Origin of the sequence: Lentzea alba, assembly GCF_047445655.1 — a bacterium.
GTDB classification, from domain to species: Bacteria; Actinomycetota; Actinomycetes; order Mycobacteriales; family Pseudonocardiaceae; genus Lentzea; species Lentzea alba_A.
This window is the reverse complement of the sequence record NZ_JAJAEG010000051.1, coordinates 1-57671: the sequence shown is the minus strand read 5'-3', so window position 1 is coordinate 57671 and position 57671 is coordinate 1. Positions and strand designations below refer to the sequence as shown.

The 57671-nt window shown below is 68.3% G+C and carries 38 protein-coding genes (1 of these 38 running past the window's edge); 27 read left to right on the top strand and 11 right to left on the bottom strand.

Features of this window, described 5'->3' with window-relative positions; genetic code table 11:
* On the top strand, positions 1–152 hold the end of the coding sequence (zapE, locus tag LFM09_RS46650; protein ID WP_414103094.1) for a cell division protein ZapE. Its footprint begins 730 nt before the window's first position; 152 of the gene's 882 nt are visible here — the last part of the coding sequence; its start codon lies off the left edge, out of view; the stop codon is at positions 150–152.
* A gap of 3 nt (positions 153–155) precedes the next feature.
* Here the strand turns inward: zapE and LFM09_RS46645 are convergent, their stop codons facing one another.
* Positions 156–494 (bottom strand): hypothetical protein, encoded by a 339-nt coding sequence (locus LFM09_RS46645; RefSeq protein ID WP_414103093.1) that lies wholly within the window; start codon positions 492–494, stop codon positions 156–158.
* A 188-nt stretch (positions 495–682) separates the two neighbouring features.
* Between LFM09_RS46645 and LFM09_RS46640 the strand changes: the two genes are divergently transcribed.
* Positions 683–1456, top strand: coding sequence for an ion transporter (locus LFM09_RS46640; RefSeq protein ID WP_414103100.1), 774 nt, complete (start codon positions 683–685; stop codon positions 1454–1456).
* 59 nt (positions 1457–1515) lie between these two features.
* Here the strand turns inward: LFM09_RS46640 and LFM09_RS46635 are convergent, their stop codons facing one another.
* Positions 1516–2811 (bottom strand): right-handed parallel beta-helix repeat-containing protein, encoded by a 1296-nt coding sequence (locus LFM09_RS46635; protein WP_414103092.1) that lies wholly within the window; start codon positions 2809–2811, stop codon positions 1516–1518.
* Between the two features lie 2213 nt (positions 2812–5024).
* On the opposite strand from LFM09_RS46635, the gene LFM09_RS46630 reads away from it, so the two are divergent.
* From LFM09_RS46630 to LFM09_RS46610, 5 genes are all read left to right on the top strand, one after another.
* A complete protein-coding gene (locus LFM09_RS46630; protein ID WP_414103091.1) occupies positions 5025–5867 on the top strand; it encodes a geranyl diphosphate 2-C-methyltransferase in 843 nt (280 codons plus the stop codon).
* A complete protein-coding gene (locus LFM09_RS46625; RefSeq protein ID WP_414103090.1) occupies positions 5867–6931 on the top strand; it encodes a family 2 encapsulin nanocompartment cargo protein terpene cyclase in 1065 nt (354 codons plus the stop codon). Before LFM09_RS46630 ends, LFM09_RS46625 begins: the two co-directional genes overlap by 1 nt.
* A 53-nt stretch (positions 6932–6984) precedes the next feature.
* A complete protein-coding gene (locus LFM09_RS46620) occupies positions 6985–7779 on the top strand; it encodes an aminoglycoside adenylyltransferase domain-containing protein (protein WP_414103089.1) in 795 nt (264 codons plus the stop codon).
* A 140-nt stretch (positions 7780–7919) separates the two neighbouring features.
* The gene (locus tag LFM09_RS46615) at positions 7920–8096 is read left to right on the top strand and encodes a hypothetical protein (protein WP_414103088.1); all 177 of its coding nucleotides are present in this window, start codon (positions 7920–7922) and stop codon (positions 8094–8096) included.
* Positions 8097–8165: 69 nt separating this feature from the next.
* Positions 8166–8957, top strand: a complete 792-nt coding sequence (locus tag LFM09_RS46610) for a mechanosensitive ion channel family protein (RefSeq protein WP_414103087.1) — start codon at positions 8166–8168, stop codon at positions 8955–8957.
* Positions 8958–9000: 43 nt separating this feature from the next.
* Here the strand turns inward: LFM09_RS46610 and LFM09_RS46605 are convergent, their stop codons facing one another.
* On the bottom strand, positions 9001–9324 hold the full coding sequence (locus LFM09_RS46605) for a DUF6401 family natural product biosynthesis protein (protein ID WP_414103086.1): 324 nt from the start codon (positions 9322–9324) through the stop codon (positions 9001–9003).
* A 113-nt stretch (positions 9325–9437) separates the two neighbouring features.
* On the opposite strand from LFM09_RS46605, the gene LFM09_RS46600 reads away from it, so the two are divergent.
* From LFM09_RS46600 to LFM09_RS46585, 4 genes are read left to right on the top strand one after another with little or no spacing between them, the layout of a single operon-like run.
* Complete coding sequence (locus LFM09_RS46600) at positions 9438–9764, top strand: hypothetical protein (protein ID WP_414103085.1); 327 nt, start codon at positions 9438–9440, stop codon at positions 9762–9764.
* Between the two features lie 56 nt (positions 9765–9820).
* Entirely contained in the window at positions 9821–10009 is a 189-nt protein-coding gene (locus tag LFM09_RS46595) for a DUF3072 domain-containing protein (protein WP_414103084.1), read from the top strand.
* A 55-nt stretch (positions 10010–10064) separates the two neighbouring features.
* On the top strand, positions 10065–10496 hold the full coding sequence (locus LFM09_RS46590; RefSeq protein ID WP_414103083.1) for a general stress protein: 432 nt from the start codon (positions 10065–10067) through the stop codon (positions 10494–10496).
* Positions 10497–11009, top strand: coding sequence for an MSMEG_6728 family protein (locus LFM09_RS46585; protein ID WP_414103082.1), 513 nt, complete (start codon positions 10497–10499; stop codon positions 11007–11009).
* Here the strand turns inward: LFM09_RS46585 and LFM09_RS46580 are convergent.
* Entirely contained in the window at positions 10901–11863 is a 963-nt protein-coding gene (locus LFM09_RS46580; protein ID WP_414103081.1) for an anti-sigma factor RsbA family regulatory protein, read from the bottom strand. The genes LFM09_RS46585 and LFM09_RS46580 overlap by 109 nt on opposite strands.
* Before the next feature lie 230 nt (positions 11864–12093).
* Here LFM09_RS46580 and LFM09_RS46575 point away from each other — a divergent pair, with 230 nt between their 5' ends.
* Both LFM09_RS46575 and LFM09_RS46570 read left to right on the top strand, forming a co-directional pair.
* Positions 12094–12468, top strand: coding sequence for an anti-sigma factor antagonist (locus LFM09_RS46575; protein WP_414103080.1), 375 nt, complete (start codon positions 12094–12096; stop codon positions 12466–12468).
* A gap of 76 nt (positions 12469–12544) precedes the next feature.
* Entirely contained in the window at positions 12545–13726 is a 1182-nt protein-coding gene (locus LFM09_RS46570; RefSeq protein ID WP_414103079.1) for a PP2C family protein-serine/threonine phosphatase, read from the top strand.
* 102 nt (positions 13727–13828) lie between these two features.
* Here the strand turns inward: LFM09_RS46570 and LFM09_RS46565 are convergent, their stop codons facing one another.
* Genes LFM09_RS46565 through LFM09_RS46555 form a run of 3 tightly spaced genes read right to left on the bottom strand, consistent with a single transcriptional unit; the run spans position 13829 to position 15648 of the window.
* Complete coding sequence (locus LFM09_RS46565) at positions 13829–14233, bottom strand: PRC-barrel domain containing protein (RefSeq protein WP_414103078.1); 405 nt, start codon at positions 14231–14233, stop codon at positions 13829–13831.
* A gap of 36 nt (positions 14234–14269) precedes the next feature.
* Positions 14270–14800, bottom strand: coding sequence for a DUF305 domain-containing protein (locus tag LFM09_RS46560; protein WP_414103077.1), 531 nt, complete (start codon positions 14798–14800; stop codon positions 14270–14272).
* Positions 14800–15648 (bottom strand): lytic polysaccharide monooxygenase, encoded by an 849-nt coding sequence (locus tag LFM09_RS46555; protein WP_414103076.1) that lies wholly within the window; start codon positions 15646–15648, stop codon positions 14800–14802. Before LFM09_RS46555 ends, LFM09_RS46560 begins: the two co-directional genes overlap by 1 nt.
* 162 nt (positions 15649–15810) lie before the next feature.
* Between LFM09_RS46555 and LFM09_RS46550 the strand changes: the two genes are divergently transcribed.
* The 5 genes from LFM09_RS46550 to LFM09_RS46530 all read left to right on the top strand — a co-directional run bounded on the left by LFM09_RS46550 (position 15811) and on the right by LFM09_RS46530 (position 20017).
* Positions 15811–18387, top strand: a complete 2577-nt coding sequence (locus LFM09_RS46550) for an ATP-binding protein (RefSeq protein ID WP_414103075.1) — start codon at positions 15811–15813, stop codon at positions 18385–18387.
* Between the two features lie 44 nt (positions 18388–18431).
* Positions 18432–18875 carry a hypothetical protein gene (locus LFM09_RS46545; RefSeq protein ID WP_414103074.1) on the top strand — a complete coding sequence of 148 codons (444 nt, stop codon included), beginning with the start codon at positions 18432–18434 and terminating at the stop codon, positions 18873–18875.
* Positions 18876–19100: 225 nt separating this feature from the next.
* Entirely contained in the window at positions 19101–19448 is a 348-nt protein-coding gene (locus LFM09_RS46540; protein WP_414103073.1) for a VOC family protein, read from the top strand.
* A 24-nt stretch (positions 19449–19472) separates the two neighbouring features.
* Positions 19473–19775 (top strand): nuclear transport factor 2 family protein, encoded by a 303-nt coding sequence (locus LFM09_RS46535; protein WP_414103072.1) that lies wholly within the window; start codon positions 19473–19475, stop codon positions 19773–19775.
* Positions 19772–20017: a DUF2630 family protein gene (locus LFM09_RS46530; RefSeq protein WP_414103071.1), complete on the top strand. Its 246-nt coding sequence runs from the start codon at positions 19772–19774 to the stop codon at positions 20015–20017. The genes LFM09_RS46535 and LFM09_RS46530 overlap by 4 nt, the downstream gene beginning before the upstream one ends.
* A gap of 1 nt (position 20018) precedes the next feature.
* On the opposite strand, the gene LFM09_RS46525 is transcribed toward LFM09_RS46530, so the two are convergent.
* Positions 20019–23702 carry a patatin-like protein gene (locus LFM09_RS46525; RefSeq protein ID WP_414103070.1) on the bottom strand — a complete coding sequence of 1228 codons (3684 nt, stop codon included), beginning with the start codon at positions 23700–23702 and terminating at the stop codon, positions 20019–20021.
* A 123-nt stretch (positions 23703–23825) separates the two neighbouring features.
* Here LFM09_RS46525 and LFM09_RS46520 point away from each other — a divergent pair, with 123 nt between their 5' ends.
* The 7 genes from LFM09_RS46520 (at position 23826) to LFM09_RS46490 (ending at position 50797) form a co-directional block, all read left to right on the top strand.
* Positions 23826–28193: a hypothetical protein gene (locus LFM09_RS46520; RefSeq protein WP_414103069.1), complete on the top strand. Its 4368-nt coding sequence runs from the start codon at positions 23826–23828 to the stop codon at positions 28191–28193.
* A gap of 174 nt (positions 28194–28367) precedes the next feature.
* Positions 28368–43598, top strand: coding sequence for an SDR family NAD(P)-dependent oxidoreductase (locus LFM09_RS46515; RefSeq protein ID WP_414103068.1), 15231 nt, complete (start codon positions 28368–28370; stop codon positions 43596–43598).
* Positions 43599–43611: 13 nt separating this feature from the next.
* Entirely contained in the window at positions 43612–47727 is a 4116-nt protein-coding gene (locus LFM09_RS46510) for a type I polyketide synthase (RefSeq protein ID WP_414103067.1), read from the top strand.
* The gene (locus LFM09_RS46505; RefSeq protein WP_414103066.1) at positions 47724–48164 is read left to right on the top strand and encodes a flavin reductase family protein; all 441 of its coding nucleotides are present in this window, start codon (positions 47724–47726) and stop codon (positions 48162–48164) included. Before LFM09_RS46510 ends, LFM09_RS46505 begins: the two co-directional genes overlap by 4 nt.
* A gap of 2 nt (positions 48165–48166) precedes the next feature.
* Complete coding sequence (locus tag LFM09_RS46500; protein WP_414103065.1) at positions 48167–49660, top strand: 4-hydroxyphenylacetate 3-hydroxylase family protein; 1494 nt, start codon at positions 48167–48169, stop codon at positions 49658–49660.
* Between the two features lie 10 nt (positions 49661–49670).
* A complete protein-coding gene (gene ubiG / locus LFM09_RS46495; RefSeq protein ID WP_414103064.1) occupies positions 49671–50444 on the top strand; it encodes a bifunctional 2-polyprenyl-6-hydroxyphenol methylase/3-demethylubiquinol 3-O-methyltransferase UbiG in 774 nt (257 codons plus the stop codon).
* 11 nt (positions 50445–50455) lie between these two features.
* Complete coding sequence (locus LFM09_RS46490; RefSeq protein ID WP_414103063.1) at positions 50456–50797, top strand: EthD family reductase; 342 nt, start codon at positions 50456–50458, stop codon at positions 50795–50797.
* Here LFM09_RS46490 and LFM09_RS46485 read toward each other — a convergent pair.
* The 3 genes from LFM09_RS46485 to LFM09_RS46475 all read right to left on the bottom strand — a co-directional run bounded on the left by LFM09_RS46485 (position 50745) and on the right by LFM09_RS46475 (position 54809).
* The gene (locus LFM09_RS46485) at positions 50745–53186 is read right to left on the bottom strand and encodes an AAA family ATPase (RefSeq protein WP_414103062.1); all 2442 of its coding nucleotides are present in this window, start codon (positions 53184–53186) and stop codon (positions 50745–50747) included. The two genes, LFM09_RS46490 and LFM09_RS46485, sit on opposite strands and share 53 nt — an antisense overlap.
* Before the next feature lie 136 nt (positions 53187–53322).
* Positions 53323–53754 carry a GtrA family protein gene (locus LFM09_RS46480; protein ID WP_414103061.1) on the bottom strand — a complete coding sequence of 144 codons (432 nt, stop codon included), beginning with the start codon at positions 53752–53754 and terminating at the stop codon, positions 53323–53325.
* Positions 53755–53897: 143 nt separating this feature from the next.
* Positions 53898–54809 (bottom strand): helix-turn-helix domain-containing protein, encoded by a 912-nt coding sequence (locus LFM09_RS46475; RefSeq protein ID WP_414103060.1) that lies wholly within the window; start codon positions 54807–54809, stop codon positions 53898–53900.
* Positions 54810–54879: 70 nt separating this feature from the next.
* On the opposite strand from LFM09_RS46475, the gene LFM09_RS46470 reads away from it, so the two are divergent.
* Together LFM09_RS46470 and LFM09_RS46465 are read left to right on the top strand one after the other, a co-directional pair.
* Complete coding sequence (locus LFM09_RS46470) at positions 54880–55539, top strand: class I SAM-dependent methyltransferase (protein WP_414103059.1); 660 nt, start codon at positions 54880–54882, stop codon at positions 55537–55539.
* A 120-nt stretch (positions 55540–55659) separates the two neighbouring features.
* Entirely contained in the window at positions 55660–57630 is a 1971-nt protein-coding gene (locus LFM09_RS46465) for a WD40 repeat domain-containing serine/threonine protein kinase (protein WP_414103058.1), read from the top strand.
* Positions 57631–57671: the final 41 nt, after the last annotated feature.

The window sequence follows — 57671 nt, the reverse complement described above, 5'->3', positions numbered from 1 at the left end:
CGCAGCAACGGTTCGCGAACGTCGTGGACGTGCTGGTCGACAAGGACGTCCGGCTGACCCTGGTGAGTGATCACCCGCTGAGCGAGATCGTCGGCGGGCGGGCGCTGGACCTGGCGCGCACCGCCAGCCGACTGGAACTGATCAACCGCTGAGTCCTACCGCCACCAGTCAGGCCTGCCTGAGTGCAGTCGATCCAAGGTCTGGATCTTCCCCCAGGAGAAGCCGTACTTGTTGAACACCTCGCCGCTGACGATCCACCGGTAGACCTGGTGATCGACGTCGTAGATGTAGACCCTGTCGCTGGTGGGTGTCTTCGCCAGGCCGCCGATCATGATCGAGTGGTAGCCGGGTTCGCAGCAGCCCCAGAGGCCGGGCCACGTGCGGATCCCGTCCCAGCTGTCGTACAGCTTGAAGTAGTCCTGCTCGGTCTGATGCTGGCACGAGGCCTGTCCCGTTTCGTCCCGTTGAGAGCACGGACGCGATGCCGCTGGCACGATGTGTTCGTGGGGGAGGACGGTGCCGGGACGTCCGCACCACCCGCTGGCGGACCTGCCGCACGAGCGGGTGTGGACCGTGTTCACCGGCGACTTCCGCTCCACCTCGAACACGACCGGGTGATCAGTTCTGCCACTTCCGCCGCCGATAGCAAGTGAAACCCCTGTGCTAGGAGCGGTGAGTGAAGATGCTGCGCGCCCGCGTCGGCGAGCTTGTGGAGAGCAACCGGTTCCAGATGTTCATCATCGGCGTCATCGTGGTCAACGCGATCACGCTCGGCGCCGAGACGTCGACGGTCCTGCACGCGAACTTCGGTCCGGCGCTGACCACGATCGACCACCTCGCGCTCGTGATCTTCACGGTGGAGCTCGCGGCCCGGCTGTACGCGTTCGGCTGGAAGTTCTTCAAAGACCCGTGGAACGTCTTCGACTTCGTGATCGTGGCCATCGCGCTGATCCCGACCGCGGGCCCGTTGTCCGTGCTGCGAAGCCTGAGGATCTTGCGTGCGCTGCGGCTCGTCGCGATGGTGCCGAGCATGCGACGGGTCGTCACCGCGCTGGTGAAGTCGATCCCCGGCCTGGTGTCGTTGTCCGGCCTGCTGATCCTGCACGTCTACGTCGGCGGCGTGATCGCGAGCAACCTGTTCGGCGACACCGGCGACCCGCGGTTCTCCGGCCTGGGCCCGACGTTGCTGACCCTGTTCCAGATCACCACCGGCGACGGCTGGTCGGACGTGATGCGCGACCTGATGGAGCAGAAGCCGCTCGCCTGGATCTTCTTCCTGATCTACCTGCTGGTCGGGTCGTTCACGATGCTCAACCTGTTCATCGCGGTGGTGTGCAGCGCGATGCAGGAGGAGATCACGGTGCCCGCACAGCGTTCCGGCGCGCACGACGACCTGCTGCTGCAGGAAGTCCGGGCGCTGCGGGACGAAGTGCGGGCACTGAGGTCATCGGTGTAGCCAGGGACCCGATCGGCGACGCCGCCGTACACCGATCGGGCCCCTGCAACCCCCGTTCGTCACGGGGTGACCGGGACGTTCGTCAGACCCTTCTTGGCCTTGGAGACCGTGTTCGAGGAGTGGACGACGTTCGGGTTGGCCTTGCACTTGGAGGTCGACGTGACGTAGACGCCGTACTCGCCCACGTTGCCGAGGTCGGACTTGTTGTTGCGCCAGGTGTTCCCGCAGCCGTTCGGGAACGACGGCGTGGTGCTCGGGTTGTGCGTCTCGTAGCCGTTCTTGAACGTGCCGGGCGAGGAGAAGGTGCCGGTGTTGCCCTCGATGAGGTAGCCGGTGCCCTTCACGTCGACCCACGAGTCGGCGGAGTTCGCGCCGCTGATCCCGGTGCCGTTGAACGTGTTGCCGCGGATGACGCCGCCCTGCGTGCCTTCCTTGACGTCGATGTGCTCGGCGGAGACGTTCGGGCCGATCTTGTTGTTGAGCACCTGCACGCGGTCGGACTTGTCGACGCCGCCGGAGTTGCCGTGGCACTTCCAGTTGGAGTTCGCGGAGCCGATGTAGACGCCCTCGCCGTAGTCCTTCGTCACGACGCCGGCGTCGGTGATCGTCGAGTTCTTGATCACGCCGTCCGCGGAGGAGCGCCGGAAGTGCACGCCTTCCTCGTCGGTCTTGCGCACGGTCACGCCGTCGACCGTCACGTGGTGGGAGTTGTCGAGGATGATGCCCTTCTTGGACTCCGCGACGGTGATTCCCTTGATGTTCCAGTACGGCGCGTTGTAGAGCCACAGGCCGTAGCCCGAGTCCCAGCCCGCGGTCGGCACCGGGCAGGGGGTCGGGGCCGTGCCGGAGGGGCCGTCGTTGATCAGCACCGCGGAGGACGGGCCGGTCAGCGTGATGGGGTTGCTCGACGTGCCGGCCTTCTGCGTCACGAACGAGCCGCGGTAGGTGCCGGACGCCAACGAGATGGTGTCACCCGGCTTGGCGTTGGCCAGAGCGGTCTTGAGCTGGTCCGCGGTGGACACCGGGATGGTGGCCTGCGCGCCGGAGTTGTCCTCGGACGATCCCGTGGCGAAGTTGGACGGGACGGTCTTGAGGAAGAGCGATCGGGCCGAGTCGGTTTTGGACACGTCCACACCGTGGCCGCCGGTGTAGTCGCGCTGCTCGTTCTTGGCCCAGTCCGTGATCGCCGTGCCGTTCACGTCCAGGTGCTTGTACGCGGTGCCGTTCCAGCCGAACTGGTAGATGCGCTGCCGGTCGTTGTAGTACGGCTCGTGAGCGCCACCGGTCGACAGCTGCTTGGTCATCTCGTTGTTGAAGAAGACGTTGCGCGGCCCGGACGCACCCGACCACTTCACAGCCTTCTTGCCGGCGCCCCACCAGATCGGGAACCAGTTCGAGTCGTCGNGCGCTGCCGGTCGTTGTAGTACGGCTCGTGAGCGCCACCGGTCGACAGCTGCTTGGTCATCTCGTTGTTGAAGAAGACGTTGCGCGGCCCGGACGCACCCGACCACTTCACAGCCTTCTTGCCGGCGCCCCACCAGATCGGGAACCAGTTCGAGTCGTCGGGCCCGCCGCCGCCTTCCTCACCGCAGTTCGCGCGGCAGTTGCCGGAGCGGTGTGCGTAAGACACCTTCACGGTGTTGAGCTCGAACAGGTTGTTGCGTTCCCAGCCGCCGTGCAGGTTCAGGTCGGAGTCGAAGTCGTTGCCCACCACCACGTTGCCGGAGGACGACCATTGGAACGTGAAGTGGCGCAGGTTGCGCGAGGTGTTGCCGGCGTAGAGCGAGTCCCACACCCGCGAACCGCGGAAGTAACCGTTGCCGCCCTTGCCCTTGTTCCAGCTGCCGTCCAGGTAGTTGTCGACGATCTGCAGGTTCTTGGCTTCCTCGGTGACGATCGGGTGCGACCCGGTCATCTCTGCGCGGATGCCCTTGACCCACGAGTTCGCGGCCCACTTGAACACGATGCCGTGCATCTCGTCCGCGGGAGACATGTTGCCGTAGTTGTTGACGGCCTCGGCGGGGTTGAGGTTCGGCATCGACTGCGTGAAGCCGAAGTTCTCGAACCCGACGCCGAGGACCGGGTCCACCAGCGGCGACACCTTGGAGTCGTATGTCGCCCCGTCAATCGCCGGTGAACCGTCCGAGGTGGAGTTGACCGGGACGTCGAACTCCAGCGGTTTGTCGAGCGTCACCGTCGTGCCGGACACCGAGGCCACGGTGAAGATCTGCTGGCGCATGTGCATGTTCAGGTACGGGAACTGGGTGCCGTTCGCGAACTGCTGCTCGTAGAACTTGACCGAGTTGGCCGCACGGACGTTGACCAGCATGCCCGCCTTGATGTTCGTGGCGGACTGGACCTGGACGGTCCTGTCACCGGCCTTCGCGGCGGCGCGCACCTTCGCGCCGGCTTTCCAGTGCACGTTGATCGTGCCCTCGAAGATGTCCTTGCGGTTCTCGGGAGCCGAGGCGAAGTCGCCGGCGTAGCTCGTGTGCACGCCCCGCGACTGGACCCGGAAGAGGCCGCGGCCAGGCCACAGCCAGCCGCCCTTACCGGCCCCGTGGGTCATGCCGTCCTCGTCCCAGTCGGAGCCGTCCGGGGTGAGGGCGTCGTACCTGGTGTTCGCGTCGGGCGTGTAGACGATCTTCGTCGCGGTCGCGCCGGCACCCCTGATGATCAGGTAGTCCGCGTCGACGTGCAGCTCCTTCGACACCTTCAGCTCACCGGCAGGGAGGGTGATGAGGCTGAGTTTCGAATAGCCGGCGCTGGGCGAGCACTGCGTCCGGATCGAGTCGATCGCTGCCTGCAGTCCGGCGGTGTCGTCGGCCGAGTCGTTGGGGCGGACGTTGTGCTGAGAGGCGAGTTCTGCCGCGGTTGTCTGACAGCTCGCGCTCGGGTTCACATCATTGTTTCCCGGCAGCACCCCATTGCCTCGATACCCCGCTTTCGACCAGTCGTAGAGGCCGGAAACAGGGGAACGGCGGTTCGCTGACGAGACATTTAGCCCTGTCAAGGCGGGTGCAGCGGTCGCCGTCGTGACAGGAATGGCGAGTGAACCGATTAAGGCCACGGTTAGCAGGGGTATAGAGGTTCGCTTCATCGATAACCCTCTTCAGCAGGGTGGGGGCTATTTCTTTGTAGTCGATAGTTGCATATGTGTCAAACGTTCATGTTCTTGAATAGAGTAATCCTGAAACTGTTTTCACTGACGATTTGTTGCCTCTTCGGGCAGTTCCCCGTGCAGCTCACGCCTCTGAATCGTGTGAGCCGATTGGGCCGATTGCGACCCGAGTGGGAGCGCGGCCACCCGCTGGGCTCGTACCGGGATTTTTTCCCGTACGACGTGGAATCCCGGCCGTTCCGTCATCCGGACGGACGCAGGGAACCCCCAAAAGTGGAGGTACCGGCGGGGTTGCGCGGGTTAAGGCGCCTACCGCGGCGCACTTTCGCCCACACCCGTTCGTGTCCGAACCAACCCTGATCGGCGGATCGCCGAGTGCGCCATCAGCTGCAAAGGTCGAGTGCTGTTCGGCAGCGAGCGTTCCAACGAACAGGAGCACCACAGGTCATGGCGAGCCCCACTGTGAAGCCGGTTCTGCGCACCGACTACCAGCGTTCCGTCGCGGACTACTGGAACAAGGAGAAGGACCCGGTCAACATCAAGCTCGGTGAGGTCGACGGCCTCTACCACCACCACTACGGGCTCGGCGCGTACGACCCGGCGGTGCTGGGAATGGGCGACGAGGCGATCATCGCCGAGATGCACCGGCTGGAGACCGCGCAGGCCGAGGTGCTGCTCGACGCGTTCGACGACGTTCCGCTGGGCGGCCACCTGATGGACGGCGGCTCCGGTCGCGGTGGCACGAGCTTCATGGCCAACGCGCGGTTCGGTGCCCAGGTCGACGGTGTCAGCATCTCCGAGCAGCAGGTGGCGTTCGCCAACAACCAGGCTCGGGAACGCGGTGTCGCGGACCAGGTCCGGTTCCACTTCAAGAACATGCTCGACACCGGCTTCGAGACCGGCTCGTTCAACGGGATCTGGACCAACGAGACCACGATGTACGTGGACCTCCAGCAGCTGTACGGGGAGTTCGCGCGGCTCATCGCGCCCGGCGGCCGGTACGTCTGCATCACCGGCTGCTACAACGACCTGACGGGTGGCCGTTCGCGCGCGGTCAGCCAGATCGACCAGCACTACATCTGCAACATCCACCCGCGCAGCGAGTACTTCAAGGCGTTGGCGGACAACGGTTTCGTGCCGATCAGCGTGATCGACCTGACGCCGGAGACCATCCCGTACTGGGAGCTGCGCGCGAAGTCGTCGGTCGCGACCGGCATCGAGGACCCGTTCCTGACCGCCTACAAGGAAGGCAGCTTCCACTACCTGCTGATCGCCGCGGACCGCGTCTGATGCGGGACCTCTTGAACGGGCCGTCCGGGCTGGGCACATCCGCTGCCCGGCTCGGGCGGCCCGAGGCCGTTGAGCTGCCGCCCGAACCCGGTTACGCGGAACGGCCGTGGGGTGACGGCACGGCGCCTGCTCTCTACGTGCCGGTGCTCGAACGCGAGGACGACCTGCTCGCCGCCGCCGTCGACGAGCGGCTCGTCGCGTGGGCGGGGGACTGCGGTTTCGAGGAGCCGGAACGGTTCCTGGGCGGCAAGTTCGGACGCCTTGCGGTGCTCACCCACGTCGACACGGACGACGTCGAGCAGCTGCTGATCGCCGCGAAGCTGAACGCGGCGTGGTGGGCGGCCGACGACCTGTACGCCGACAGCACCGAGATGGGCGCGGTTCCGGCCGAGCTGCCGCCGCGCCTCGCGCTGGCGATGGCCGCGATGGACCCGGTGGCGCCGGCCGCCGAGTTCACTGCCGAGCTGGAGGAGACGCTCGCCGCGGACCCCGTGCTCGTCGGTCTGCGCTCGGGCATCGCTCATCTCTCCTCGCGTTCCACAGCCACTGTGGTGCAACGGGTCTGCTACTCGACGTTCGCGATGTTCGTGTCGTGGGGTGCCTATGCGGCCTGGCGGCACACCGGGAACTACCCGCCGGCGTGGCAGTACCTGGCGACGCGGCAGCACGACACGTTCTACACGTCGATGACGTTGATCGACGCTGTTGGCGGCTACGAGCTGCCGGCGCCGCTGTACTACGACCCGCGCGTGCGGCAGCTGCTGACCGCGGCGGGCACGGCGTCGGTGATGGTGAACGACCTGGTGTCGGTGGAGAAGGACGCCGCCGACGAGCAGCCGGTCTGCAACATGGTGCTGCAGATCGCGGCCGACCGGGAGTGCTCGATCGCCGAGGCCGTGGAGCGCACCGTCGAGCTGCACAACCAGCTGGTGCGCGACTTCGAGGCCGGGCACAAGGCGCTGCTGGCGGTGCCGTCGCTGGAGCTGCACCGGTTCCTGAAGGGCACCAAGGCCTGGATGGGTGGCGGCTTCGAGTGGCACACCACGCATCCGAGGTACAAGTGAGGAACTGACACGACTTGACGAGACTGTCACCACGGCGATGTGAGACTGCGTGGATGCTTCCCGCCGATGTGGAACGCGCCACCGGTCGCTACCTCGCCGTGGCCGACAGGCTGCTGCCCGGCCGGATCGCCGGGTTCTACGTCGTGGGCTCGGTGGCCCTCGGCGCGTGGCGTGCGGATCGCAGCGACATCGACTTCATCGCTGTGGTGGAAGGAGATCTGCCCCCTCGCAGGCTGCGGGCGTTGCACGCGCTGGGCAACCTGACGGCTGCCGGGCGTGCGGTGCGCCGGGTCGATCCGGCGATCCCGGGGACGGTGAACGGTGCTTTCATCGCGGTCGATGATCTGGGCCTGCCGGTGACGACGATCCGGCCGTTGGGGTCGCACAGCGGGTGGACGGTCAAGCTCGGCCGCGGGTTCGAGGTCAACCCGGTGGTGTGGAAGGTGTTGCGGGACAGCGGAGTGGCGGTGCGCGGACCCGAGCCTGCGTTGCTCGGACTCGACCCGGAACCCGGCCGGCTCCGCGAGTGGAACCTCGGCCAGCTGCGCGGTCACTGGCGCGGCTGGGGAGAGGGGCTGGCGAGCGGATCGGTGCGCCGCGCGAACCCCGGGCGGGTGCTCGGACCGCCGCGGCTGCACCACACGGTCGTCACCGGCGAGGTGATCTCGAAGGAAGCCGCCGCCGAGTACGCGCTCGACACGTTCGGAAGCCGGTGGGAGCCCCTGATGCGGGCGGCGCTCGCGCACCGCGACGGGATGCCCGTGGCGTTCGCGGGACTGCTCCGCGCGGCTGGTGAGTTCACGCTGGAAGTGCTCGCCGAGGCGGAGTCACGGTCCACTGTGGACTGATGGTTCACTCTTTTGTCGCAACGGTCCTGCGCATGTCCGCGCTGCTCACGGGGTATTCGGTGATCCCAAACCCAAGGTCCCCCGTCCGGGTGGTTGCCCGGATGCGTGTGGTCCCCGCGCGGTCGTGAGGAGTGGTTGTGATGGCACACCTGCGTCGCCTCGTCGACGTTCGCACCGGTGACGAGTTCGATCAGCCGGTTCCCTTCGGCCTGGTGTACCCGGTGTGCACAGCGGACGGTTCGGCACCTCCCAGTCAGCGCGGGCGGACCTGGGAGCACCTCGTGGCGAGTGACCGGGAGTTGCGGCCGGTCGTGTGAAGGGTGCTCGCACCGGGTATTGCCAGGTGAGGGTGCCCGCCTGGGCACGTCCGGTGAAGGGAGTTCGACATGGACTTCGGACAAGGGCTGACGGACGCCTGGCGGGCGGTGGCGACGTTCGTGCCCAAACTGGCGGCCTTCCTGCTGATCCTCGTGATCGGCTGGCTCGTCGCCAAGGCCGTGGCAAAGCTGGTCGACAAGGTGCTCGAGCGGGTCGGCTTCGACCGGCTCGTGGAGCGCGGCGGGATGAAGCAGATGCTCGCGCGCAGCAAGTACGACGCGTCTGATCTTCTCTCGAAGCTGGTCTTCTACGCGCTAGTGCTGATCACGCTGCAGATCGCCTTCGGAGTGTGGGGCCCGAACCCCGTTTCGGAGCTCCTGACCGGCATCGTGGCGTGGCTGCCCAAGGCCGCGGTCGCGATCATCATCGTCGTCGTGGCGGGCGCGATCGCCAGTGCTGTCAAGGACTTCATCGCCAGCGCGCTCGGCGGTCTGTCCTACGGGCGGACGCTCGCGACCATCGCGTCGGTGTTCATCTGGGCGCTGGGCATCATCGCCGCGCTGAACCAGATCGGTGTCGCGACCACGGTGACCACGCCGGTGCTGATCGCGGTGCTCGCCACCGTCGGCGGCATCCTCGTCGTCGGCATGGGCGGTGGCCTGATCCGGCCGATGCAGGACCGGTGGGAGGGCTGGCTCGGCCGCGCGGAGCAGGAGCTGCCGCAGGCGCAGGCCCAGGCGGAGGCCTACCAGCGCGGCCGTGAGGACGCGGTGCGGGCTCGCACCGAACCCGAGCCGGTCACGCAGGAGGTTCCGGTGGCGGATCCGGTTCTCGGCGCGCGGAGGCCTGAGGACCGTTGAGCTGTTCGAGACGAGGCGCGCCCACCGCGGTGCGCCTCGTTCTTCATGCGAGCTCGTTCGACAGCGGCTTCGTGTCGTGTGCGTGGGCGAGCTGGCAGACCGCCATCAGCCGGACGCCGAGCCACGACGTGGGCGTCCAGTGCGGTTCGCTTTCCAGGAGCCCGCGCGCGTACGAGGCCAGCAGCACGACGGCGGCCACGGTCCCCGCACCCTCGACGCCGAACAGCAGGATGTCGCGCACCGCGGCAGCGTGCTGGTCGACCTCGGCCAGGAGCGCGGGGGTGATGGCGAGCGTCGTCCAGCCGGCGATGCCGATCCGGTCGGACAGCTCGGAGATCCACCTCCGCGCGTTGTTCACACCACGCATCCCGCCACGGTAGCGAAGCACGGTGAAGCCCCGGTTTGAGGGCGCTCGAACCGGGTACTCCCGCGCGGGGCGTCAAGCAGTCGGCGCAAGAGACTCGGCTGTGGAGGCGAGCGATGACCCTCGACGACATTTCAGTGCAACAACTGCGCGTGAACGCGTTGGAGAAGCTGGACAACGCGGTGTGCACGGCGCTCACCAACATCGAGGCGGACGAGGCCCGCAAGTGCCTGCACGAGGCACTGGCCGACTGCGCCGCCACCGACACCACCGTGCCGCCGCAGGTCCTGGCCTGCGTGGAGGCCGCCGACGAGCACCTCGGCTTCGGCGAGCGGATGGAGTCGCGGACCCTGCTGACGGCCGCCCACCGCATGCTGGCCAAGCTGCCGCGGCTGGGCGTGCCGCGTCCCTCCGTTCCCGGTGACGTGATGCTGAGCAGGTGATTGATCCACGGCCCTCCTGGGTATTCGAACGCGTGTTCGGATGAAAGGGGATGGTCGTGAACCGCACACCCGAGAAGGACCCTGAGGACTGGACGACCGGCGACGAGCCGATGACCGGTCCGCAGGAGTCCTACCTGCACACACTCGCCCAGGAAGCGGGCGAGGAGGTGCCGGGCGAGCTCACCAAGGTCGAGGCCTCGCAGCTCATAGACCGGTTGCAGCAGAAGACCGGTCGCGGAAGTTGATCGTGTCAGGCGCCCTGTTCCCGGGTAACCGTCGCCTGTGGAAATCGAACAGAGGGTGACCGAGTCGAACCTGCTGGCGAGCTTCTCCGACTACGCGGAGGCCCAGCGGCTCGTGGACAGGATGTCGGACGACGGCTTCCCGGTGGAGAGCGTGCGGATCGTCGGCGAGGGCGTCCGGACCGTGGAGCAGGTGACCGGGCGCATGACGCGTGGCCGGGCGGCGGCAGCGGGTGCCGCGAGCGGTGCCTGGTTCGGTGTGCTGATCGGGCTGCTGTTCGGCCTGTTCACCGCCGGTGCCGCGTGGGTGTGGATGTTGCTGATCAGCCTGCTGATCGGTGCGTTCTGGGGAGGCGTGTTCGGGTTCGTGGCGCACTGGTCCACGCGCGGCCGGCGCGACTTCTCCAGCGTCATGACGTTGCAGGCGCAGCGGTACGAGGTCCACGTCGACAGAGCGCAGGCGGCCCAGGCTGCGCGGTACGTGCTCTGAATGCAGACCTTCCTGCCGTATTCGGACTTCGCCGCCACGGCCCGTGTGCTGGACCGGCGGCGGCTCGGCAAGCAACGCGTCGAGACGTTGCAGGTGCACCGCGCGCTCGTGGTGCCGGGGCACGGCTGGCGGCACCACCCGGCGGTGCGGATGTGGGCCGGGTACGAGGAGGCGCTCGTGCGGTACGGCCTGGAGGTCTGCGCGGTGTGGCGCGCCTCGGGCTTTCCCGACACGTGTGAGGCGACGCTGCGGTCGGATCTGGCGCGGGCCAAGGACATCACGGTGGTGCGCACGCAGGACGAGCTCGCGGCGGCGGGCGCGTTGCCCGGTTGGCTGGGGGACGAGGCGGTGCACCGCAGTCACCGGTCGGCGTTGGTGCGCAAGGATCCTGAGCACTACCGGAGTTACTTCCCCGATGTGCCGGACGATCTGCCCTGTGTGTGGCCGGTGTCGGATCCGCCGACGCTGGCCCGCACGGTGAACCCGTCCTCGTCGCGTCCCATCGACACGTAGTCGCAGGTGCGGTGCAGGACCCACAGCCCCAGCCCGGCCGACCGGGTCGCCGTCGTCGGCACCAGCCCCGCCAGTGGATCCGCCGGGCCGGCCCCCTGGTCGTGCACCGCCACCACCACGCGTGAGGCGTCCGCCCACAACCGGAACCGCACCGGCGCGACGCCGTGGGTCAGGCCGTTGGTGACGATCTCGCTGGCCGCGTACACGATGTCGTGCGCGTTGTCCTCGGTGAGCTCGGTGCCCTTGATCGCCTTGTTGACCGCCTCCCGCGCGGCCGCGGGTGTCGGGTCGACCAGCGAGACCTGTGGCGCGCCCTGTTCCAGCACGTCGGGGACGGGTCTGCTGAGCGGCCGCCCGTTGCCGAAGTCGGGGCTCGGCAGGTGCTCTCCCGACGCCGTGGCGATGTACTCGTGGGTGCGGGTGACGTCGGCGAGCACCTCGGGCGGGGTGATCCTGGTGTCGTACGGGCACAGGCCCCACAGCGGGAACTCGGCGAAGAGCTGGTTGACGGCGTTCTCGTAGCGGCCCCACCAGTCCCACGGCACGCCGAAACCGGGGTGCGGGACGTCGCCGATCGCGCGGATCTGGGTCGCGCCGGCGCGTGCGTGCCCGCCGTAGATCTCGCGGTAGCTCGCGATCGCGTCGGCCGGCCTGGCGTACTGGTCGGCGCCCGGCAGGTGGGTGACCGCGTTCTCGTGGCCGAGCGCGCCGCGCAGCAGAGCTGTGTTCTTCTCGGCGCACGCGATCAACGTCGGCTGGCCGTCCCGCAGGCCGCCCTCGACGAACGGCACCGCGATGGCCAGGAAGTCGTCGTCGGAGCCGTAGAACGCGGTCTCGTGGTAGAAGCCCGTCATCGGCGGCGCTCCACGCCGGGCAGCCCGGAAATCGCCGTACCGGGCAGCGGGTGCGGCCGGGCGGCGACGTCGGTGACACCGGACGTGCGCATGGCGTCCGATCCTACGCCTGATCCATCCGGGCGAACCTGGTCGCCGATCCGCACACTCACCGGGACTGCGCTACCGTCTTCCGGGGGTTGAGCAGGCAGCCCGTGTGACGGTTGTCCGCCTCAGTGAGAGGTTGCCGCATGCGCACCGACGATGCTCCCTTCCGCACCACGAGCGAGACCGTGGGCCCGGCCGTCGTCGTGCACGTCGCCGGTGAGCTGGACGACGTGACCGCGGAGGAGCTGTCCGGCCGCCTGGACGACGCACTGCGCTCGGTCGCACCGCCCGCACCCGTGGTGGTGGACCTGACCGATCTGGACTTCTTGGGCGCGTGCGGGATCGGACTGCTGCTGGACTGCCAGGACAGGTGCCTGCGCCGGGGCAGCGCGCTCGTGGTCGTCGCGAACGCCGCCACCGTGCTGAGACCGTTGCAGGTGCTGGAGCTGACGGACGTGCTGGGCGTGCGTTCGAGCCTGCCGGAGCTCACGCCGCCGGAGGTGTCCGGCCGGGCGTGATCGGTCCACAAAGGACCTGGGGATCTTCTGAGGAGGAACGCCGACGGACGACGCCACGGACGGTTCCGCGTACGCGATGCTCGCGACCCTGCTGGAGGACAGCCACCTCGCCACCCTGGAGCGGTTGCCGGAGCTGGCCGAGCAGCGGGCTGCCGCCGCCGGGCTGTCGGAGGTCCTGATCCTGCTCGCGGACCTGCGCGAGGAGTCGCTGGTCGCGCTGCACCCCGAGGAGAAGCGCTCGTTCCCGGTCGACGCGAGCCTCGCGGGCAGGGCGTTCCGCGACCTCACGCCGATGGTGACCGCACGGGACGGTGCGCAGCACTTCTGGATGCCGTTGCTGGACGGTACCGAACGCATCGGCGTCCTGGGAGTCACCGCACCTGATCGCTCGAAGACCACTGTGGACCACGTGCGGTCGCTGGCTTCGCTGGTCGCGTTGATGTTGGTGAGCAAACGCCCGCACAGCGACACCTACCAACAGCTCGTGCGCGCGCGGCCGATGGCAGTGGCCGCGGAGGTGGTGTGGCCGTTGATGCCGCCACTGACCTTCGCCACGGACAACCTGGTGCTCACGGCGGTGCTGGAGCCCGCCTACGAGATCGGCGGCGACGCGATCGACTACGCGATCGAGGGCGACGTCGTGCACCTGTCGATCTTCGACGCGATGGGGCACGACCAGTCAGCGGGCCTGACGGTCGCGCTGGCGACGGGGACGTCCCGCAGCTTCCGGCGCCGCGGTGCGAACCTCGTCGACACCAGCGTCGCCGTGGACGAGGTGATCGGCGAGCAGTTCGGCGGGCGGCGGTTCGCCACCGGCGTGCTCGCCGAGCTCGACTTCCGCACCGGTGTGCTGAGCTGGGTGAACCGCGGTCACCCGCCACCGTTGCTGATCCGCCAGGGCCGCTGGGTGCGCCAGCTCCGCTGCCGTCCGGCGCCACCGATGGGCTTCCAGCTGCCCTCGGCTCCGACGCTGTGCCGTGAACACCTCGAACCCGGCGACCGGCTGCTCTTCTACACCGACGGCATCGTCGAGGCCCGCGACGCGCACGGTCGCCAGTTCGGCCTGCGGCGGTTCGCGGACTTCGTGATCCGCCGCGAGGCCGACGGCTGCCCGGCGCCCGAGACGTTGCGACGTCTCATGCGGACGGTGCTGGGCCATCAGAACGGCAAGCTGCAGGACGACGCGAGCGCGCTTCTCGTGGAGTGGCAGCACGATCGCGAGAAGTCGGTGCTCGTGCGGCCTCCCAGCCGTGCCTGAATCGGCTAGTGGCGTGGCTCAGAACGTTGCCGGTGAATTCGCGGTCAGCCGCGATGCACCCTGCTGAGCGTGCATTACCCACCAACGTTCTGGGTCGCGCCACTAGAGCATCGGTGGCAGCGCCCGGTAGCTCTCGGTGTAGTAGTCGCCCGTGCGCTGCCGGTAGTCCTCGTGGTTGTCCGGGTCGTACTCGGGCGCGTTCTTGATCTGTTCCTTGGTGCGGTCGACGTAGACCTTGCGCTCGTCGTGGTCGATCCGCTGGACCGTGCCGACGGGCAGCACGACCTTGTGCCCGAAGATCCACGGTCCGGTGTCGACCATGAGGCAGTCGTTCGGCACCTTCGCGTTGTCCTCGTCGATCTTGCCGATGCCGCCGTCGGTGGCCTCGACGTGGTAGCCGATCAGGCCGGTGTCGGGGCGCCGCGCGAGCTCGGCCTCGTCGTGTTCGGGCTCGTTGGCCCAGGACGGGTCACGCCACGCCCACGGGACGAACGGGACTGGTTGCATCTCGACCTCCCTGTGTCTTGCCGCCGGGGTACCCGGCTAGACCCGGTCGAGGAACCTCTTCATCATGTCGATCTGCGCGGCGCGGGACTTCTCGATCCTGCCCGCGAGGCCTTTCACCTCCTCGTGCGCGCCGCTGCCCGCCTCCCACCGCGCCATCTGCACGGCGTCGTCCTGGTGTGCGATCAGGACGTTGAGCAGCCGTTGATCGAACTCCTTGCCGTGCAACGCGGTCAGCCTGCCGATCTCCTCGGGGTCGCTGCGGCGCATGCCACCGTGGCCGGCGTGCGAGTCGGGCGGCGCGGTGAGAGGTTCGCCCCACGCGGTGAGCCAGTCCTTCATCGTGCCGAGCTCGGTCGCCTGCGTGGACTCGATCGCGGCGGCGAGCATCCTGACGTCGTCGTCCTGGGCGCGTTGTGCGGCCAGCGCGACCATCGAGACGCCCTGCTCGTGGTGCGGGATCATCATCTGCAGGAACATCACGTCCAACGGGTCACCGCGCAACGTGGTGTCCGGCTGCGGGGCGCAACCGGACACCACGAAGGCGAGCAGCAGCAACAAGATCCGCATCAGACGCGTTTCCAGAGGGCCGGCGTGTTCGGCGGTTCCCACCCGGCGATCGCGGTGTGCGCGAGGGTGCACTCGTAGTTGTTGCCGTTGTAGCTGACCCGGTTGCCGATCTGGTACGTCGTGCCCGCGGCCCAGGTTCCGCTCGGAGGCGGCGCGGTGGTGGTGGTCGTGGGCGGTGGCGTCGGGTTGCTGGTCGTCGGCGGCGGGTTGGTGCCGCCACCGAAGTCGACGTCCGAGCAGGTGTAGAACGCTTCCGCGCTGCCGACCACGCGCTGCCAGATCGAGTAGATGATGTGGCGACCGGTGCGTTGCGGGATGTTCAGCGTCCAGTTGGTGAACGTCGACGGGTTCTGGTTGTTGAACGTCTGCAGGTGCACGAGGTCCGACCAGCGCAACGGCTGCGTGGGACTCCAGCCCTGCCTGGTGATGTAGAACTCGAAGTTGCTGTTCGAGTGCGGCGCGGACGCGTGGTAGGTCACCGTCAGCGACCCGGCCGAGATGCGCTTGGCAGGCCAGTCGGCGCGTTGCAGGTCGAGGCCGCGGTACTTGTCGCGGCCCGCGCTGCACAGCTTGCCGTCCGGGATCTTCGTGCGGTGCTGGCCGCCCGCGTCGAGCAGCGACACCTCGTTCCAGTCGTAGAACGCCTGCGTGCCGCCGGCCGCCACGGCCGCCTTGCACGCGTCGGACTTCGGGTTCTCCGGGTTCTCCTGCTTGCACGTGTAGACCCGGCTGGCCGGATCGGACATCGTGCCGTGGGCGCTGGCGGTCGTCATGGGGACGATGAACGCGACGGCCAGAGCGGCGGATGCGGTGAGGCTCGCTAGGGCGAGCCGATTCCGTGCCTTCATTGCTCCTCCTGGCAGGCGGAGGCGGCGAACACGTCCTCGGGGGACAGGTGCTCGCTGGCGGGATCGGCGGCCCGGTTCACGAGTGTAAACAATTGGTTGGACCATTACGACGGCCAACCGAAGGAATTCGAACGCCCGCCGCGCGATCATTAGGCTTCAGTCATGTCCGCCCCGAGACCTGACGACGTGCACGCGCTCGACGAGCTCATCGCTCGCCTGCGTGCGCTGAAGGTGTGGGCGGGCAACCCGTCGTTGCGGCAGATGGAGAAGCTGTCCGGGCTCGCGCGCAGCACGCTCGCGGACGCGCTCAGTCCACGTAGGAAGACCGCGCCGGCCGTGGAGGTGCTTCGCGGGCTGCTCAAGGCGTTCGGTGTGCCCGACGGCGAGGTAGAACCGTGGCTCGCCGCGTGGCGCCGGGTGCAGGCCGAACCGGCTCGTGTCCCGGTTGCCTCTGTTCATGTGCCGCGCCAGCTGCCCGCGGTCGTGCCGGGCTTCACCGGGCGCGCCAAGGCGTTCAAGGAGCTGACCGTGCTGCTGGAGGGTGGCAGCAGGCTCGCGGTCGTGTGCGGGATCCCCGGTGTGGGCAAGACGGCGCTGGCCGTGCAGTGGGCGCACCAGGTGGCGGGCCGGTTCCCGGACGGACAGGTGTACGTGGACCTGCGCGGGTACTCGGCGGGGCCGCCGGTGACGCCGGACCAGGCGCTGGCGCTGGCGATCCGGGCGTTCGGCGTACCCGGTGAGGACATCCCGCTGCAGCAGGACGCGATGGTCGGGATGTACCGGTCGATCACGTCCGACAAGCAGGTGCTGGTGGTGGTGGACAACGCTCCGAGCGCGGCGCACGTGCGGCCGCTGGTGCCGGGCGGGCCGGGGTGCATGACCGTCGTGACGAGCCGCGATCGCCTGGCTGGCCTCGTTGCCCGCGATGGCGCGCATCGTTTGGAGCTCGGCGTGCTGTCGCCGGAGGAGGCGCCGGCGGTGGTGATCAGCGTGCTGGGCCCGGAACGGGTGCTGCGCGAGTTGGACGCCGTCGACGAACTGGTCCGGTTGTGCGGCTATCTGCCGCTGGCGTTGCGGATCACCGCGGCGAACCTGGCTGACCGTCCACATCAGACGATCGCGGAGCTGATGGCCGAGCTGACGGCCGGTGACCGGCTCGCCGCGCTGGAGGTGGAGGGCGACGACGACGCGGCGGTGCGGACGACGTTCGGGCACTCCTACGCGGCGCTCGATCCGTTGGCACAGACGCTGTTCCGCCGCATGGGTGTCGCTTTCGGGCCCTCGCTGCCCGCCCGTGCCGCGGCGGTGTTGCTCGACCGCCCGGAGGCCGAAGCGGCGTTGCGGACTCTGGTGGCGGCGCACCTGGTCGAGGTCAAGTCGGCCGGTCGGTACGGACTGCACGATCTGTTGCGCCTCTACGCGCGGGAACGGCATGCGGCCGAGGAGAGCTCCGACGGTTCGATCGGCCGGCTCTACGCGCAGTACTTGGACGCGGCGGTGGCTGCTGCGCGGGCGGTGCGGCCGGACTTCTCGGTGCTCGCTTCATTGACTCCGGCGCACGCTTTCGCTGGTGCCACCGAGGCGTTGCAGTGGTTCGACGCGGAACGGTCCACGTTGGTCACGGCGATCGAGCAGGCCGAGTCGCTCGGGCAGGCGCCGATGGCGTGGCTGCTGACCGACGCGCTGCGCGGCTGCTACTGGCTGCGCCGCTACACCGTGGAGTGGCTGGCCGTCGCGCGCGTGGGTCTGGCCGCTGCGTCGCGGCACTCCGATGCCGGCGCTTGTGCGGCGATGCACCTGTCGCTGGGCACGGCGCAGTGGGGCGCGGGTGATCATCGCGCAGCGGCCGGGCACTTCGAGCACGCCGTGGAGTTCAGCCGGGCGGCGGGGGACAGGTTCCGGGAGTTCACCACGCTGGGCAACCTGGGCGGCGTCTACGCGGAGCTGGGGTCGTTGGAGGAGTCGGCGGACTGCTTCCGGCGCGAGCTCGCCTTCCACACCGAGATCGGCGACGTGGCACGGCAGGCGCGCTCGCTCGGCAACCTGGGCCAGGCGGAGATGCGGCGTGGCCGGCTGGTCGAGGCCGCCGCGCACCTGCGCGCCGCCGTCGAGCTGCGGGAGTCGATCGGCGAGTCCCGGTCGGCGGCGAACACCCTGGGCGCGCTCGGCGTCGTGCACCGCTACCTCGGCGACCTCGACCAGGCGGCGCACTTCCTGGCCAGGGCCCGGCAGCTCAACCACGACCACGAGGACCGGGTCAGTGAAGCGGCCGCGCTCGACGACCTCGCCCGCGTGCACCGCGACGCGGGCCGGCTGGACGAGGCGTTGCGGTGCGCGGAGCAGGCGTTGTCGCTCGCGAAGGGCTCCGGCCGGGTCGAGATCGACGCGCTGATCACCGTCGCGGCGGTCTGCGGCAGGCGCGACGACCTGCGCAGGGCGTGGAGGATGGCGGTCGCGATCGGGTACGGGCACGGCGTGGCGGACGCGTTGGTGGAGCTGGCCTGGCTGAATCTCGCCGCCGGCGACTTCGCCGCGGCCCTGCGGGACGCGTCCGAGGCACGGGAACGGGCGGCGGCGACCGGTCAGCGCGTTCTGGAGGGCTTGGCGCTCACAGCCCTGAGCAGCGCGTACTCGGCAGCTGGTGACCCAGGGCCAGCCTCCGACGCCGGTGCGCAGGCGCTGGAGGTCCTGCAGAGCGCCGGGTACCGGGGTGTCCGGGATCGTCCGAACAGCTTGTGAGCTGTTCCCGGCCTTGATACATCGATGGGTCGAAGGGGGATCTCATGAAGAAGCTGTCTGTCGTCCTGTCCGCCGCACTGGTTCTCGGGCTGTGCGGCGCGACGTCCGCCCAAGCAGGCGGATGCATCACCCTGCCGCCCGGCGATCCCGTGTTCGACCCCGGCTCCAGCTGCAAGGTCGAGTTCTCGATGAACCCGGCGGTGGCGGGCGCGAGCGCGCTGGTGAAGGGCTACACCCAGTACGCGGAGGTCACCATCGCGGCACCGTCGTTCCTCAAGGACACCGCTGACGACGGCCTGGCGGCCCACCTGTGGGTGCGCGCCCAGTACCAGGAACCCATGCCGCCTGGTTGGTACGAGAGCCGGATCGCCAGCGTGTCCGGAAGCGGTTCGACGAAGGACATCGAGTGGTCGGCCGCGTACGTCGAAGCGTTCGACGTGCGGGTGTGCGTAGGGGAGGGCACCGCGAACTGCACGGAGTGGCGCTGACCGCGGGTGTCCGGATCTGTCCGGGGCTGTCCGAACGTCTTCCCAGGTGAGAGGGCTGCGAGCGACGCTTTTTGAGTGCTGAACTCGCTGAACTCGCAGACGCGCTGCCGGCCGCTCCAGGGGGTCTGGACCGGCAGCGCCTCCCACCACGTGCCCCTGGCGAACGTGATCCTGCCCAGGAGCAGCGGCTGATGAGTTTCGGTCCTGGGAGGAGTCTCTACTTCCATGGACATGCACAGCGTGATGTGTGTGAGTGACCTCGCGAGGTCGTTGGAGTGGTACACGGTGTTCTTCGGCCGTGCCGCCGACGAGGCAATCGGCGAGGAACACCTCTGGCAGACCGGCTCGAACGCCTACCTCGTCCTCGACGCCCGCTCGGTGCGGGCCGCGCGGGTGGGTGGCTCGATGATCACGTTCGGGGTGACCGCGGCCGAGTTCTCCGGGACCCTGGCCCGGTTGGCCGCGGCCGGTGTCGCGTGTGGACCCGTCGAGACCTACTCGAACGGCGTCCAGCACGTCGAGGTGCTGGATCCGGACGGCAACAGCCTGTCGCTCGCGTCCCTGCCGGCCTGAGTTCGGTGCGGCAAACTCGTCGTCATGACCGATCCCGTGGTGCAGGCCTTCATCGCCGCCGTGAACGACGGCGACGAGAAGGCCTTCTTCGACCTGCTGAGCCCGGACGCGACCATGTCCGACGACGGCACGGACCGCGACCTCCGCGCGTGGACTGCCCGCGAGATCTTCGACGACAACGGCCACATGGAGGTCGAATCGTCCTCCGACGCCGGAAAGTCCCTGATCATCCGCTACCGCAACGACACCTGGGGCGAGATGCGCACGTACTGGCGTTTCGTCGTAGAGTCCGGAAAGGTGAGCCGCTTCGAGACGGGACAGGCATGACCGACGAATCCGTGCTGGGCCGCATCAACGAGCTCGTCGCCGAGGAGCACGAGCTCCGCGAACGCCTCAGGGCCGGCGATATCTCCACCACCGAGGAACACTCCCGCCTGCGCGCCGTCGAAGAGGCCCTGGACCAGTGCTGGGACCTCCTGCGCCGCCGCCGAGCCGCCCGTGCCCAGGGCGAGTCGGCCGACGACGTGCCCGCGCGCTCCGTCGGCGAGGTCGAGGGCTACCTCCAGTAGCTCAACGCTTCCACTTCTTCTGCACGGCGGCGCCGAGCTTGCCGAGGGCGTTGCGCACCCGGCCTTGCGGGCTCGGACGCGGCACCAGTTCGTTCGTCTCGCTGTTCAAGTCGAGCAGGTACAGGTAGGTAATCCCTTTCGCCTCGAGTCTGGCCGGTGCCGACTCGCCCGCCAGCGTCCGCTGGATCGCCCGGCGGGCCCGCATCGGGACGTACCAGGGGGTGATCAGCAGGAGAACACCCGCGAACACCCAGGCGGTGATCAGTGCGGAGAGGAGAACCGGGTGCCTGTTCTCCCCTGACGCCAGCCACATCACCGTCGCGGTGGCGAGGAAGACCACGCCGTAGACCACGGCCCAGCCCGCGGTGGCGGCGGCAGGGTGGTCCGCACGCAGGGGTTTCCACTTCTGGTCCGGGTCCCGTTGCCACCGCTTGAGCGACTTGCCCTGCCGGAACGCGATGACCGCCGCGGCCACCACCGCGACGGCTCCGAGCACGGTCGCGATGACCGGCAGGAGTGGCCGCACCAGGTGCACCACCAGGACGGCCAGCAGGAAACCGTTCCAGAGAAGGCACAGGCCGGCCACCACGAGTACGAGCCTGTTCAACACCACGCGCCAGCCGTCCACGATCAGTGCGAACGGGGTGCGAGGCATCGCCGGAATGCTGCCCAGGATCATCAGCGCGATGACGACTGCGGCGACACCTCCGAGTGAAATGGCACCGACCTCCGACTTCGTGTCGTCGGGGGCAGTGATCGCGTGAGTCACGAGCGGTACGACCGGGGACAGCAGCACCAGGCCGTGCAACATCGTTCGGGAACGCAGTGCCGCATAACCGAACACCGCGAGCAACGTGCCGGCGCCCAGCGCCGCGGCAGGGGCGATGAGCCCCTTCGGCAGCAGGTTGAACATCGCGAGCATCAGCATCACGGCACCGATCGCGATCGCCAGCAGGCCTCCTGCCTGAGCGATGCGGTTGCCGCGGGTGAGGCCGTGGACCATCCAGTACGGCAGCAGCGTGGCTCCCCGAATGAGGCGGGTCACCGGTTTGACCGCCCCGAGTCCTGAGCGGTCGCTGTCCAGCACGCTCGCGGTGACGGCGGCCGCGGTTGCCGCGGTGCGGATCATCTGGTCGCCGGTCAGCTCCTCGGCCAGCGGCTCGCGGCCGATCCTCGCCTGGTCGAACGCAGCGAGGGCCGCCAGTGCGCGCTCCACGGCCGCAGGCTCGGGTGCGAAAGAGGCGCGCTGGCCGAGTTCGTTCAGCAACGTCTCCCGCTGGACGATGAACAACGCTCCTGCGGACCTCTCGTTCGCGCCGTCGTTGAGGTCGGCCTGGACAGCGTCTTTGAGCGCGCTGAGTTCCTCGGTGATGATCCGCATGTGCAGGCCCCACGTGACCAATTTGGCCAGTGCCTCGGCCGTTGGCTCCAGCCGATCGGCTGAGTCGGCGCCGTAGATGGTCTTGAGCTCGTTGATGGCCGTTCTGATCTCGCTGCCCAGCTCGGGCGGCGCCGTCTCGCCGAACAACGTCTTCACGAGGCCGTTGACCTTGTCCTCGGCAGCCTTGGCCGGGTCGGTGCCTTCGGGCATCTCGATGTTGTACTGGCGGTGCAGCCGTTCAGGCGAGAGCACGACCTGGCACAGCGTCGTCGCGGCGTCGAGCCGGCCCCAGATCCAGTCGTTCACCCGCCAGGAACGCTTGAGGAATCCGGAAAACCGGCCGAGTGAGGCACCTGCGGCCTTGTCGTCCGGCGTGCGGCTGTACTTGGCGAACGGGTTCACCGTCTGAAGGCTCAGCTGCACGAGTTCTACCGGCTGGTCGAGCCCGGTCGGTGCGACGTCACCTACGCACGTCGCCGAGATCTCCAACGCCAAAAGCCGCGACAGCAGCAGTCGCGAGCCGTTCAGCCCGGTGTAGGCCTCAACGCCCGTGAGCGGTGCGTTGAGCAATGCGCGCCATGCCGTGAGCCCGGCCATCTCGTCGTGATCCGGCAGAACACCGTTCAGCACCCTGCAGGTCTTGAACAGGATGCCGCCGATCGCCTCGACTGCTTCGCGTACCTCCCCGCCGATGCCACCGCGTGTGCAGAGCCGCTGGTAGTACCGATCGAGGCGTCCTTCCCAATGCTCGTGGTTGGGCACCGTCTGCTCGGCATCAGCGTCCAAGTCCGTGCGCAGCTTGCGGATCTTCATGCGGTGGGTGTGCAGGTCGCTGCGCAGACCCGCGACCACGTCAGTGGTCTCGCCGGTGCCGGGCAGCACCCACACCAGGCGCTTGAGCAGGTCCAGCGTGGCCGAAGCGAGTCGTTCGGCCATCGTGAAGCCCCACGGCCAGGTGCCCTCGTCACCGAGCACGGTCAGGGGCGGTGGGTTTCGCGGTACATAGGGCAGTGTTCGAGTCTTCGCCCATTCGCGCTGGGCGGCCTCGGCGGCGGTGCGTGTGCGTTCGAACGACCAGCTGTGCCTGACGGTGACCTCGCTGTCGAACAGCCGGCCTGCCAGTTGCTTTGCCGCGTAACGGATCCGCACGTCCTTGTACTGGCCGTACAGTGCGCCGGCCAACTGGTAGACCTGTGACACCAACGAACCCGGGTGTTCCCCGTGCAACTGGTTGAGCAGCGCGTTGCGGCCGATGCGACGGGAAGCGGCCGTGCGGTTGTGCTCCTCGACTCTGTCCACATAGGTCCGGCCGCTCTGACTGTAGAGCGCGCCGAGCAGCTTGCCGCCCGTGCCGAGGACACTCGGACAGCCGTCTGGCTTGTCGTGCTGCCGTTCGTCGCCGTTGCTGGGGGCGTGCGGGAACACCAGCAGCATGACGCGCCGGACCCTGCCCTGGGCAGGCATCCGGTCGATGGCTTCCAGTGCTTCCTTCGTCGGCGTGTTGACCAGCACGCCGCCGTCGACCGCGAACCGGGACCTCTCGCGATCTCCGCGATGCCAGCTCGCGTTCGCACCCATTCCGGAGCTGTCGTCGGACGGCACCGGAACGTACGACGGCTCGAAGGCGAACGGGAACGAGGCGGTCGACCTGGCCGCCAGGGCGAGGCGCGCCACCAGGTGCGGCTTCAGTTCTCTTTGCTCGCCAGCGAAATCGTCGTGGGTGGATCCGCTTTCCGGTGGGTCGCGCCGGAACGAGAAGCTGCCCTGGTGCACGGTCTGCGTGAGCTTCTGACCGAGGTCGTCGTAGCTCGTCTTCGGCACGCCGTTGAGCAACGTCGTGGTGATCCGCAGGTCTATCGGCGCCTCGTCGGCCGACACCGGCGCGAAGCCGTCGGTGAGCCGGCCCAGCGCCTCGGTCAGACGCGGCAGGAAGTACTCGTCGCCGCGCAACAGCGACGGCGGCTGCCCCTTGAACGGCTGCCGCAGCAGCTCGTCGAACCGACCGTGCTCGACCCACATGTCGCGCAACGCGCTGAGGTCGGCCTTCCTGTTCACCTGCGACAGGGCCAGCGCGGCCCCGTTGATGCCACCCGCGGACGTGCCGGTGATGACGTCGGCCCGCGCGGTGCCGCCGACCAGGTCGAGCGTCGCGTGGTAGGCGGGGTCGCCGCCTTCCTTCGTGGCTCGGGTGAGGCGGTCGAGCTCCAGCACCACGCCGCCCATCCACACGGCGAGGCTGACCCCGCCGTTGAGGACGACGGCGAAGCGGATCTCCTCCGGGTGGCGGTTGTGCTCGGTGCTCATGGGAGATAAGTCGCAGATCACCCACAGCTGGTTACGCCGAACGTCGATTCTCGATCAGGTGAAACGCCGCTGGCCGTGCCGCCGATGAGCGCAGGTGGATCTGCACTGCACCCGGAGGCTTTGATGCGGAAACAGCCCGGCTTCGCCACAGCCATGATCTTCACGGCGGCGGCCGGTGTGATCGCGAATCTCGCCGACGACGGTGTGCTGCGGATTCCCGGGATCGGCGCGGGGAGTACTGCGGCGACTGCGGTGCTGGTCGCGGTGTTCATCCTGCTCGCCTACCTGTTCGTGGTGGGCGAGGACCTCTCGCTGGTGTTTCGTGCTCCGGTGCCGGCGGATGCGATCGACGCACTTGCCAGGACTGTCGCAGCACAGCTGGAGCAGGTGAAATCGCCGGAGACGGGCGACGAATCGGCAGCTGTGGCGCAGTGGCGGCAGCAGAAGGCCGGGATGCTGGTGATCCTCGGCCAGCCGTTCTCGGGCAAGACGGCGCTCGCGCAGAGGTGCGCCCGTGACCTGCTTGCCGATCGGGCCGGTGGAGGCCCTGTTCCGGTGTTGTTGTCGGTTGCGGGCTGGAGTCCGGTGAACGGCAACCTGGCCGCTCGTCTTGCCGAGGAGCTGGCGGCGACGTACCCGATGCTGGGGGCGTTCAGCACCGTCGGGCGCAGAGGGCGCCGGCAGCGGCGTTCGGCAGCGGCGAGTTTGGTCGACGCGGGTGCGATCGTGCCGATGCTCGACGACTTCGATCGGCTGCCGCTCGGCCGGCGCCAAGACCTGTTCGCCGAGCTGAGCGCGTTGAAGACGCCCGTTGTGCTGATCAGCCGTGAAGCGCAGTTCGTCGAGTCGAAGACTGGCGCCACACCGTCGATGACCGTGGTGCGGGCAGAGCATGAGCTGGAGATGCTGCCGTACGCGGCGTTGCGCACCACCAGTGCGAGTTCGAGTCGGTTCGCTCCGTGGCACATCACAACGGCGACAGCAGCGAGCGAGTGGCTGTCCGCAAGTCTTGGTGAGCGTCAATCCACGCTACGACTGCGGCTGCCGCACCACGCCGCTGACTTCAAGCCTGGCGAATCGTGGACCTCCCAGCTGCGGATGCTTGCACTGGAGACCTCCTTGCGCGTGGCGGGCAAGTTGCCGCCACAGCTCAGAACGCTCGAGTTCCTGGCTCATGAGCTTCGGCGTCTCGGCGAACGTGACATCGCGTGGTGGCGACTGCGGCGGATGGTGCCCAAGATGGTGTACCGGGTTGTCGCGGTCGTGTTCGCGGCGCTGGCCGGGGTGTCCGCGTCAATGGCTGTCGCCTTGCCGATCCCGACGACGGCCGAGGGCATCTTCGGGCTGGTGATCGCACTGAGCGTGCTGGCCCTGTTGAGTGAACCAGCGGCCAGGTCGACCGCACCCGCACCGGTGCGGGTGCGCTTGTCGCGTGGTTTGTGGTTGCGGTGGGCCATTGGTGCGTGTGCCACCGGCACTTTGGGTGCATCAGTGCTGGTGATGCAAGGTGCCCCGGTAGCCGACGTGCTGTGGTTCGTCGCGGCATGCGCCGGAGCGGGACTCGTGGGCGGCGTGCGATCCGGCATGCACATCGGGTTCGGGGATGAAGTCGAGTCACCGCAACGGTCATTGCGTGACGATCGCGTCCTGGCCGTGCTGATGGGCGGGTTGGGTGGCCTGATCACGTTCGTCGTGCTCGCCGTCACCGGAGGGCTGGCGCACAACGCGTTGGCGGCGGTGGTCCTGTGCGTGGTGGTAGCCGTCGCAGTGAGCAGCACGACCGCCTACTACCGATACCTGGTCGCGACGGTGTGGTTGTGGCTGCTGCGAAGGGCTCCACTGCGGTTGTTCGGGAAGTTGGAACACGCTGCCGCCCTCGGCCTGTTGTTCCGGCGCGGCGGTGTCTACCTGTTCCGGCACAACCTGGTTCAGGACGTCCTGGCGGTCCACCGGGGCGAGCAGTCCGATGCTCTGCTCCAGGTCGACCTGGCCGCTGCCGACGCTGTTTCCGATCAGCGTGAGGATCTGGTCGATCGCGCCTTCAAGCGGGCGGACGTGCACGGCGCGGTCGAGGCCGAGCGAATCGACGACTTCAAGGCCACCGTCGCGGACCTGGTCCAGTCCTCGCGTGACACGATCGTGGCGACGACAGCCCTGGCGCGCGAGCGGTTCGTCGCGGCCAAGAGTCGTTATGTGAAGGCAGCGGTCGACATGTGGCCGTTCCGTGCGGCGACCACCTACGGGATGCTGTCGCTGGCGATCGCCGCCGCCAGTGCGACAACGTGGCTGATCTCCGAGTTCGGTCTGCCGCAGTCGATTTCGGCCGCGCAGGTCGCCAGGGTGATCGGCGCAGGCCTGGTGTTGTTCGCCGCCGGCGCGATGTCCTGCGCGTACGCGCTCGTTGAAAGGTCGCCCGAGTCACAACGGTCGATGAGGATCGCCCTCAAGCGGATCCGACTGCCGCTTTCTCTGGACTTCTGGCGCACCATGGCGGCGGTGTGGCGAGTGAGCCGTTCGTTGCGCGTCGACTTGCCGGGAGTCGTGCTCGGTGCCACCGCTTGCGCGCTCGGGGTGCTGGCAGTGTTGTTCGTGGTCGCACGCGCGCCAGCGCTCCTCAAGTCGATCACACCGTCCATGTTCTTGGTCGCCTTGGGAGTGGCGCTCCTGCTGGCCGTCGCCTGGGCCGGTACCCGCAGGGCTCGTCGGCACGCTCAGGCGGTGCAGTCGGACTTCCCGGACGACTGGCCGTCGGAGGACGACTCCCCGAGGTACCTGAGGCTCGAGCGCCAGGCGGCCATCACGGCGTACGAGGACTGGATCCGAGCGTTGGTGGAGGACGGCGTTCTGCCGCTGATCGCCGACGAACTGCCCACAGTCGCCGCACCTTCCTACGACACCACGCTTCCCGACGCGTCGGTCCGGAAGCTCAGCGACATCACCAAGGAACCGCAGTTCGTGCCGACGGACACCAGCGCGCGGCTCACCCGGATGCTGCACACGATGTCCAGTGGCGCGATCGGGCTCAGCGGGCCGCGGGGCAGTGGCAAGAGCACGGTGCTGCGGGCGTTCGGCGAGCACAGGTTCAGTGCGGGGCCTACGGATCTCACGTTGCTGGTGTCGGCGCCGACCAACTACAACAGCCGGGACTTCCTGGTGCACCTGTTCGCCAGTGTGTGCGAGCTGATCGTGCCGCCCAGCTCCGAACCAGCAGGTGTTCGGCGGCGCCGTGGCCGGTTGTTCTCGGTCCTGACGTTCGGGCTCGGCACTGCCTTGGCAGCGGGTGGCCTGTTGTGGCCACAGGTGCAGTCCGGCGCCCGATGGGTGAGCGGCAACATCGCCGGAGCTGTCGCGTGGGCCGGTGCGGCACTCATGGCGGTGACGATCGCGTACTGGATCACCGCGTTGGTCGTGCGCTGGTTCGTGCGGACTGAGGTGCCTGTGGGGTCGTTGGAAGCGAGTGCGCAGCGGCACCTGGCGCGGTTGCGGTACCTGGAGACGACTGTTTCCACCTCCAGCGCGGCGTTGAAGCCGCCAGGTGGGGTAGAGCTCGGGTATTCGCGCGGTGCGCAGCAGGCTGCGGTGGCGCGGACGTTTCCGGAGCTGGTGGCGGACTTCAAGGGGTTCCTGCAGGAGGCCGCGCTGCGCCAAGACGGCCGGGTCGTGGTGTGCGTGGACGAGCTGGACAAGATCGGCACTGCTGCGGATGCGGAGCGGTTCATCAACGATCTGAAGTCCGTTTTTGGGGTTGAGGGGTGTTTCTACCTCGTTGCGGTGTCGGAGGATGCGTTGGCGGCGTTCGACCAGCGGACGTTGGCGGTGCGGACGACGTTCGACTCGGCGTTCGACGCGGTGATCAAGGTGCCGCGGTTCGGGTTGGCGGACACGCGGCGGTTCCTGGTGCAGCGGGTGTTGCGGTTGCCGGAGCCGTACGTGTGGTTGTGTCATGCGTTGTCGGGTGGGTTGCCGCGGGATTTGAACCGGATCGTGCACCACATGTACGACCTGAGGGCGTCGCAGCAGATCAGCGATCTTGCGTCGCTCACGCGTGAGCTGGTCGGGCAGGACCTTGCGACGCAGGCCGATGCGCAGCTGGCGCGGGTGCGGGGCGGGGTGGACGGGGGCAGCAATGCGCTCGTGCGGTGGTTGGCGCAGACTCATCGGGTTGGACGCACGCCGGGTGCGTTGCTCGATCATCGTGGGCTGGCGCCGGAGCTGGGTGGGGTCGAGCCGCCGGAGCTCAGTGATCGGCTGCAGTTGTTGCGCGACCAGTCGAGCAGCTACCTGCACTACGCCGCGACGTTGATGGACGCCTTGGTGTGCAAGACGGATTCGACGATCGCGGCGGTTCGCGACTGCGCTGAGCAGGACAACCCGTTCGCCATGCTCGCCGAGGCGCGGACGTTGCTGTCGGTGGATCCGTTGCTGGCCAACGGGTTGGTCGACGCGGCGGGGAAGGCGCTCGACCGGCTAGTTTCCCGCGCGCAGGTCTAGGGCATTTGCCGGTAGTGCCACCGGATTCGTTGCGGCCTGGGGAAATGTTGGTGCGCGACGTGCGGGCGAGTGAGCTGAAGGCCGTTCGTTCTGGGGTTGTTCAGGGGGTTCGAGGGCGGGGGTTCGCCGCCAGGCTTGGGTGCGCCGATCGAGATCACTGAGAGGTGTGCGTCCATGCTGCGTGCTGAGCTGATCCGGCCGTTGCCCGAACTGCTCAGGGCGCATGCGGCGCGCTTCGGTGAGAAGGTCGCGTTCGCCGACGTGCGGCGCTCGGTCACCTATGCCGAGCTGGAGGTGCGGACCTCACGGTTGGCCGGGCACCTGGCCGGGTGCGTCCCGCGGGGCGGGCGGGTTGCCATTCTGCTCGGCAACCGGGTCGAGGTCGTCGAGAGCTACCTGACGATCACGCGGGCCAGTGCGGTCGGGGTGCCGTTGAACCCGGACGCCACCGACGCCGAGCTTGCCCACTTCCTGGCGGACAGCGGTGCGTCGGTGGTGATCACCGATGCTTCGCACGTGGAGCGGTTGCGGCGTCTCGGAGTTGACGTGTTCGCCGTTGAGGACTTCGACGCCTTGGCCGCCACCGAGCCCGAGGTGCCGGCGCGGGATGACCTCGGGCTCGACGAGCACGCCTGGATGCTCTACACCTCGGGCACCACCGGGCAGCCCAAGGGTGTGCTGTCGACGCAACGCAGCTGTCTGTGGTCGGTGGCGGCCTGCTACGCGCCGATCTTCGGGCTGTCGCCGTCGGACGTCGTGCTGTGGCCGGCGCCGTTGTTCCACAGCCTCGCGCACGTGTTGTGCGTGCTGGGTGTGACGGCGGTTGGTGCAACCGCGCGGATTCAGAACGGCTTCTCGGCCGAGGCCGTGCTTTCGGCGTTGCGTGAGGACATCACGTTTTTTGTTGGTGTGCCGGCGATGTATCACCACCTCATGCGTGCTGCGGACGGTGTGGTTGCGCCGGCGTTACGGGTTTGCCTGACCGCAGGTTCGGTGTGTTCGGCGTCGTTGCGGGCCGATTTCGAGCGGGCGTTCGGTGTTCCGCTGCTCGACGGTTACGGCAGCACCGAGACGTGCGGGTTGATCACCGCGAACTGGCCGTCCGGCGCGCGGGTCGAGGGTTCCTGCGGTCTGCCGGTGCCCGGCGTGAGCGTGCGGATCGTGGATCCGGAGACCGGCGTGGACGTTGCTGGTGGGGCTGAAGGCGAGGTGTGGGCGAGCGGTCCGAACGTCATGGTCGGCTACCACGAACAGCCGTCCGCGACCGCCGAGGTGCTCGTCGACGGCTGGTACCGCACCGGTGACCTGGCGTGTCGCGACGAGCTCGGCTTCCTGACGATCACGGGGCGTACCAAGGAACTCATCATCCGCGGTGGGGAGAACATCCATCCCGGCGACGTCGAGCGCGTGCTCCTGGAGGTGCCGGGAGTGGTTGATTCGGCGGTGACGGGCAAGCCGCACGACGTTCTCGGCGAGGTGCCGGTCGCGTACGTGGTGCCTGGTCCGGGGTTCGATCCCGCTTTGGTGCTGTCGGCCTGCAGGGAACAGCTCTCCGCGGTGAAGGTGCCTGAGGAGCTGTACGAGGTGGATCTCATTCCACGTACTTCGTCCGGCAAGATCGCCCGGCATCTGCTCGCCTCCCGGCCTTTTCGACTACGTGCCTCCGGTCGGCCGCTCTTTGCCGTCGAGTGGGTGGAGGTCACTGGTTCTGGGCAGCGGTTCGACGTCACTTTGGTCCACTGTGGACCTTCTGGGCTGGGCGTGCGGGAGGTCTCGGCGCAGGCTGACGCTTGGCTGGCTGCGGATCCTGCGCCTTCTGCGCGGTTCGTCGTCGTGACGCGGCGTGCGGTGGCCGTCAACGACTCCGAAGGCGTGGAAGACCTTGCGCATGCTTCGGTGTGGGGCCTGGCGCGGCCTCACCGGGTTGTGCTGGTCGATGCCGACACGGATTCTCTCGATGTGCCGACAGTGATCGGCTGCGGTGAGGCGCGGCTTGCCGTGCGGGACGGCGTGGTGTGGACGCCTCGGGTGAACCGCTTGGCTGCGGTGCACGCGTTCGAACCGCAGGGGCGGGTTGCGGTCCTGGGGTCCGGTCCGATCGCGGACGAAGTGATCGAGCACTTCGGTTCGTCCGACGAACCCGGTTTGATCGTGTGCACGGATCCGGACATCGCGCCGCTGACCGGTGACATTCCGCTGCTGTTGTGCTGGCCTTCTGCGCGGCCGGATCTTGGCGCTCAGTGCGATGCGGCTGCGCGGCATCGGCGTGCCCAGGGCCTGCCTGCTGTTTCGACGGCCTGGGGTGACGGTGCCATCGAGATGTTCGGTGCGATCGTTTCCGCTGGTCATAGCTGCGTGCTCGTCGAGGCACCTGTTGTCGAGTCGTCTGCGGCCCTGCTTTCCCGGTTGGCGTCCGCTGACCGCGACGCGTTTCTGCTGGATCTCGTGCGCGCCGCGGCTGCTCGGACCTGCGGTGGTGAGATTGCCGCGGACCGGCCGTTCCGCGAGCTCGGCCTGACCTCGGTGACGGCCGTGGAGCTGCGCAACGAACTGGTTGCTGCGACCGGACTGCCGCTGGCGGTGACGTCCGCGTTCGACTACCCCACGTGTGTGGCGCTGGCTGGTCACCTGCGTGATCTGCTGTTCGGCGCACCGCGTGCTTCCGTTGCTGCGGCTGAGGGTTCGCTCGACGAGCCTGTTGCGATCGTGAGCATGGCCTGCCGGTATCCGGGTGGCGTGCGTTCGCCGGAGGACCTGTGGCGGTTGGTCTCTGATGGGGTCGACGCGATCGGGGAGTTCCCGGAGGACCGCGGCTGGGACCTCGACGCCCTCTACCACCCTGATCCGGCGCACCCCGGCACCAGCTACACCAGGCACGGCGGGTTTCTGCACGACGCTGGGTCGTTCGATGCGGCGTTCTTCGGTTTGTCGCCTCGTGAGGCGTTGGCGATGGATCCGCAGCAGCGGTTGTTGTTGGAGGTTTCGTGGGAGGTGTTGGAGCGGGCGGGTATTGATCCGTTGTCGTTGCGTGGCAGTCAGACCGGTGTGTTCGCCGGCGTGATGTACCACGACTACGCGGTCGGGGCGCGCGCTCCGGAGGGTGTCGAAGGGCATCTCGGCATCGGCACGGCGGGCAGCGTCGTCTCAGGCCGCGTCGCCTACAACTTCGGCTTCGAAGGTCCCGCTGTCACGGTGGACACGGCCTGCTCGTCCTCGCTCGTGTCGCTGCACCTCGCGGCTCAGGCGCTGCAGCGCGGTGACTGTTCGCTGGCCCTGGCCGGTGGTGTGGCCGTGATGGCGACTCCGGCCACGTTCATCGAGTTCTCGCGCCAGCGCGGGCTGGCGGCTGATGGTCGCTGCAAGGCATTCGCATCCGCTGCCGACGGCACGGGGTGGTCTGAGGGCGTCGGGCTGGTGCTTTTGGAACGGCTGTCCGATGCTCGCCGCAACGGCCACTCGGTGCTTGCCGTGCTGCGGGGGTCGGCGATCAACTCCGACGGCGCTTCGAATGGGCTGACCGCGCCTCATGGGCCTTCGCAGCAGCGGGTGATTCGTGCGGCTCTGGCTTCGGCGGGGCTGTCTGTTGCTGATGTCGACGCGGTGGAGGCGCACGGCACCGGAACGGCGCTTGGTGACCCGATTGAGGCGCAGGCGTTGATCGCGACCTATGGGCAGGATCGCTCTGCGCCGGTGTGGCTGGGGTCGTTGAAGTCGAACATCGGTCACACCCAGGCCGCCGCCGGGGTTGGTGGCGTGATCAAGATGGTGCAGGCGATGCGGTACGGCGTTCTGCCGGCCACCTTGCACGTGGATTCGCCCTCGCCGCACGTGGATTGGTCGGCTGGGGCGGTCGAGTTGCTGACGTCGGCGCGGCCGTGGCCGGAGGTGGATCGGCCGCGTCGTTCGGCGGTGTCGTCGTTTGGCGTGTCGGGAACGAACGCGCACGTGATCTTGGAGTCTGCGGGTGCTCCGGATTTGTCAGACCCGCTTGGGATGATTGGAGTGGGGACCCGATCCCCCCAGGGGGTTGGTCAATCGGGATCGATTCCGAAGAGCTGGATGCCGTGGCTGGTGTCGGCCAAGTCCGAGGCGGCGTTGCGGGACCAGGTCGACCGGCTGATCGCGTTCACGGAGTCCCGTGAGGTCGACCCCGCGGACGTCGCCGTCACGCTCGCGAACCGGGCAGCGTTTCCGCATCGGGTGGTGTTGGCGCCGGACCACACCGAGATCGCGAGCGGAGTCGCGGGCGACGACAGCCGGGTGGTGTTCGTGTTCCCCGGCCAGGGGTCGCAGTGGGCCGGTATGGGGCTGGACCTGCTCGAAGCCGAACCCGCGTTCGCGCAGCGCATGGCGGACTGTGCGCGGGCGCTGGAGCCGTTCGTGGAGTGGGATCTGTTCGAGGTGCTGGGCGACGCGGCAGCACTCGAACGGGTTGACGTCGTGCAGCCCGCGTTGTGGGCCGTGATGGTGTCGTTGGCGCATCTGTGGCGTGAGCACGGGGTGGAGCCGAGTGCGGTCGTCGGGCACTCGCAAGGGGAGATCGCTGCCGCGGTCGTTGCGGGGGCGTTGTCCATTGAGGATGGAGCAAGGGTCGTCGCGTTGCGCGCCAAGCTGATCGCGACCAGGCTCGCGGGCAAGGGCGGGATGCTGGTCGTCGACGCGGTGCCTGACCAGCTGGACGCACGGCTGTCGGTGGCCGCGGTCAACGGTCCCGAGTCGTTCGTGTTGTCCGGTGACCTGGACGCGCTCAGCACCGTGGCGGGCAAGCGGATACCGGTCGACTACGCCTCGCATTCCGCGCAGGTCGAGGAGCTTCGCGACGAACTGCTGGCCGCGCTGGCCGGCATCGAGCCGCGCGAGCCGGAGATCCCGTTCCTGTCGACGTGCGGCGGTGGCGCGCTGGATGCCGAGTACTGGTATCGCAACCTGCGGGAGACTGTGCAGTACGACCCGGTCGTTCGTGGGCTGGCCGACCGCGTTCTGCTGGAGATCAGCCCGCATCCGGTGCTGCTGACCGGATTCGGCACGCTCCGCCGCGACGACGGCGGGCCGGACCGGTTCCGGACGTCCGCCGCGCAGCTGTGGGTGCGGGGCGTCGAGGTCGGCTGGCGCTTCAGCGGGCGGAAGGTCGATCTGCCCACCTATGCGTTCCAACGTCAGCGCTACTGGTTGGAAGCCAGGGGCGAGGCCGGGCATCCGTTGCTGGGCAAGGGCGTCGAGCTGGCGGACACGGGCGCGAAGGTGTTCACCAGGCGGTTCTCGCTGTGGACCATGCGGTGGCTGGCTGATCACGCGGTGTCCGGGACGGTTCTGCTGCCTGGCACGGCGTTCGTCGAGATGGCCCTCACGGCGGCGGACGAGACCGGCCACGCGGCCGTCGACGAACTCGTCATCGAAGCGCCGCTGGTCCTGCCGGAGCGCGGCGATGTCGAGGTGCAGGTCGTCGTTGGTCCGGACGGCGCCCTCACCGTGCACAGCCGGGTTGGCGAGACCTGGCAACGGCACGCGAGCGGTGTGCTGACCTCCGCGACCACACCGGAGTCGTTCGACCTGACCGAGTGGCCGCCCGTCGGTGCTGTTGCCGTGGACCTCGGCGGGGTGTACGACGCGTTGGCTGCGCGCGGTTACGAGTACGGGCCGGCTTTTCAGGGGCTGACCGCGTTGTGGCGGCGGGGAGACGAGATCTTCGCCGATGTCCGTCTCCCGGGCGAACTCGGTGAGTTCGGCGTGCATCCGGCGCTGCTGGACGCGGCCCTGCACCCGATCGCCGTCGCCGGCTGGGGAGAGACGGAGCCAGGACAAGCACTTCTGCCGTTCTCGTGGAACGGCGTCGAGCTGGCCGCGACCGGTGCATCCTACGTCCGCGTGCGGTTGACCCGTGGCGCAGACGGCATCGCGGTCCAGCTGGCGGACGGCGCCGGGCTGCCGGTCGCGACGGTGAAGTCGTTGGTGCTGCGAGCTGTTCCGATCGCGGACCTGGCGCCGGTGGCGTCGGTCGACTCGCTGTACCGCGTCTCGTGGACGCCCATCGCGCTGCCTGAGACGGGCGAGATGCCGGATGACGTCGTGGTGGTGTCGCCGGACAACGTTCACGCTGCCTTGGCGCAGCTGCAGCAGTGGATCGGCGCGGACTCCAGGTTGGTCGTGTTGACCAGCGGAGCCGTCGACCCGGACGACCCCGATCTCGACGGTGCCGCGGTGTGGGGCCTGGTGCGGTCGGCGCAGTCCGAGCACCCCGGCCGGATCTTCCTCGTCGACGGTGACGAGTCCTGGCTGCCTGCGGCGCTCGCGTCCGGTGAGCCGCAGCTGATGATCCGCGACGGTCAGGCATACGTGCCAAGGCTTCAGCGCGCTCAAACGTCCACATCGGACGCCTTCTTCGACCCTGAAGGCACGGTGCTGATCACCGGCGGCACCGGCGCGCTCGGCAGCCTGCTCGCCCGGCACCTCGTCGAGACTTACGGCGTCCGGCACGTCGTGCTTGCCGGCAGGCGAGAGGTCGCCCCCGAGCTGGGGGGCGTCGCCTGCGACGTCGCCGACCGAGATCAACTGGCCGAGTTGCTGGAGCGGATCGAACCCCCGCTGACCGCCATCGTGCACGCCGCCGGCGTTCTCGACGACGGTGTGATCACCTCGTTGACCCCTGAACGCTTGGACTCGGTGCTGCGCCCGAAGGTCGCCGCCGCGCTGCACCTGCACGAGCTGGCGCCGGACGTGCCGTTGATCCTGTTCTCGTCCGTGGCGGGGGTGTTCGGCAGCCCAGGCCAGGGCAACTACGCGGCCGCCAACGCCTTTCTGGACGCCCTGGCGCAGTACCGCCGTGCGCGCGGCCTGCCCGCGGTGTCGATCGCCTGGGGTCTGTGGGCGCGGACCAGCGCGATGACCGCTCACCTCGCCGACATCGGCACCCGCGACAACACCGTGGCGATGGCCGACGAGACCGGCCTCGCGCTGTTCGACGCGGCACTGCGCGGCGGGGAGGCCACGTTCGTCGCGGCGCGGCTCGACCTGCGGTCCGCGGCGAACCCGTTGCTGCGCGGCCTGGTCCGCACGCGCCGGTCCGCCCGCGACACCGACACCGCGCACGGCCTGGCTCAGCGCCTGCGCACGCTCTCCTTGGCGGAGCAGCAACGCGTCCTGCTGGATCTGGTGCGTGCTGGCGTTGCTGCCGTCCTCGGTCATGCGCCGGACGCCATCTCACCCAGTCGTGCCTTCAGCGAGCTCGGCTTCGACTCGCTGACTGCCGTCGAGCTCCGCAACCGTCTGTCGGCCGCCACGGATGTCCGGTTGCCGGCGACGTTGGTCTTCGACCACCCCACTCCGCTCGCTCTTGCCGAACGGCTGCGGGAGTCGTTGCTCGATGTGCGCGCGGTTTCTGTTGTTGCGCAACGGGTTGCGTCGGACGAGCCGATCGCGATCGTGGGGATGGCGTGCCGGTATCCGGGTGGGGTTCGTTCGCCGGAAGACCTGTGGGACCTGGTGTTGAACGAGGTCGACGCGATCGGCTCGTTTCCGGTGGACCGCGGCTGGGACGTCGACGCGCTCTACGACCCGGATCCGGACCGGCCCGGCAAGTCGTCCGCTCGGCACGGCGGGTTTCTGCACGACGCCGGGTTGTTCGATGCGGCGTTCTTCGGGTTGTCGCCTCGTGAGGCGTTGGCGATGGATCCGCAGCAGCGGTTGTTGTTGGAGGTTTCGTGGGAGGTGTTGGAGCGGGCGGGGATTGATCCGTTGTCGTTGCGCGGCAGTCAGACTGGCGTGTTCACCGGCGTGATGTACCACGACTACGCGTCGCGGCTCGACTCGATCCCGGCGGATGTCGAGGCTTATCTGGGTCTTGGCACTGCGGGCAGCGTTGCTTCCGGTCGGGTTGCGTACTCGCTCGGTCTCGTAGGGCCGGCTGTCACGGTCGACACCGCGTGCTCGTCTTCTTTGGTGGCATTGCACTGGGCGGCGCAGGCGCTCCGGAACGGTGAGTGCTCGCTCGCGCTGGCCGGTGGTGTTGCGGTGATGTCGACTCCTGCCACGTTCATCGAGTTCAGCCGGCAGCGGGGGTTGGCTCCGGATGGTCGCTGCAAGGCTTTCGCCGCTTCGGCTGATGGGACCGGCTGGTCTGAGGGTGTCGGTGTGTTGCTGGTGGAACGGCTTTCCGATGCTCAGCGCAACGGGCATCAGGTGCTGGCCGTTCTGCGTGGGTCGGCTGTCAACTCCGACGGGGCCTCGAACGGGTTGACTGCGCCTCATGGGCCGTCGCAGCAGCGCGTCATCCGTGCGGCGCTGGCTTCGGCTGGGTTGACCGGCGCCGATGTGGATGCCGTCGAAGCTCATGGCACTGGCACGGTTCTCGGCGATCCGATTGAGGCGCAGGCGATTTTGGCCACCTACGGCCAAGACCGTGCTGAGCCGGTGTGGCTGGGGTCGTTGAAGTCGAACATCGGGCATGCGCAGGCTGCCGCTGGTGTTGGTGGTGTGATCAAGATGGTGCAGGCGATGCGGCACGGGGTCCTGCCGGCCACCTTGCACGTGGATTCGCCCTCGCCGCACGTGGATTGGTCTGCCGGTGCGGTCGAGTTGCTGATGGGGTCGAGGGAGTGGCCGGAGGTGGGTCGGCCGCGTCGTTCGGCGGTGTCGTCGTTTGGCGTGTCGGGAACGAACGCGCACGTGATCTTGGAGTCTGCGGGTGCTCCGGATTTGTCAGACCCGCTTGGGATGATTGGAGTGGGGACCCGATCCCCCCAGGGGGCCGGTCAATCGGGATCGATTCCGAGGCCGCTTGTGGTGTCGGCGAGGAGTGCGGAGGCGTTGCGGGCGCAGGCTGGGCGGCTTGCGGGCTTGGACGTCGATCCGGTTGATCTCGGGTATTCGCTCGTGACCACGCGGGCGGCGTTGGAGCGCCGGGCCGTGGTGATCGGGGACGGGCTCGACGCGTTGGCGGCTGGGGTGGTGAGCCCGCACGTCGTGGAGGGCGTCGCGGTGGCGGGGCGGCGGGTGGCGTTCCTGTTCAGCGGGCAGGGCAGTCAGCGGCCGGGCATGGGGCGGGAGCTGTACGAGGCGTTCCCGGTGTTCGCGAAGGCGTTCGACGAGGTGTGCGCGCGGCTGGATCCCTTGATGGGATGTGGGTTGCGCGAGGTGGTGTTCGGCGGCGGGTCGTTGGAACAGACCGCGCACACGCAGGCGGCGCTGTTCGCGGTCGAGGTCGCGTTGTTCAGGCTTGTCGAGGCGTTCGGGGTGCGGCCGGACTTCCTGGCCGGGCACTCGATCGGCGAGTTGGCGGCGGCGCACGTCGCTGGGGTGTTGTCGTTGGAGGACGCGGCGACGTTGGTTGCGGCGCGCGGGACGTTGATGCAGGCCCTGCCTGCGGGTGGCGCCATGGTGGCGGTTCAGGCGAGTGAGCAGGAAGTCCTGCCGTTGCTGACTCGGCGGGTGGACATCGCGGCGGTGAACGGGCCCGACGCCGTCGTGATCTCCGGCGATGAGGCCGAGGTGCGGGCGATCGTCGCGCGGTTCGACGGACGGAAGACGAAGCGGCTCGATGTCAGTCATGCGTTCCACTCGCCGTTGGTGGAGCCGATGCTGGAGGAGTTCCGGCGGGTCGCGGAAGGGCTGACCTACCGGGCGCCGTCGATTCCGCTGGCGGCTGGCGATGTCTCGTTCGCGGAGTACTGGGTGGAGCACGTGCGTCGGGCCGTGCGGTTCGGGGATGCCGTGCGTGCCATGGCGGACGAAGGTGTGACCGCGTTCCTGGAACTGGGACCGCGCGGTGTTCTCGCTGCGGCTGCCGCGGACAACCTGTCCTCAGTGGACAGCAACGTGTTCGCCACTACAGGGACCGAGCCGGTGGCGTTCGTGACGGCGCTGTCCGAGCTGTACGCGCGGGGTGTGCCGGTCGAGTGGGCGCGTTTCTTCGACGGAACAGGTGCGCGGCGGATCGATCTGCCCACGTACGCCTTTCAGCACGAGCGGTATTGGTTGGACGGCTCGGTGGCGGAGGTGGCTGCGGTTGAGGTGCCCGTGGCCGATGTGCTCGATCTGGTGCGCGCGCACGCTGCTGTGGTGCTGGGGCATGAGAGTCCGGATGCCGTAGATCCAGCTCGGGCGTTCACGGAGTTCGGATTCGACTCGTTGATGGCGGTTCAGCTGCGGAACCGGCTTGCGGCGGCTACCGGTGTGGCGTTGCCGGCCACGCTGCTGTTCGACTATCCGACGCCGTTGGCGCTGGCTGAGCATCTGCGCGGTGGGCGGCCTGTCGAGGCGGCTGTCTCACGTGTCGTGGACGAGCCGATTGCGATCGTGGGGATGGCGTGCCGGTATCCGGGTGGGGTGCGGTCGCCGGAGGACCTGTGGCGTCTGGTGGCTGACGGTGGCGAGGCGATCAGTGGGCTGCCGTCGGGTCGTGGCTGGGATCTGTCTGACGAGCAGTCTTACGTCCGCGCGGGTGGGTTCTTGCACGACGCGGGGGAGTTCGACGCGGAGTTCTTCGGTGTCAATCCGCGTGAGGCGTTGGCGATGGATCCGCAGCAGCGGTTGTTGCTGGAGGTTTCGTGGGAGGTGCTGGAGCGCGCGGGGATCGATCCGTTGTCGTTGCGCGGCAGTCAGACGGGCGTGTTCACCGGTGTCGTCTACCACGACTACGCGTCTCGCGGTTACGAGCGCGCGCCCGAAGAGGTTTCCGGCTACCTCGGGACCGGTGGGGCGGCGAGCGTGGCTTCCGGGCGGGTGGCTTACACGTTCGGATTCGAGGGGCCGGCGGTCACGGTCGACACGGCTTGTTCTTCTTCTTTGGTTGCCTTGCATTGGGCTGCGCAGGCGCTGCGTAACGGCGAGTGCTCGCTGGCTCTGGCCGGTGGTGCGACTGTGATGCCGACGCCGATCGCATTCGCTGAGTTCTCACGCCAACGCGCGTTGGCTCCTGACGGGCGGTGCAAGCCGTTTGCTGCGGCTGCTGATGGCACTGCTTGGGCAGAGGGCGTTGGCGTGTTGTTGGTGGAGCGGCTTTCTGATGCTTTGCGCAACGGGCATGAGGTGCTCGCGGTGCTGCGCGGGTCTGCGGTGAACCAGGACGGTGCTTCTAACGGGTTGACTGCGCCTCACGGGCCTTCGCAGCAGCGGGTGATTCGTGCGGCGCTGGCCTCGGCGGGGCTTTCGGGTGCGGATGTCGATGTTGTCGAAGCGCATGGGACGGGGACGGCGCTCGGTGATCCGATTGAGGCTCAGGCTTTGTTGGCGACGTATGGGCAGGGGCGGGAGGTTCCGCTGTGGCTGGGGTCGTTGAAGTCGAACATCGGGCACTCGCAGGCCGCCGCTGGTGTTGGTGGCGTGATCAAGATGGTGCAGGCAATGCGGTACGGGGTGTTGCCGGCGACCTTGCACGTTGATGCGCCTTCGCCGCATGTGGATTGGTCGGCTGGGGCCGTTGAGTTGTTGACGTCGTCGCGGCCGTGGCCGGAGGTGGGTCGGCCGCGGCGGTTCGCGGTGTCGTCGTTCGGGATGAGCGGCACGAACGCGCACGTGATCTTGGAAGGTCCGAGTGCTCCGGAATTGTCAGACCCGCTTGGGATGATTGGAGTGGGGACCCGATCCCTCCAAGGGGCCGGTCAATCGGGATCGATTCCGCACGGGGCGGGTCCGGCTGAGGGCGATGCGGCGGGCCCGGCGGATGCTGCCGAGTGCGGCGCGGCGGTGGTGCCGGAGAGCGGCACGGCGGACCCAGCCGAGCGCGACGTGGCGGTGGTGCCGGAGAGCGGCGCGGCAGATCCGGCCTGGAGTGACACTGCGGAACCGGCCAAGAGCGGCGCGACAGACCTGGCCGAGTGCGACGCTGCGGGAGCGGCCGAGAGCGCGCGGGCGGTGCCGTTGGTGGTGTCGGCCAAGTCCGAGGCCGCGTTGCGGGCGCAGGTTGAGCGGGTTGTGGAGTTCGTGCGGCGTCCCGGGGTTGAGCCAGTGGACGTTGGCGGCACGCTTGCCGGGCGGTCGGTGTTCCGGCATCGGGCGGTGTTGGCGCAGGACGGTGTGGAGATAGCCGCCGGAACCACTGACGAGGCCGGGCGGGTGGCGTTCGTGTTTCCCGGGCAGGGTTCGCAGTGGGTTGGCATGGGCGTGGAGCTGCTCCAGAGTGCGCCGGTGTTCGCCGAGCGGATGGCGGAGTGTGCGGCTGCGCTGAGGCCGTGGGTGGACTGGGACCTGTTCGAGGTGCTTGAGGACGCTGAGGCGCTGGAGCGGGTTGACGTTGTGCAGCCGGTGTTGTGGGCGGTGATGGTGTCGTTGGCCGCGCTGTGGCGGGCGTACGGGGTTGAGCCGCAGGCGGTCGTTGGGCATTCGCAGGGGGAGATCGCGGCGGCGGTCGTGGCGGGTGCGTTGTCCGTTGTGGACGGTGCGCGGGTGGTGTGCTTGCGCAGCAAGGCGATCACCGCGTTGGCTGGTACGGGCGGCATGGTGTCGGTCGCGTTGCCGGAGGACCGGGCGGCTGAGCTGGCGCAACGGTGGCAGGTGCACGTTGCGGCGGTCAACGGGGCCGCGGCCACTGTCGTCGCGGGGGAGCCGCAGGCGTTGGCGGGGTTGTTGGCTGCTTGCGAGGCGGAGGGGGTGCATGCGCGGCGGATTTCGGTGGATTACGCGTCGCACACTCCGCACGTTGAAGCGGTTCGAGAGGAGATTCTCGCGGCCCTGCGCGGGATTGAACCGCGTGCGACGAAGGTCGCCTTCTACTCGACGTTGACGGGGGAGCGGTTCGACACCGCTGGGCTTGATGCTGAGTACTGGTACGAGAACCTGCGCAACACGGTGCGGTTCGAGCAGGCCACGCGGAGGCTTGGCGAGGACGGGCACGGGTTGTTCGTCGAGGTCAGTTCGCATCCCGTGCTCACCGTCGGGATCGAGGCAGGGGTTGCGGTCGGGTCGCTGCGGCGGGACGACGGCGGGTGGGATCGGTTTGTGGCGTCGTTGGCGCAGGCGTGGGTTGGCGGGGCGGACGTTGAGTGGGCGCGGTGCTTTGAAGGTGCGCGGCGGGTGGATGTGCCCACGTATGCGTTCCAGCGGGAGCATTTCTGGTTGGACACGCCGCGCGTGGACGTTGCGGCGGCGGGGCTTGCGGCGCCTGGACATCCGTTGCTGGGGGCGGTGACCAGCCTTGCGGACAGCGACGGGTTGCTGTTCACGAGCAGGCTTTCGTTGGCGACGCATCCGTGGTTGGCGGATCACGCTGTGCTCGGGTCGGTGTTGTTGCCCGGGACCGCGTTTCTGGAGTTGGCGTTGCGGGCGGCGCAGGAGGCCGGGTGTGACCTGGTCGAGGAGCTGACCATCTCGGCGCCGCTGGTGCTGCCGGCGGACGAGGCGGTTCAGCTGCAGGTTGCGGTCGGTGGGCCCGACGACACCGGTAGGCGCACGGTTGCGGTGTATTCGCGGGTCGCGAACGGTGCGTGGGTTTGTCATGCCGACGGGGTGCTGGGTTCCGGGGACGCGGGGCCGCTGAGGATTGACGAGTGGCCGCCGGGCGGGGAGGAGATCGCGGTCGGGGACCTGTACGAACGGTTGGGCGCCATCGGGTTTGCCTATGGGCCGCGGTTCCAGGGGTTGCAACGGGTTTGGCGGCGTGGGGACGAGGTCTTCGCCGAGGTTCGGTTGCCTGAGGTGGATGCCGGGTTCGGGCTGCATCCGGCGCTGCTTGACGCGGCGCTGCACGCGATCGTCCTGGGTGGACTCGATGGCGGTGGCGGTGAGGGCAGGTTGCCGTTCGCCTGGAGCGGTGTGTCGTTGGACGCGGTGGGAGTGTCGGTGTTGCGGGTGCGGTTGGTCTCGGTCGGGGCCGATGCGGTCTCGCTGAGCGCGGTTGATGAGGCTGGGCGCGCGGTTGTGAGCGTGGAGTCGTTGGTGATCCGGCCCGTTTCGGCTGACCAGCTCGGTGTTGCGCCCGAGTCGCTGTATGCGGTGCAGTGGACGCCCGTTCCCGTCTCGCCCGCTGAGCTCACGACGCGGGTGGTGGAGCTCCGGCACGACGACGTGCGGACGGCGGTTCACGAGACCTTGGCGCTGTTGCAGGAATGGGTTGCCGGCGAACAGGAACCGCTCGTGCTCGTCACGCGGAACGCCACCGGGGAGGAACCGGATCTGGCCGGCGCCGCGGTCTGGGGTCTCGTGCGGTCGGCGCAGTCGGAGAACCCCGGCAAGATCGTGCTGGTCGACGCTGACGAGGTGCCGCATCGGTTGTTGGGTGCGGCGGTGGCGACCGGTGAGCCGCAGCTTGCGTTGCGGGGTAACGAAGTGCTGGTGCCGCGGTTGGCGCGGGCCACCGTTGCGGAGCAGGTCGTGCGGTTTGACGGGACCGTGCTGATCACCGGCGGCACTGGCACGCTCGGGCGGTTGGTGGCGCGGCATCTCGTTGCGGAGCACGGTGTGCGGGTGGTTCTGGCCAGCCGGCGAGGGGTGGTCGCGGCGCCGGAGCCCGGTGTCACGGCGGTGGCGTGCGATGTGGCGGACCGGGCCGCGCTTGAGCGGTTGCTGGCGGAGACGTCGGTGGACGCTGTTGTGCACATGGCGGGCACGTTGGACGACGGTGTGATCTCGTCGCTGACGGCCGAGCGCGTCGACGGGGTGTTGCGGCCGAAGGTTGATGGGGCGTGGCACTTGCACGAGCTGTTGCCGGATGTGCCGATGGTGTTCTTCTCGTCGGCGGCGGGCACGTTCGGTGGGCCTGGGCAGGCGAACTATGCGGCGGCGAACGCGTTCTTGGACGCGTTGGCTGCGCGTCGGCAGGCGCGTGGGATTCCGGCTGTGTCGCTGGCGTGGGGGTTGTGGGCGGACGACAGCGGGATGACCGGGCACCTCAGTGAGGCCGATCGTGCGCGCATGGCTCGTAGCGGTGTGCGGCCGTTGAGTGCGGTGGAGGGCATGCGGCTGTTCGACGCGGCTTTGCGGGCTCCGGAGGCGGTGTTGGTGCCGATGCCGCTGGACCTGGCTGCGTTGCGGGCGCAGGCGGCCTCGGGGGCACTGCATTCGTTGCTGCGCGGGTTGGTGCGGGTGCCGGCGCGGCAGGCTTCGCGGGCGCCTTTGGAGGAGACGTTGCGGACGGCTGGGGATCCGCGGCAGGTGTTGCTGGAGCTGGTGCGCTCTGAGGTGGCCGGGGTGCTGGGGCTCGGGCATCCGGGGCAGGTGCCGTCGGGCCGGACGTTCAAGGAGTTCGGGTTCGACTCGCTGACCGCGGTGGAGCTGCGCAATCGGTTGAGCGCGGCGATCGGGTTGAGGTTGCCGCCGACGCTGGTCTTCGACCATCCGAGTCCGGCGGCGCTGGCTGATCACCTGGTGGCCGAGTTGGTGCCGGATGTGGTGGAGGCATCGGACGAGCCCGACGCGATCGACGACATGGACACCGACGACCTGGTGCGGCTCGTGCTCGGCACCAGCGAGTCCTGAACCGGAGGAACACGTGGCTGAGGACCAGGTCGTCAAGGCGCTGCGCGTCGCGGTGAAGGAGAACCAGCGGCTGCAGCGGGAGAACTCGGAGTTGTTGGCGCGGTTGAACGAACCCGTCGCGATCGTCGGGATGGCGTGCCGATATCCGGGTGGGGTGCGGTCGCCGGAGGATCTTTGGCGGCTGGTCGCAGACGGGGTGGATGCTGTCGGTCCGTTTCCGTCGGATCGTGGCTGGGATTTGGAGGTGTTGTACTCGGCGGATCCTTCGGTGAGCGGCACTTGCTACACGCGATCGGGCGGGTTCTTGTACGACGCGGCTTCGTTCGACGCCGGGTTCTTCGGGATCTCGCCGCGGGAGGCGCTGGCGATCGATCCGCAGCAAAGGTTGTTGCTGGAGACGTCCTGGGAGGCGTTCGAGGACGCCGGGATCGACCCGTTGTCGTTGCGGCGCAGCAGGACCGGGGTGTTCGCCGGGGTCATGTACAACGACTACGGCTCGCGGTTGCTCGACCGGGTGCCTGCCTCGTTGGAGGGGCATCTGGGGACGGGCAGTGCGGGGAGTGTGGCTTCCGGGCGGGTGGCTTACACGTTCGGGTTCGAGGGGCCGGCGGTTTCGGTCGACACGGCTTGTTCGTCGTCGTTGGTGGCGCTGCATCTGGCGGCGCAGTCGTTGCGGGCGGGGGAGTGTTCGCTGGCTTTGGCCGGTGGGGTGGCTTTGATGGCCAGTCCGGCGGTGTTCGTGGAGTTCAGTCGGCAGGGTGGGTTGTCCGCTGATGGTCGGTGCAAGGCGTTCGGTGCTGGGGCGGATGGCACTGGGTGGGCTGAGGGTGCCGGGGTGCTGCTGCTGGAGCGGCTTTCGGATGCTCGGCGGCTTGGACATCCGGTTTTGGCGGTGGTGCGGGGGTCTGCGGTCAATTCGGATGGGGCTTCGAACGGGTTGACCGCGCCTCATGGGCCTTCGCAGCAGCGGGTGATTCGGGCGGCTTTGGCTTCGGCTGGGTTGTCTGCGGTTGATGTGGATGCTGTCGAGGCGCACGGGACCGGGACTGTTCTTGGGGATCCGATTGAGGCTCAGGCGTTGTTGGCGACTTATGGGCAGGGGCGGGAGGTTCCACTTTGGCTCGGGTCGCTGAAGTCGAACCTCGGGCATGCGCAGGCTGCCGCTGGGGTTGGTGGCGTGATCAAGATGGTGCAGGCGATGCGGCACGGGGTTTTGCCGGCGACTTTGCACGTGGATTCACCTTCGCCGCACGTCGACTGGTCGGCTGGGGCGGTCGAGCTGCTGGTGGAGTCGCGGGAGTGGCCGGAGGTGGGACGGCCGCGTCGTTCGGCGGTGTCGTCGTTCGGGGTGTCGGGCACGAACGCGCACGTGATCTTGGAGGGGGCGAGCGGCCCGGAATTGTCAGACCCGCTTGAGATGATTGGAGTGGGGACCCGATCCCCCCAAGGGGCCGGTCAATCGGGATCGATTCCGAAGGGTGCGGCGTCGGCAGAGAGCGTGCGGCCGGTGCCGTTCGTGGTGTCGGCGCGGAGCGTGAAGGCGCTGAGGGCACGGATCGCGCAAGTCGAGGAGTTCCTGGCTGGGCGGCCGGAGGTCAAGGCGGAGGATCTGGCGTTTTCGCTGGTCACGACCAGGGCGATGCTGGAGCACCGCGCGGTCCTGGTCGGTGGACCCGCTGAGGGTGCGGCTGGCGCGGTGGTCGGCGGCGAGGCCGTCGAAGGTGTGGCCGACGTCGAGGGCGATGTCTGCTTCGTGTTTCCAGGGCAGGGCTCGCAGTGGGTCGGCATGGCGGAGGAGCTGATCGCGGCCGAACCCGCGTTCGCCGCGAGGATGCGGGAGTGCGCGGAGGCACTCAGATTGCAGGTTGAGTGGGACCTGTTCGAGGTGTTGCAGCAAGCGGAGCGGCTTGAGCGGGTTGACGTGGTGCAGCCGGCGCTGTGGGCCGTGATGGTGTCGTTGGCGCATCTGTGGCGGGAGCGCGGAGTGACCCCGCAGGCGGTTGTGGGGCATTCGCAGGGGGAGATCGCGGCCGCGGTGGTCGCGGGCGCGCTGTCCGTTGAGGACGGCGCGAAGATCGTAGCGTTGCGCAGCAGGTTGATCGCCGAGAAGCTGGCGGGCCAGGGCGGCATGATGGTCGTCCGGGAGCAGCCGGACCATCCGGGGATTTCCACGGCGGCGATCAACGGGCCGACCTCGATCGTGGTGGCGGGCGACGACGAGGCGCTGGACGAGATCGAGGGTAAGCGGATCCCGGTCGACTACGCGTCGCACTCGCCCCAGGTTGAGGCGCTCCGGGAAGATCTGATTGAGCTGCTCGACGGCATCAGCCCGCGAAAAGCGGAGATTCCGTTCTTCTCGACGGTGGACGAGAAGTGGCTCGACAGCACCGAGCTCACGGCCGAGTACTGGTATCGGAACCTGCGGCAGACCGTGTTGTTCGAGTCGGCGATCCGGGCGCTCGCCGATGCGGGGCACCGGAAGTTCGTCGAGATCAGCCCGCACCCGGTGCTCACGGTCGCGATCGAGGAGACCGTCGAGCAGGACGGTGTGCCGACGGCGGTCTGCGGGACGCTCAAACGGGGCGAGGGTGGGGCGGAGCGGTTCACCAGAGCGCTGGCTGAGGCGTTCGTGCGCGGAGTCGACGTCGACTGGGCGAAGCAGTTCGCAGGAGCGCGGAAGGTCAAACTGCCGACCTATCCGTTCCAGCGGCGCCGCTACTGGCTGGACGCCACGATCACCCGGCACGTCGCCGACATCGTGCTGGACGAGCCGGAGGACACGGCTGACCTGTTCGAGTTGGTTGCGGCGGCTACGAAGGCGGTGCTCAAGCTCGAAGAAGACGACGAGTTCGATCCGGCCAGGCCGTTCAAGGACATGGGGTTCGACTCGCTGTTGTCGGTGGAGTTGCGCAACAGGCTGGTCAGGGCGACCGGGCGGCAGCTGCCGGCCAACGTCGTGTTCGACCAGCCGTCGCCGAAGCAGTTGGCTGAGTACCTCACCGAAGAGACCACCGAGAGAACGACGGACTTCGCAAAGGAAGCGGTGCTGTCGCAGGACATTCAGCCTGTGGAAGCAGCTACGGGAGAAGTTCGCGAGATCTTCCTGACGGGTGCGACGGGGTTCCTCGGGGCGTTCCTGCTGAAGGATCTCCAGGCCAGAGCACGAGTGCATTGCCTGGTGCGAGCGGAAGACCGCGCCACCGCGTTCGCCAGGTTGAAGAAGAACCTGGAGTGGTACGGACTGTGGGGCGAAGTGGACCCCGACCGCATCGAGGTGGTGCCGGGCGACCTGGCCCAGCCGCGGCTTGGGCAGACGGAAGCGCGGTTCGAAGAGTTGGCAAGGAAGATCGACGTCATCTACCACGCGGGCTCGCAGGTCAACTGGCTGCACCCGTACCAGGACCTCAAGCCCGCCAACGTCAACGGCACGGAGGAAGTCCTGAGGCTCGCGGCAAAGAGCACGATCCCGGTGCACCACGTGTCCACGACCGGAGTCTTTGCGGCAGCAGGACACCACAGGACGAACGCGGAGACCGGACCGCCGCAAGACCTCAAGACCGGCTACCAGCAGAGCAAGTGGGTTGCGGAAAAGCTGGTGCAGCAGGCGAAGGAACGCGGCATACCGGTCACCGTCCACCGGCCGGACACGGTGTGCGGCAGCCAGAGCAACGGTGCCTGCCAGGCCAACGACTTCGTGTGGCTGAGCCTCAAAGGTTGCCTGCAGGCACAAGCCGTGCCGGAAGACGCGAAGGCACTCTTCACGCTCGCGCCCGTCGACTACGTGAGCGCGGCCATCACGAACCTGCAGGACGGCACCTATCACCTCTACAACCCCGAACCCGTCAGCCTCCAGACGATGATCGAACGCCTGAAACACCACGGATACCGGATCGACGAGGTGCCGCGCGAGCAGTGGAACGAGAAGGTCCGCAGCGACCCCGACAACGCCGCGAACGCCCTGCTGGACGTGTTCACCGAGGTCACGCAGGCAGAGCAGCTGCACATCACCTACGACGTCGAAGAGACCGAACGCGCCGGCTTCCCGTGCCCGCCGATCACCAACGAGCTGCTCGACACCTACATCCGGTTCTTCCAGCGCACCGGCTACTTCCCCGAGGTGGAGCGATGACGCGCGAGCTCAGGGACTGCCTCGGCCACTTCGCCACCGGCGTCACCGTCGTCACGAGTGAGATCGACGGGCAGAAGCACGGCGCCACGGTCAACTCCTTCACCGCGGTGTCGCTGGATCCGCCGCTGGTGCTGGTGTCGCTCGACCGCACGAGCAAGGCGGGCAGGCACCTCGGCGACCGGCCGTTCGTCGTCAACGTGCTCAAGGAAGGGCAGAGCGACCTGGCGATGCACTTCGCGGGCAGGCCGACCGCGCGACCCATCAGGTGGGACGGGACGAAGCTCGCCGAAGCGTTGGCGCACATCGTGTGCGAGCCGTGGCGCAGCTACGACGGCGGCGATCACGTGTTGTTCCTCGGCAGGGTCAAGGAGATCGGTACGAGTCAAGGAGATCCGTTGCTGTTCTACCGCGGTGCGTTCACGAAGAGAGGAGCATGACCATGTCCCAGCAACGGGTGACCCGGCCGCTGAACGGCGAGGAGTACCTGGAGAGCCTGCGCGACGGCAGGGAGGTCTGGCTCCACGGCGAGCGGGTCAAGGACGTCACGGAGCACCCGGCGTTCCGGAACTCCGCACGGATGGCCGCGCGGCTCTACGACTCGCTGCACGACCCGGACTTCCAGAGCACCGCGACCGACACCGGCAGCATCGGGCTCACTCACCCGTTCTTCCGCACGCCGCGCAGCAAGGAGGACCTCAAAGCCGACCGGGACGCCATCGCCGCGTGGGCCAGGATGACGTACGGCTGGATGGGCCGCAGCCCCGACTACAAGGCGGCGTTCTTCGGCACGCTCGGAGCCAACGCCGAGCTGTACGAACCGTTCGGGGACAACGCCAGAAGGTGGTACCGGGAGTCGCAGGAGAAGGTCCTGTACTGGAACCACGCGCTGGTCAACCCACCGGTCGACCGCGATCGTCCGCCGCACGAGGTCAAAGACGTGTTCGTGCACGTCGAGGAGGAGAAGGACGACGGCCTGATCGTCAGCGGTGCCAAGGTGGTGGCGACCGGGAGTGCGATCACGCACTTCAACCTCGTGGCGCACTACGGGCTTCCGGTCAAGGACAAGGAGTTCGCGCTCGTCTGCGCGGTGCCGATGGGGGCGCCGGGGCTGAAGCTCATCTGCCGCCAGTCCTACGAGATGGCGGCGACCAGCCCGTTCGACTACCCGCTGTCGAGCAGGTTCGACGAGAACGACACGATCTTCGTGCTGGACCGGGTGAAGATCCCGTGGGAGAACGTGTTCAGCTACGGCGACCCGGAGAAGGTCAACACGCTCATCCCGAACTCCGGGCTGGTGCACCGGATGACGTTCCACGGCTGCACGCGGCTCGCGGTCAAGCTCGACTTCCTGGCCGGGTTGCTGCTCAAGGGCGTGGAAGCGACCGGCACCAAGGACTTCCGCGGCATCCAGACCCGCGTCGGCGAGGTGCTGGCCTGGCGCAACATGTTCTGGGCGCTCACCGACGCGATGATCAACGAACCGGACCCGTGGCACGGCGACGCGCTGCTGCCGAAGCTCGACTACGCGATGTCGTACCGGTGGTTCATGACCCTCGGCTACCCGCGGGTCAAGGAGATCATCATGCAGGACCTCGGCAGCGCGCTGATCTACCTGCCGTCCAGCACGAAGGACTTCGACTCGCCCGAGCTGCGGCCGTACCTGGACAGGTACGTGCGCGGCAGCAACGGGATGGACGCCGTCGAGCGGGTCAAGCTGATGAAGCTCATCTGGGACTCCATCGGCACCGAGTTCGGGGGCCGGCACGAGCTCTACGAACGCAACTACTCCGGCAACCACGAGGGCGTCCGCGCGGAGCTGCTCTTCGCCGCGCAGCAGTCCGGGACGACGGACGAGCTCAAGGGCTTCGCCGAGCAGTGCATGGCCGAGTACGACCTGAACGGCTGGACCGTGCCCGATCTGATCAACCCGTGAGAGGTGTGCAATGGCAGTCGACAACGAGCTGTACAACGAACCGGGCACGTGGTGGGACGACGACCGGCCGATGGCCACACTGCTCGCCCTGACCGTGGCGCGCTTCGGCTACTTCCAGCAGGCCTTGAAGAAGCACGGCGTGAGCCTCGAAGGCAAGCGCGTGCTGGACATCGGTTGCGGTGGCGGGTTGCTCGCGGAGGAGTTCGCCAAGGCCGGCGCGCACGTCACGGGGATCGACCCGTCGCTGGAATCCCTTGAGGCCGCCCGGATCCACGCGAAACAGAGCGGGCTGGACATCGAGTACCGGCACGGCATCGCGGAGGAGGTGCCGTTCGCGGACGACGAGTTCGACCTCGTCTACTGCTGCGACGTGCTGGAGCACGTGTCCGATGTGGACAAGTCCGTCAGCGAGGCGGCCAGGGTGCTCAAACCGGGCGGCTACTACCTGTTCGACACGATCAACCGCACCGCCAAGTCGAAGATCATCATGATCAAGCTGTTCCAGGAGTGGTCCGCGTTCCGCTGGGCGCCCCGCGATCTGCACGACTGGGACAAGTTCGTCACGCCGGAGGAGCTGGAACGGTCGCTCACCAGGCACGGGCTCAGGAACGAGGAGTTCGTCGGGTTCGTACCCGGACGGCACCCGCTGAAAGTGCTGTCCCTGTTGCGGCAGCGGGCGAAGGGCCGGCTCAGCTACGGCGAGATGGGCCGGCAGATGCAGATCACCGTCTCCCGCACCGACATCTCGGGTGGCTACGGCGGCCACGCCCAGAAGATCAAGTGAGAGGAACAGACATGTACGTCTTCACCTGCCTGTACCACCACCCTGCCGACCCTCAGGCGTTCGACGACCACTTCTTCACGGTGCACGCGCCGCTGGCCCGCAAGGTCGTCGAGCTGGGCCTGCGCAGCGCCACCGCGACCAAGCTCGACCCGAACCCGGACGGCACTCCGCCGCCGTTCTACATCAAGGTCGACATCACCGCCGACTCCGCCGAGGCGCTGCAGGCCGCGATGAGCACCCCGGAAGGCCAGGCCGCTCAGCAGGACATGGCGAACTTCGCGGGCGCGGGCTTCGTGATGTTCACCGGTGAGGTCGTCGACGAAATCCTGCCGGGAGGTCTCGCCGGTACCTGATGTCCAGCTTCCGGTAGACGCGCGTGAGGTGTTGCTCGACCGTGCTGGTCGTGACGAACAGCTTGCGCGCGATCTCCCGGTTGGTGTGACCGTCGGCGGCCAGGGCGGCGACCCTGCGTTCCGCCGCGGTCAGCGCCACGAGGTCGGGCACCGGCAGTTCGTCGGGGAGCAGGCTGTCGCGCAACGGCCCGGCATCGCACTCCCGCGCGATGTGCCACGCCCGCCGCGCGATCATCCGGCCTCTCGGATTCCGGCCGAGGCTGGTGGCGAGCTCGGCCAGCGCGTGCGCCAGCCCGAACCGGTCACCGCGCTCCTCCAGGATCTCGGCGGACTCCGCGAGCATTTGTGCCCGGACACCTGGCTCCTGCAGGGAAGCCAATACGCGCAACGAAAGCCCGTGTGTGCGTGATCGCCGGGTGGTCAGCGTGAGCTGGTCGACGAGCAGTCGCCGCGCGCGTTCGGGCGAACCGAGGCCAAGCAACGCCTGCGCGGAACACACCCGCCACGGCACCACACCGGGATGGTCCTGGCCCCACGAACGCATCAGCTCACCGCACCGCGTGAAGTCGGTCAAAGCGGCGTCGGGCCGTTCGGTCGCGAGGTGGTGCTCGCCGCGCGCGTGCAGGTAGTGCAGCCCGAACCTGGTCTGGAACGCCATCTCCGGCACGGGCTGCGCCGCGTACTCACTGGCCTCGCCGTGTTGACCGCTGCGAGTGCACGCGAGGATCAAGCAGCTCAACGGCAGGACGACCGCGATGCCCCAGGCGGGTGCCGACAGGAGCCCGAGGGCGGTGCCGGCCAACCTCGAACAAGCCCGCAGATCACCCTGGCGCAACGCGACTTCCGCTCGGACGCCGGAGAACACCGCTTGCCACGTCACGTGTTCACCGGCCTGTTCCAGCAGCCGGTCACACCACGCCGCTGCGCTCTCCAGCCGGTCGGCGTAGATCAACGTCAGCAGCGCGAACACCGCCACCCACGGCAGGTCGCCGGTGAGCCGAGAGCCTCGCAGCACCGCCTCGGCGCGGCTCGCGGCGGTGTCGTCACCGTGGAGCAGCGAGGTCAGCGGCGAGTCGGAAGGGCGCCAGCGGGCCAGCGCCGGGTGTGCGGACGCCAGCCACCGCTCGACGTTCGAGTCGTTGTCCTGCAACAGATCGTCGACGTCCTGGCCGTGCCACAGCAGCTGGCTCACCACCGCCTCACCCTTGAGGTGACCTGCCTGCATCGCCTCGCGCAACGTGGGGAGATGCCGAGCGGCGACCAGCGGATTCGACCGGAACTCCAGCTGGGCCAGATCCAAGGTGACTTCAGCCCGTTCCGAAGAGTCCCCAGAGGACTTCCGGGCGAGTTCCAGGCAGCGCGACGCGAAGGCGGTCCGCCGACCGGCACGCGCGGCCGCCGCCCGCAGCACCGGGACCACCCATTCGGCCCGGCCCGGCGCTCCCTCAAGCAGGTGGCAGGCAACGATGTCCGCGGTTTCGCCCTGCTCGTGCAGCATCCGCGCCGCGCGGGCGTGGAGGATGGCGCGTTGTGACAGTGTCGTGCAGGCCAGCACCGTGTCCCGCGTGCCGGGGTGCCGGAACCGGCACTCGTCGACCAACCCGGCCGAGGACAGGACCCGCAGGGCGTGTGTGACCGCGCGCGGATCGACCCTGGTCAGCCTGCTGATCGCAGTCGGCGACGCGAACCCGCCGAGCAGTGCGATCGCCTGCGCGGTGTGCCGGACCACCGGTCCACCGTGATGCAGGCAGCGCGACACGGCCGCGGGCAGGTCGTCCTCGGCCAAGGCGCGCACCAGCAACGGATTGCCGCGGCTCAGCGCGTGGATCCGGGCGGCGTCGCGATCTCCGGCCAGCGACGCGACGCCGTGCAACGTCAACGGCTCCAGGACCACGGACGTGCACAGCGGTAGGCGGAGGAGCTCCAGGCGGAACGGCGATCGCACCTCAGGCGGCTGCGCGGACTCGGTGCACACGACCATCACCCGCGCCGACCGCACCCGGCGGATCAGCGACAGCAGGCAGTTCAGCGACGGCTGGTCGGCCAGGTGCACGTCGTCGACGCCGATCACCAACGGTGTCCGTTCGGCCAGCTCCAGCATCCTGAGGCAGAGTGCGCGGGCGGAGAGCAGCCCGTGCGCCGAAACGGCTGTGTCGTGCAGGATCTGGCTGAGCACCCCGAACCGCAGGCCGCGCTCGGCCCACGAGCCCGCCACGCTGACGAAAGTCGCTCCCGTGGAGGTCGCCCGGTCCGCGAAGGCCTGCAGCAGTGCGGTTTTGCCACTGCCGAGCGCACCGCTGACCAGCGCGACCCGTCCCCGGCCCGCCAGGCAGTCGGCGAGCAGCCGGTCAAGACGAGTCAACTGCTCTTCCCGCTCAACCAGCCTCATCAGCCGGTCCTCCTGGCGCCGCGCACCGCCGTTGGGGTTACGCCGTTGACAGAGAATGACTCCGTCTCAAGCTAAAGTGACGATCTTGCGCTGTCACGGCACGAGGTTCATTTGGTACCAACTGTCCGGTAATTCGTCACTCGGCGGATTTGGTGTCGCGGAAGATGATCCAGCGCATGACGCTGTACATGAACGCGGCCTCGCAGGCGCCGGCGATGATGCGGGACAGGTGGTACTGCACGCCGATCGCGGTCAGCGCGCTGCCGACGCCGAGGATGAACGCCAGGTAGTTGATCAGGATCGCCACCGCGTACAAGCCGGCCTGCGGGCCGACCGGCGCGTGCGAGCGGAAGTTCAGCGCGCGGTTGAGCACGAAGCTCAGTCCGAACGCGATCACGTACGCGACCGTGAAGGCGATCGGCACCGGCAGACCCAGGCCGCTGCGGAACAACGTGAGCAGCAGCAGGTCGATGCCGAAAGTGAAGCCGTTGATCAATGCGAAGCCGAGGAAGCTCGGGGCGACAACGCGGGACAGACCGAACGGCAGCCACCTCACCACGACTTCCATCAAGGCGTGAAACCGTTGCCCCAAGTCGGTTTCGTGGTCACTCAAGGTGGTGTGCTCCCCGCCGGTCATGGCACCACATTTCCACGACTGGAGTAGTGGAACCCGACGAATCGCCCACGCCTTGCCAGGCTGTCCGCAGGAGTTCAGCCGGCGTTCACCCTGCGCCACCGGGTCGGGCTCACGCCGTGCAGCTTGCCGAACGTCCGGGCGAAGTAGCCCGCGTCGGGGAAACCCACCTGCCGCCCGATGTCGCTCACCGGCAGTTCCGTCACCGCCAGCAGTCGTCGCGCCTGGACCATCCGCCGCTCGGTGATCCACTCCTGCACGGTCCTGCCGGTCCGCTTGCGCACCGTCGAGGTGAGATGGCCGGGGGAGATGCTGACGGCGGCCGCGACCTCGCGCAGTGACAACGGTTCCGGGTAGCGGCGCTCGATCACCTCGAACACCTCGGCGAGCAGCGGCTCCGCGTTCTCCCGCAGATCGCCGACCACGTCCGCGGCCAGCCGGGAGACGCCGACCAGCAGCAACACCAGATGCGCGGACACGGCTTCCCGGTAACCCTCGCGGCGCCGCGCCAGCTCGTCGTGCAGCGCCTCGATCCGGGTCGTCCACTCGTCGCGGTCGTTCACCGGCACCTTGAGCCGCAACGCACCGATCGCGCCGCCTCGGACGAACGGGAACAGCAGCGGGTGCGTCCGCCACGCCAGGTGCGCGCCGGGGGTGTCCGGGCCGAGCGCGTCTGCGGTGAAGAAGACGCCCCAGCCCCGCGCGCCGACGAGGTCGTCGCCCTGGGCCTGGCCCATGACGTCGCCGGGCGCGATGACGAACAGGTCGCCGGCTTCGACGTGCCGAATCTGTTTGCCGGTCCGCACGATGCCGCCGTCTGCCGCGAAGTAGGCCAGGCCGGGGAAGTCGTGCGAGTGGGCCTCGTGCGATCCGTCGTAGTCGGCGCCGTGGCCGAGCGTCATGGCCGCCACGGACAGTTCGCCGGGCACGGGCTGCCACCGGTAGGTCACCGGCTCGGCGCTGTTCAGGGGTGATCGTCGGGTCCGCACCGTCGAATCCTCCCACTCAAACCACGGATTGGTACAGGACGCGAGGTCAGAGCACCTTCAGAATGGGCTCATGACCGACAAATCATCTCAACAGCCGACCGAACGGGACTACCTGCCCGGCATGGGCAAGCACTTCCTGCTGCCGATCTACGACGTGGTGCACGTGGTGTTCGGCGTCGGCCGCGTCCACGAGGAGATGATCGCGCTGGCCGGGCTGCGCGACGGCCACCGCGTGCTGGACGTCGGCTGCGGCACCGGGAACCTGTTGCGCGCCACCGGGAAGCGCCATCGCAACGTGGAGCTCGTCGGGATGGATCCCGACCTGAAGATGCTGGCCAGAGCGGAACGCAAGATGCGCCGCAACGGGTTGAAGGCGCAGCTCGACCGCGGGTTCGCGCAGGAACTGCAGTTCCCGGACGCGTCGTTCGACCGCGTCTTCTCCAGCCTGATGCTGCACCACCTCGACACGCAGTCGAAGGACGAGATGCTCGCCGAGGTGCGGCGCGTGCTGCGGCCCGACGGCCTGCTGGTGCTCGCCGACGCCACGCTGCACGAGCACGACCACCACGGCCGCCGCAAGCACGGGCCGCCGAAGGAAGTGCTGAAGGACAACTACGGTGACGCGGTGTCGAAGCGGATCGCCGCGGCCGGGTTCACCGTGGAGCCGACGCGGACGCGGAAGCTGAGGGTCGGGGGAGAAATCGGCATCGAGGTCGCGCGTCCACAGTGACCAGTCCATTGTCGACCGATTGAGCACGCACAATGTTGCTTTGCTGCCAACAGTTCCGGTAATTCTCGAACTTGAGGGATCTCCGCGAATGAGAGCGCGCACTCATCTACAGTGCGCGCCGTGACAGATGCGACGGGAAGTCTGGTGGCGCAGCGCTACCGGCTTGTTCAAGTGATCGGCACCGGCGGCATGGGCCGGGTCTGGCTCGGCCGTGACGAGGTCATCGGCCGTGAGGTGGCCATCAAGGAACTGCTGCTGCCGGCCGGTCTCGACGAGCAGCAGCGGGCGTTGCTGTGCCAGCGCGCCATGCGTGAGGCGCAGCTCGCGGGCCAGCTCAACCACCCCGGCATCGTCACCGTGCACGACGTCGTCGAGTACAACGGCACGCCGATGATCGTGATGGAGTTCGTGCGCGGCGGTTCGCTGTCCGACGCCATCCGGGCTCAGGGCGCGCTGCCCGTCGACCAGGTCGCCTACGTCGCGAACGCGATGCTGGGCGCGTTGCGGGCGGCGCACCAGGCCGGGATCGTGCACCGCGATCTCAAGCCCGCCAACGTGTTGCTGTCCGGCGACCGGGTCGTGATCACCGACTTCGGCATCGCCCGGCTCACCGGCGACGTCCCGCTGACCACCGACGGCTCGATCGTCGGCACACCCGCCTACATGGCGCCCGAGCAGGGCACCGGCGCGGCGATCACGCCGGCGACCGACATGTGGTCGCTCGGCGCCACCCTGTACGCGGCCGTGGAAGGCCGACCCCCGTTCCAGGGTCAGGACTTCATGACGACGCTGTCGATGCTGCTCACCCAGGAGCCGCCGCCGCCCGTGCGCGCCGGCAACCTCTCGTCACTGCTGGGCGGGCTGCTGCGCAAGAACCCGGCCGAGCGCGCGACCGTCGACCAGGCGTTCGCGCTGCTCTCCGGTGCTCCCGTGGTGCTGCCGGTGCAGACCAGACCTGGACCCAGCAGACGTACGTTGCTGCTGGGTGGTGTCGGAGCGCTCGCGGTGATCGGCGGCGGTACCGCGTGGTGGCTGACCTCGAAGAAGGACAACGGCGGTGACGCGGCGGAACTGCCGACCACCGACGACAAGCCCAAGAACGACCTGCCGGCCAAGGAGGGCGGGTCCGAGCAGACCTCGGTCTCGTCCCCGGCTGGGCCGAAGGAGTACACGGACCACATCCAGCTGTCCGACCACAAGGACGCCGTCACGTCGATCGCGTGGAGCCCGGACGGCAAGATCCTCGCCAGCGCCGACGACGACATCGACGACGAGCAGGGCCGCATCATCCGGCTGTGGGACACCGAGACCGGCAAGCTGATCGGCACGGTCCAGAACCCGGACGGGCCGGGCGGCGGTTCGGCGTGCGCGGTGGCGATCAGCCCCGACGGCAAGATCCTCGCGGCCGGCGGCAACATCACCGCAGACAGCACCACCTACCTGTGGAACATCGCCGACCGCACGATGATCGGCGCGCTGGACGACGCCAGGTCGATCATGAAGTGCCTGCGCTTCCACCCGGACGGCAAGACCATCGTCGGCCTGACCCACACCGGCGGCCTCAAGGTGTGGGACGTGGCGACCCGCAAGGTCAAGATCGGTCTGACGGAGGCCCAGGGCTCCGACACCCTGGCGTTCAACAAGGACGGCTCGTTGCTGGCCTACGCCGGCACCAAGTCGCAGGAGATCAAACTGGTCGACCCGGCGACCGGCCGCACCGTCCGCACGATCAACGACTCGACGTCCACCGGCGTGTCGTTCTCCCCGGACGGCAAGCTGCTCGCGATCCCCGACGACGACGGCAAGAACAGCCTGCAGCTCTGGGACGTGGCGACCGGGCAGAGCAAGGTCGTCTTCGACCGCACCGAGGGCGACGACATCATCACCAAGACCCTGTTCCACCCGGACGGCAAGACCATCGCGACCTGGGGCCACGGCAACGCCGTGCAGCTGTGGGACGTGGCCTCCAAGAGCGTGCGCGCCACCGTCATCGGTGCCGGGGCGCGGATCGAGGACGTGGCGTTCGACCCCAAGGGGCAGCGGATCGCGGCCGCCGGTGCGGACAAGACGATCCGGATCTGGAAGCTCTAGCCTCGATCTTTCGCCTGGTTGCCGGGTGAGGTGCTGGCGGT

Coding starts and splice junctions, on each gene's coding strand:
- LFM09_RS46640 (WP_414103100.1), top strand. CDS start 683: ATGCTGCGCGCCCGCGTCGGCGAGCTTGTGGAGAGCAACCGGTTCCAG.
- LFM09_RS46630 (WP_414103091.1), top strand. CDS start 5,025: ATGGCGAGCCCCACTGTGAAGCCGGTTCTGCGCACCGACTACCAGCGT.
- LFM09_RS46625 (WP_414103090.1), top strand. CDS start 5,867: ATGCGGGACCTCTTGAACGGGCCGTCCGGGCTGGGCACATCCGCTGCC.
- LFM09_RS46620 (WP_414103089.1), top strand. CDS start 6,985: ATGCTTCCCGCCGATGTGGAACGCGCCACCGGTCGCTACCTCGCCGTG.
- LFM09_RS46615 (WP_414103088.1), top strand. CDS start 7,920: ATGGCACACCTGCGTCGCCTCGTCGACGTTCGCACCGGTGACGAGTTC.
- LFM09_RS46610 (WP_414103087.1), top strand. CDS start 8,166: ATGGACTTCGGACAAGGGCTGACGGACGCCTGGCGGGCGGTGGCGACG.
- LFM09_RS46605 (WP_414103086.1), bottom strand. CDS start 9,324: ATGCGTGGTGTGAACAACGCGCGGAGGTGGATCTCCGAGCTGTCCGAC.
- LFM09_RS46600 (WP_414103085.1), top strand. CDS start 9,438: ATGACCCTCGACGACATTTCAGTGCAACAACTGCGCGTGAACGCGTTG.
- LFM09_RS46585 (WP_414103082.1), top strand. CDS start 10,497: ATGCAGACCTTCCTGCCGTATTCGGACTTCGCCGCCACGGCCCGTGTG.
- LFM09_RS46580 (WP_414103081.1), bottom strand. CDS start 11,863: ATGACGGGCTTCTACCACGAGACCGCGTTCTACGGCTCCGACGACGAC.
- LFM09_RS46575 (WP_414103080.1), top strand. CDS start 12,094: ATGCGCACCGACGATGCTCCCTTCCGCACCACGAGCGAGACCGTGGGC.
- LFM09_RS46570 (WP_414103079.1), top strand. CDS start 12,545: ATGCTCGCGACCCTGCTGGAGGACAGCCACCTCGCCACCCTGGAGCGG.
- LFM09_RS46565 (WP_414103078.1), bottom strand. CDS start 14,233: ATGCAACCAGTCCCGTTCGTCCCGTGGGCGTGGCGTGACCCGTCCTGG.
- LFM09_RS46560 (WP_414103077.1), bottom strand. CDS start 14,800: ATGCGGATCTTGTTGCTGCTGCTCGCCTTCGTGGTGTCCGGTTGCGCC.
- LFM09_RS46555 (WP_414103076.1), bottom strand. CDS start 15,648: ATGAAGGCACGGAATCGGCTCGCCCTAGCGAGCCTCACCGCATCCGCC.
- LFM09_RS46550 (WP_414103075.1), top strand. CDS start 15,811: ATGTCCGCCCCGAGACCTGACGACGTGCACGCGCTCGACGAGCTCATC.
- LFM09_RS46545 (WP_414103074.1), top strand. CDS start 18,432: ATGAAGAAGCTGTCTGTCGTCCTGTCCGCCGCACTGGTTCTCGGGCTG.
- LFM09_RS46540 (WP_414103073.1), top strand. CDS start 19,101: ATGGACATGCACAGCGTGATGTGTGTGAGTGACCTCGCGAGGTCGTTG.
- LFM09_RS46535 (WP_414103072.1), top strand. CDS start 19,473: ATGACCGATCCCGTGGTGCAGGCCTTCATCGCCGCCGTGAACGACGGC.
- LFM09_RS46530 (WP_414103071.1), top strand. CDS start 19,772: ATGACCGACGAATCCGTGCTGGGCCGCATCAACGAGCTCGTCGCCGAG.
- LFM09_RS46525 (WP_414103070.1), bottom strand. CDS start 23,702: ATGAGCACCGAGCACAACCGCCACCCGGAGGAGATCCGCTTCGCCGTC.
- LFM09_RS46520 (WP_414103069.1), top strand. CDS start 23,826: ATGCGGAAACAGCCCGGCTTCGCCACAGCCATGATCTTCACGGCGGCG.
- LFM09_RS46515 (WP_414103068.1), top strand. CDS start 28,368: ATGCTGCGTGCTGAGCTGATCCGGCCGTTGCCCGAACTGCTCAGGGCG.
- LFM09_RS46505 (WP_414103066.1), top strand. CDS start 47,724: ATGACGCGCGAGCTCAGGGACTGCCTCGGCCACTTCGCCACCGGCGTC.
- LFM09_RS46500 (WP_414103065.1), top strand. CDS start 48,167: ATGTCCCAGCAACGGGTGACCCGGCCGCTGAACGGCGAGGAGTACCTG.
- ubiG (WP_414103064.1), top strand. CDS start 49,671: ATGGCAGTCGACAACGAGCTGTACAACGAACCGGGCACGTGGTGGGAC.
- LFM09_RS46490 (WP_414103063.1), top strand. CDS start 50,456: ATGTACGTCTTCACCTGCCTGTACCACCACCCTGCCGACCCTCAGGCG.
- LFM09_RS46485 (WP_414103062.1), bottom strand. CDS start 53,186: ATGAGGCTGGTTGAGCGGGAAGAGCAGTTGACTCGTCTTGACCGGCTG.
- LFM09_RS46480 (WP_414103061.1), bottom strand. CDS start 53,754: ATGGAAGTCGTGGTGAGGTGGCTGCCGTTCGGTCTGTCCCGCGTTGTC.
- LFM09_RS46470 (WP_414103059.1), top strand. CDS start 54,880: ATGACCGACAAATCATCTCAACAGCCGACCGAACGGGACTACCTGCCC.